Genomic DNA, 56,961 nt, shown 5'->3' with positions numbered 1-56,961 from the left:
CACTTGATTTTAGTGTGTGCCGCAGTTATCTGGGGAAGGGTTTTATTCATTTAAAATTCCCTATTTATTTTTCAATTAGACTAGCTTCTTTATAACATAAAAAATTATGTATGTTTGTAACAATAAATTAAAAATTTATTTAAAAATTATAATTTTAAGATTTATTAAAATATTAGTTAATTAGAATTTAAGCATTGTAAATTACATTACCAATATCAAAGGATAAACAATGGATAGAAAGAAAATTCCCTTGTTGGTGCTGCGTATTTTAATTGCAGCTGTGTTTTGGCTTATACCTACTCTTGTTAGTTTGCAAGATAATTCTTGGCATTTTCTTGGGCTTTTTATTGCTGTGATTATGGCAGTGATTTTACAAGTAATGCCTTTGGGGGCTGTTTGTATGATAGCTATTGCCATAATAGCTCTTAGCGGCATTACCACTACCCAAAGTTCTGTGCGTGCTACGCATATAAAAACTCTTGAGGGAATTGTTTTAAGAGATAATTCTAATATCTATAAAACAACTATGGATGAGGCAGTTGAAGCCGCTACTTTGCAGGCTTTAATCAATGCTAATATAAGTAGAAATTTAAAAGCAAAAGTTGATGAAATTTTAAAATCAAGCACAGATGTAAATTATCAAATTGAAAATCTAAGTAAAAATTTACACCAAAGCTACTTCAAAAACTTCTACGCAACAACTTATTGATGAGACTAAAATTTTAGCTTTAAATACTTTAGCACTTGATTTTTTATCTCAAAAGAGTATAGATGAAAAGGTAAATACTGCTATATCAAATTTAAAATCTAAAACGGGTATAAAAGACGCTTTAAGTGGTTTTTCAAATTCTCTTATTTGGCTTATAGTTATTTCTATTATCGTGGCTCGTGGAGTTATTAAAACAGGACTTGGAGAGCGTTTAGCTTATCATTTTATCAGTATTTTTGGTAAAAAAACCTTAGGTATTGCTTATTCTATAGCTTTTTGTGAAACCATTTTAGCTCCAGTTACTCCTTCAAATACTGCAAGAGCAGGGGCTATCATAAATCCTATAGTTCAAGCTATTGCAAGAAGTTTTAAATCCACTCCTGAAGATGGAACACAAAATAAAATAGGCACTTATCTTTCTTTGGTAAATTATCAAGCTAATCCTATTTCATCAGCTATGTTTATTACAGCTACAGCTCCAAATCCTTTGGTGGTTGATCTTATAGTACAAGCTACAAATTTAGAAGTGCATTTAACTTGGGGGCAATGGGCTTTAGGGATGTTTTTACCTGGTATAGCTGCTATGCTTTTGATGCCTTTGGTGCTTTATTTTCTCTCTCCGCCAGAAATTAAATCCACGCCTAATGCTTCCACTTTTGCTAAAGACAAATTAAAAGAGCTTGGAAAAATGAAAAATAGTGAAAAAATCATGCTCAGTGTTTTTGTCTTGCTTTTGCTTTTATGGGCTGGGACTTTTGGTTTGCTTTTTGGAATTTCTCTTGATGCGACTAGCGTGGCTTTGCTTGGGTTGTCTTTGGTGTTGATTAGTGGAGTTTTAACTTTTGGGGAAGTTTTGGCTGAAAAAGCTGCTTGGAATACTTTAGTATGGTTTTCAGCTCTTGTAATGATGGCAACTTTACTTGGCAAACTTGGTGTTACACAGTTTTTAGCTGAAGCTTTAGGTGAATTTGCTTCTGCTATGGGACTTGGGGAAATTTCTATTATGATATTTTTAAGCCTTGCTTTTTTATATACACACTATTTCTTTGCTTCTACTACAGCTCATATATCAGCAATGTTTTTTGTTTTTTATAGTGCAGGGCTTGCTTTAGGAGCACCACCACTTCTTTATGCTTTTATTATGATAGCTTCAGGTAATGTTATGATGGCATTAACTCACTATGCAACAGGAACAGCTCCTGTTATTTTTGGAACAGGCTATGTAACTCTTAAAAAATGGTGGAGTATAGGTTTTGTGATTTCCATAGTTGATATAGTAGTGATGATAGCTATTGGGCTTTTTTGGTGGAAAATTTTAGGATTTTATTAATAATTTCTAGGAAGTAATTCCTAGAAATTATTCTATAAAACCGCTTGCTATGACTTTATCAATATCATAAAAGACTGCCATTTGTCCGCTAGCAAGTCCATAAACAGGATCTTTTAGAGTGATTTTTGCGCTTTTATCTTCATAAATTTCTACCTTACAAGGTGTAGATTTTGAACGATAGCGGATTTTTACTTCGCAATCAAGCTCTTTAGCATCTATAAAAAGATTGATATTTTTTAGCTTAAATTCACTGATTTTAAGTTCTTCTTTGGTTCCTACGATGATTTGATTTTGCTTAGGATTGATTTTTAAAACAAAATGTGGTTCATGTGCCCCACGCACTTCAAAACCCCTTCTTTTGCCTATGGTATAGTGCATATAGCCCTCATGTTTGCCCACCACTTTTCCGCTACTATCTAATACTTCTCCAGGAATTTTTGTATCCATAAACTGATCTAAAACTTGCACATAAGTATCTTCAACAAAGCAAATTTCAGAACTTTCCTTTTGAGTGGCAAAAGATTTTAAAACCTCTATAGTGGAAGCAAATTTTTTCACATCTTCTTTTTTCATTTCGCCTAGTGGAAAAATAAGATATTTTAAAGCTTCTTTATCTGCACTAGCCAAAAAATAGCTTTGATCCTTGCTTTCATCTACTGCGGTTTTTATTAAGTTGTTTTCAAGTCTTGCATAATGCCCTGTGGCAAGTTTTTCACAACCTAAACTTTTAGCAAATTCCAAAAGTTTTCCAAGTTTGATAAAGCGGTTGCATAAAGCGCAAGGATTTGGTGTTTTACCCTCTTTATAAGTATCCACAAAAGGCATATAAACTTTGTTTTTAAAATCTTCTTGTAAGTCTAAAATATGATAAGGAATTTGTAAAAAATTTGCAACTTTTTCTACTTTTTTGATATTTTCTTCGTGGTAATTTGGTTTGCCATGAAGCTTCATATAACAACCTATAACTTCATGACCTAAATTTTTAAGTTTATAAGCAGTGACTGTACTATCAACTCCACCGCTCATAGCGACTAGAATTTTCATTAAATTTCCTTTAAAGTATTAATTATAAAATCCAAGTCGTCAGTGATCTTATACTTTAACTCATCTCCTTTAGAAATCACTTCAAGTTTGAGTAAAGAATTTCTGACGAACTCATCAAAACCTCGCCAAAATTCACTCCCAAACAAAATAATAGGAACATCTTTTTTAAATTCTAATTGTTTTAATGTAAGAATTTCACACAATTCATCAAGTGTTCCAAAGCCGCCTGGGAAGATCACAAAAGCTAGACTCTTTTCAATAAGAGCCATTTTGCGTATGGCTAAGCTCTCAAAAGTAATATTATATTCTACAAAATCATTAAGTTTTTGCTCGTGAGGTAAAAATATATTAAACCCTACAGAACTTATTGAATTTGTATTATTTTTTTGTGAAAAAGCGCCTTCGTTGGCTGCGCGCATAATGCCTCCACCACCACCACTTATCACACAAAAACCATTTTGAGCACATTTTTGTGCCAAAATTTTAGCCTGCTGATAATAAAAATTATCTTCTTTAAGTCTTGCTGAACCAAAAAAAGTAACAGCCTTTTCTAGCTCGGGTATATTTTCAAATTTTTCAACATCTTTTATGATTTTTGTATCCATCAAATACCTTTTTGGCAAAACTATAAAAAATGATTATAGCTAATTTTTTTAAATTTATAGAGTAATTTTATCTTAATTGCTCTAATCTTTCTTTTTTAGATCCGATTTCTGTAATTTGAACGCCAAAATTACCATCGACAATTACTACTTCGCCATAAGCAATTCTTTTATCTCCGATTAAAATTTCAAGCGGATCGTTTGCAAGTTGATTAAGCTCCACAACTGAACCTATATCCATAGTTAAAACATCTTTTAAAAGCATTTTTTTATTGCCTATACGCACACGCACAGGCAAACGAACATCCATGATAAGATTGATATTTTTAAGTTCTTCGCTAAGCATTATTGCTTTTTCTTCAGCGTTGTGATTAGAATCAGTGCTTGTATTTCCTGTTTCAGCAGGTTTTCCGCTTAGGATGTTGTGAAGTGTTTGATCCATGGCTAAAGAAACTTGTTCTTCTAAATCACCTATTTTTACATCATATAAAAATAATTTTTTAAAATCTTTAAAATCTACGCTTTCAGGCACAAATTCACAAGATTCTATACTAAAATCCATTTTTGGAATGTCTTTTTGAGCTCCTAAAGTTGTAGAAAACGCTGAAACGATATTTTGGATGGCTTCTTTAGCTGCATCCATTTCATCAGGACCTAGTTTATCGTTTTTGGTGATCTCTTCTTCGCCCATCATCCATTCACCAATAGCACTCATTAAAACAGCACCGGCTAAAATTCCTATTTTTCCACCATTTGCTATATCAAATATAGCATACACTAAAGGTGCTTTTAAAGTATCACTTGCATTGACATCAAATTCTTTATATTCGCTAAATTCAGCACTTTTTCCTGTTAAACCTTCAATGGTGCTGATGCATTCATTTGTAAACATTTTTAAAAAATCATTGATCATATTTCTTCATCCTCCTCTTCAGGCTCATCATAAACACTAGCTTTAGCTTTACGTTCTTCTTCGTATTTTTCCAAAATTTCTTTGATTTCATCTTTATCTGTGCGTATGAGTTCTAAAATTTTAATAGATTTTCTAAAACGATGCAATCCAATTTGTGCCAAGAAAACATCTTTTTTATCGATGCTTACTATAGCTTTATCATCTGCTTCTCTATCAAGTCTTAAGATATCACCTTGTTTAAGTTCTAAAAATTCATGAACATTAATTAGAGTTTTTCCTAAAATTGCCTCATATACCACTTCAGCACGACCGATTAAAGTTTTAAGTTCTTTGTTGCGTGATTTTTTGGCTGAGGTTTCACCCATCATAATGTCGCGGTTTGCCAAACGGCTTAATATACTTTCTAAATGCACTACAGGATAGCAGATATTTACCATACCGCTTGAATTTCCTATGATGATTTCCATTACTACCATGATAACAATCTCATTTTGAGATACGATTTGCACAACATTTGGACTTGATTCTTTAGCTTCTATACTAGGATAAATTTCAGTTACGGTAGCCCAGCTTTCTTTAAGTCTTTGCATAATGATACGTAAAATAGAATCAAGCAAATTAAGCTCAATATCCGTAAGCTCACGCGAAGCTTCATAGCTATCGCCTTGACCACCTAAAAGCCTGTCTATCATAGGAAAAGCTATGCTTGGATTGATTTCTAAAACACAGTTTCCATCTAAAGGTTTGATAGAAAAAACGTTAAAACTTGTTGGGCTTGGCAAAGACATTAAAAACTCTCCATAAGTCATCTGATCGACTGAATGAAGTTTAGTTTCAACAATACTTCTCATCATTGATGAAATTTGAGAGGCTAAATTTCTTGCCAATTTATCATGTATGCCTTTAATCGTCCTAAGTTGTTCTTTTGAAACTCTGTTTGGACGCTTAAAATCGTATACAACGATATTTCTTTCATCTTTTTCATCTTTTGAATTTGAGGCTATGGGTGTGTCGGTGTTATCATCGACAACTTCAAGTAGAGCATCAATTTCTTCTTGGGAAAGTATCTCAGCCATTACACTAGCCTTTCTCTAAGTTTTTTAAGAAGTTTTTTGTGAATTTGTGAAATTCTGCTTTCACTGATTTGTAAAATTTCACTGATTTCTTTTAGGCTTAATTCTTCATAATAATAAAGCTGAATAATTAACTGATCGCGCTCTTTAAGATCATCTAGCACTTCGTGAATTTTTTCTAAAAGTTCTTCTTTTTCAATTTTTTCTAAAGTATTGTCTTCGTTATAAAGTTCGATTTGCTCATCGATGGGCAGGGTATAGCTAATAGCATGAGCTGTTCTTACCTCTTTGATTTTTTCTACATCTAAATCAAGTTTTTTGGCTAGATACTCATCATCAGGTTCGCATTCATTCTCAAGGAAATATTCATCCATGATTGCATCAATATCTTTAATAATTTTGCGATTATTGCGACTCATTACATCAAGACTTCTAAGATAATCAAGCATAGAGCCGTTAACTCTTTTTCTTGCAAAACCCCAGAAGTTATCATTTTGTTCTTTATCGTAACGGCGTGAAAGCTTTATCATTTCTTCAACGCCTATGCTAATAAGATCATTAACATCTATACTTGAAGGCAAGCGTTCTTTTAGTCTAAAAGCCATAGCGCGCAGAGCTGGCATGTAAGAAAGCACAAGCTCATCTTGCTCTTTCTTTAGCATTTGTGCATAAGCTTTAGGCGGCTCTTTTAGCATTTCTTCGTCTTTCTTTGGATTCATTTTTCTTTAGCTCTTCTCTTTCTTCATTGAGCTTTTCTAAAATTATATCCATTTTCTTTTCACGAATAACTAAATCGTTGATAATATTATTGCTAGTTTTTTCATAATCGTGTTTATTAAAGATTCTGCCACTAATTTTCTTTACATCTATAAAATTCATAATAGCAATATGAACAAAAACATAAAACATAAAAGTAATAAAACAAGTAAAAATCAGTATATCAAAGGCTTCATCTATACTAATAATGCTAAATGCAAGTCCTATAAAAAATCCACAAACAGTGAAAAATGCTACGTAATTTTCTGGCCTCATAATCTCTTCTCTTTATTGCTAAAATCTTTCAATAATTTTTCTAAAAAAACTTGAAAAACTACGATTTGAAACATTATCAAGCACTTTCCGTTCCAATCTATATAAAAGCTTGGAGGCTAGGGCTTTAAGCTCATCACTTGAGGCTGTGTTTTCATCGCTAAATAAAGTTCTTTTTTTAATACTACCACTTACATCTTTAGAAGCGCTTAAATGACCTAAGAATTCTAAATTTAAAGGATTTTTAATGTTTGCATCTGCAACTTTTTTAATATTTTCAAAAACTTTTAAAGCTTCATTTTCATTTTTTACAACATTAAAGAGCATTAGTAAATTTTCTTTTGTCTTAGAAGTTGTTTTTATGGTTGCATACGCATCGGTAATTGCTGCAGGATCAGGAACAGTTACTACTATAACTTCATCAGCCATTTCTAAAAAATTTAAAATATTTCCACCAATACCCGCACCTGTGTCGATAATAAGAAAATCAAGCTCATCTAAAATACTTGCTTGATTTAAAAATCTCTCGTAAATATTTTTATCATTATATTTTAAAATCTCATCTCCACTTTCGCCTGGGATGAGCCATAAATTTGGCTTAACTTCTATTAAAATATCTTCCAAGGAGCATTCTCCACGTAAAACATGCAAGAGATTTTTTTGTATGCGTACATTTAAAATGACATCCAAATTTGCCAAGCCAATATCAGCATCAAAAAGCCCAACTTTATAGCCATTATTTGCTAAAACATTGGCTAGATTTGCGCTAATCGTACTTTTTCCAACGCCACCTTTTCCACTTGTAATAGCTATAAAATGAGTGTTTTGGGATTTTTTGGTTCCATTTTGACTCATGAGATTGCGAAGTTTATTTGCTTGGTTATTCATTATTTTTTCCTTTATTAAACCCTTCTAAAATACAATGAACTAGAAAATCACTATTGGCTACTTCTAAATCATCTGGCACTTCTTGTCCTGTAGAGAAAAAGCTTAGAGGAATATTCGTTTCATAAATAAGAGAGAAGATATTTCCAAAAACCTTTGTTTCATCAAATTTAGTAATAATCAAAGTATCAATATTTAAGAATGAAAAATTTTTATAAATTTCCATTAAATCTTCATGTTTGGTGTTTGCAGAAACCACTAAATTTACATCAATTTCTGCATTTGAGTGCATTAAAAATTCTTTAGTTTTAGCAAGTTTGCTTTGATCGTATTGTGAATTTCCTATAGTATCAACTAAAATTACTTCGCAATTATTTAAGCTTTTTATCGCTTCATCTAAATCCTTTGGTTCTATGCTATCAATAATAGGAAGTTTCATCATTTTTGCATACTGAAAAAGTTGCTCAACCGCACCGATTCTATAGGTATCAAGCGTAATAATACCTGTTTTATAACGCTTATCTCCATAAGCATAGCGAAAAGCTAACTTAGCTAATGTTGTTGTTTTTCCGACTCCTGTTGGGCCTACTAGCATCATGATTTTTTGTTTTTTTATATCGCTTTCAACGCGACAAGGCAAGATATTTCTTAAAAGTGAGTGAAAATATCTTTGAACTGCATCTTTGTTGGTTTTCATAGCAGCTGGCATATTTTCTATAGTTGCTTTCATAATCGCTTCTAGATGATTTTCAAGCATTCCACTTTCTTTGGCTTGTTTATAAATACTTGCAAATTCAGGAGGTATCATAAGATTTTTTCTAGCTTCAGCTTTATCGTCCCACATCATATCTGCAAGAAGATCTATTTTATCGTTAAGCTTGTTGATTTGTTTTTCAAATTGCTTTTCAAAATTTTCTATTTTTTTATTATAATTTGGATTAGGGGTGTAATTTTCTAAAGGTGTGTTTGTGACTTTAGAAATTTCATTGCTAACTTCACTTAGTTTTTCTTTAAAATCATCAAAGCCTAGAGTCTTATTTTGATGAGGGTTGATTTTGTTTTGTGGAAAATCTTGATGGGTTTTTTTAGTTAAGCCATTGTTTTTTACAGTGTTTAAATGTGTATTTAAGCGAGTGTTTGAGAAATCCAAGACTACATCTTCATCTTCTTGAGGGATTTGAGATCTAATTTTTTCTTCTGCAAGAGAGGTAGAAGATGGTTTTGGCGAGCTTTTTTTTGCAGGTAAAGATTTTCCTTGTTTTTTTAAGTGTTCTTCATAGTCGCTTTCTTCTATGGCTACCATAACCTCATAAAGCGCACTGCGATTTAAGGTTTTAGGACGAATTTGTTTATTTGTTATAATTAAAGCTTTATCTCCGTAATCTTCTTTTACTTTGGGTATAATTTGTTCTGTATCTTCAACAGTAAAAGTATGTATAAGTTGTCCCATTTATATTCCTTATATCATGCCTAAAGGCAAAATTACACTCGCTCTTTCTTTAGCCCCTTTATGAGGCACCTCACACCACTTATCACGCTTGACTTTTTGTGAAAAGTATAAAAGATCTAAATCAAGCGTTCTAGGAGCGTTTTTGAAAGTTCTCTTGCGTTTAAATTTTACTTCATAATAAAGTAAAACTTTCAAAAGTGCTCGTGCATGCAAATTAGTTTGTATCAACATAACAGCATTGGTAAAATCTTTTTGCTCTTTAAAACCAAAGGCTTCATTTATCAACATAGGAGATGTGGATAAAATTTTAAATCTTTTATCATCCATCATTACTCGAAAAAGCATATCAAATCTTTTTTTTTCGGGCTCTATATTGCTTCCTAAGCCTATAAGAGCTAAATATTTAAAAGATCGTATATTTTGACTAAAAAAAGGAAAAAAACGACTTTTTTCAAAGTGTTTTACTCCTTGAATTTTTAGCATTATTATTTATTCGTTTGTTGTGCTTGTTGCATCGCGCGCAAATTTTTTATTTGTTCGCAAATTTGAATTATACCCATTAAAGCCAAGTGATAGCCAAAAGGACCAAAACCAACAATAGTTCCAGAACATACAGGTGCTATAAGACTTTTTTGACGAAATTCTTCTCTGCGATAAACATTGCTAATATGTACTTCAATTGTAGGTAAAGCTACTGCTGCAATAGCATCGCGAATAGCTACTGAAGTATGAGTATAGCCTGCTGCATTGATAATAATTCCATCAACTGTTCCAAGGCATTCTTGAATTTTATCTACGATTTCACCTTCAAAATTACTTTGGAAAAAGTCAAGTTCTACATTGTTTTGTGATGCTGCAATTTTCATTTGCTCATGAATTTCTTCCATTTTCATAGCACCATAAATTCCCACTTCTCTTACGCCAAGCATATTAACATTTGGGCCTTGGATAATCATTATTTTCATGGATTTAACCTTAAAAATTTATTTTTTAACCTTTTATTATAACATTTTAAAAATAAATTTTTGCTACAATGTAATTTTTGAAAGGAAAATCGTGTTTATAGCTGCTGCAAGATATCTTTTTTTATGCGATGAAGATTTTACAATACTAGAAAATCAAGCCTTTGTTTTTGAAGATAAAATTTTAGAATTGGGTGAATTGGATAATTTAAGAAAAAAATATCCCAAGGCTAAAATCATTAAAACACCTAAAAATTCGGTTATTTTACCTGCTTTTATAAATCCTCACACACACTTAGAATTTAGTGCAAATTCGACAACTTTGCATTTTGGAGAATTTTTAATTTGGCTTAAAAGTATTATAAATTCTCGCTCCATGCTAAATACACAGGCCAAAGAAGAATTAATACTTCAAAGCATTAAAAAAATGCAAAAAAGCGGTATAGGCACCATAGGTGAAATTTCAAGTTTTGGGAGTGATTTAGATCCTTGCTTAAAGGCTAGTCAAAAGGGTGTGCGTATAGTATTTTTTAATGAAATTTTGGGTACAAATGAAAATCAAGTTGAAGATAAAAAACAAGAATTTTTAAAAAGATTTGAAAATTCTTTGAAATTTAAAAATGATTTTTTTATCCCAGCAATTTCGATTCATTCCCCTTATTCAACTCATCCTAGTTTGGCTCATTTTGCTCTTGATTTAGCTAAAAAGCAAAATTTGCTAGTTAGTACGCATTTTTTAGAAAGTAAGGCTGAAAATATCTGGCTGAGAGAGTCTAAAGGGGGTTTTAAAAAATGGCTTGAAAATTTCACACTTCATCCTAAGCCTTTTTATACACCAAAGGATTTTGCTAAACTCTTTAAAGGAGTAAGGACTCTTTTTACGCATTGTGTTTATCTAAAAGAATATGAATGGTTAGATAAAAATTTACATTCTATCACACATTGTGCATTTTCAAATCGTCTTTTAAGTCAAAAAAGCTTAGATTTAAAAACGGCTTTAAAAAGTGGATTAAATATCCATTTAGGAACCGATGGACTTAGCTCAAATATTTCATTGTCCTTACTTGATGAAATGCGCGCGAATTTGCTTATACATAAGAATTTTGATTTATTGGAGTTAGCTTCTAAGCTTTTGCAAATGGCAACGCTTTATCCTGCAAGGGCTTTAAATTTAAATTTAGGAGAGCTTAAAAAAGGTAAAATTGCTGATTTTAGCGTATTTGAGCTAGGAGAATGTGATAAAAAGCAAGCTCCTTTGCAGTTTATTTTAAATGCTAAGGAAGTGGATAAATTATTTATAAAAGGAAAAGAATGCAAATTTTAAAATCATTTTTTAAGGCTTTAGGATGCGGTATAAAATTTATCAATACTTATTTTAAAACCTTTGTTTTATTGTTGATTGTTATATGGATTTTAATGCCTAGTGCAAATTCAAGCTCCAATCTTGCAAATTTAGAACGCATTGATTTAAAGGGTGAAATTTTTGACAGCTCTGCGGTTTTGGAAAAAATTATCAATGCTAAAAATGATAGCAATATTAAAGGAGTGCTTTTTGTTATAGACTCTCCTGGTGGAGCTTTTGCTCCTAGTATGGAACTAGCTCTAGCTATAAAGGATTTAAAAATTAAAAAGCCTGTGCTTGTCTATGCAAGCGGAACTATGGCAAGTGGAAGTTATTTAGCAGGAGTTGGAGCAAATAAAATTTTAGCCAATCCAGCAAGTTTTATAGGCTCTATCGGTGTGATTATGCAAGGAGCTGATTTAAGCGGATTGGCTAATAAACTCGGTATTAAAGAACAAACTATTCAAGCGGGTGAATTTAAAAGTGCTGGAACTTTTGCAAGAGCTTGGAATGAGAATGAAAGAAATTTTTTACAGGGTTTAATTGATCAAAGTTATGATCTTTTTACAGGTTTTGTTGCCAAGGAAAGAGCATTAGATCTTAATAAAAAAGATCAATGGGCAAATGCAAGAGTATTTTTAGCTGCCAAAGCTAAGGAGGTTGGTCTTATAGATGAGCTTAGTAATTATGAAAATGCTAAAAAGGAGCTTGAAAAACTTGCTAATGTTTCAAATCCTGCTTGGAAAGAAGAAGATAAGATTGATAAATTTCTTAATCGCCTAGAAGGACAAACATCAAGCTTGATAAGTAAAAGCTTAATCGAAATCGCTTATAAGACTAATAGCAGTTTTATAAACGCTAGATAAAATATATAAATATTTTTATTTAATTTTTGTAATATTTTTATGCAATAATTATTTATATCTTAGATAAGGAGTAAAATAATGAAAAAAAATATTGTTTTTTTCGAAGTTAAAGGTGGGAGTGATAAAGGTGAAGATGGCTATAGAAAAGATACCATGCCTATGGTAAATGCCTTAAAAGCTAAGGGTTGGAATGCTGAGGTGATTTTTTTTGAAGTGGGTAAAAAAGATGAAATTTACAAATATGTGAAAGAAAATTTTGATGGTTATGTTTCTCGCATCAATCCTGGCAATCTTAAAGAAGAAAATGAGTATTTTGATATGTTAAGAAAACTTTGTGCCGATAAGCTTGTAGGCATGCCTCATCCTGATGCTATGATAGGTTATGGCGCTAAAGATGCACTTACAAAATTAGCAGATACTGATCTTGTTCCAAGCGATACTTATGCTTACTATGATATTAAGACTTTTAAAGAAAATTTTCCAAAAAGTTTGGCTAAAGGTGAAAGGGTTTTAAAACAAAATCGTGGCTCTACAGGAGAGGGAATTTGGCGTGTGAGTGTAGAGGATAATGTTAGTGGAGATAGTTTGCCTTTAAACACAAAAATCAAATGCACAGAAGCTAAGGATAATCATGTAGAACATAGAGAGCTTGGGGAATTTATGGATTTTTGTGAGCAATATATCATAGGTGATAATGGTATGCTTGTGGATATGACTTTTTTACCGCGCATTAAAGAAGGTGAAATCAGACTTTTAATGCTTTATAACACCCCTGTAAATGTAGTGCATAAAAAACCAGCCGAAGATGCTGATGCTTTTTCTGCTACGCTTTTTAGTGGGGCAAAATATCGCTATGATAAGCCAGAAGATTGGAAAACTTTGGTGGATATGTTTTTAGGCGAGCTTCCTAAGGTAAGGGAAAAATTAGGCAATTACGACTTACCATTGATTTGGACGGCTGATTTTATTTTAGATACTGATGAAAAGGGCAATGATAAATATGTTTTAGGTGAGATTAATTGTTCTTGTGTAGGTTTTACTTCTCATTTAGAACTTGCTGATGAAGTAGCTTCAAATATTATTAATATTGTAAGTAAAACTAAGGCTTAGTCTTTAAGTTTAATGTCCATTTTATTATTGCAAAATGGACATTCTTTTTCTATTGTTTTTAAGTTTGAGCTATATTCTATCGGGAAAAAATTTTCACAAAATGAGCATTTTGTATCTTTGGTTAGTATAGGATAGGAATAGTTAAATTTATCCAAAATAAAATATTTTATTTTTTTATCCATTAAATTTCCTTCTTTGTCTAACTTATACTTTATTTATTATTTTAACGCATAAATAGTTAATTAGAAATTTTCTGAATATTTTTTATAAAACTGTATGGCTTCTTTGCATTTTTTACATTTGAATTTTACGCCCTTAAGTTGAATTTTTTGATGAATTCCAAAAGGCACATCATGCATTTGTCCCACACACTCACATGTATAAAGATAAACTGCATTTTCATCATCTTTTTCTTCTTTAACTTCTTCAAAGCTTACTTCCCCATCATCTTCAGAAGCTAAAGAAGATCTTCTGTATTGTTCAACCTTCATATCTTCATAGAGTATATGTTCTAAAAGCCATTTTTTAGAAACTGTGTAAAGCTTCTCTTTTAAATCATTAGTGGACTTTATATTTTTAATAAGATCTATCATGGATTGAATGATTTCTTTATGAATTCTTTTATGTTCTTCTAAGTCAGGATATCCTATAAGTTTCATGTATTTTTCTTCATCATTAAAATGATCTTTCATGTAGTTAAAAAATTCAGCCAATAAAGCTTTTACATCATCCTTGTAAACAGGTTTATCAAACATAAACTCTACTTTACCTGCAAGTTCAAAAAGTTTTTTGTGCTGTTCATCTATTTTTGCATTATGAACGCTATAGTTATCATCCCATTTTGGAAACATTTTTAATCCTTTAACTCACTTTTAACGTAGAATAAATTTTTTTGACATTTTTTACATCTTAATTGTTTTTTATGACAAAGAATGTCAAGATGTTCTGTATATGAAAGTATGTGATTTGTTCTACAAGGGCAAGAATAGATAAATTCATATTCTTTATGTTTTACCTGTTTGGCGGTAGGAGTTGTTGGAGTGTTTTCGTATAATATTTCTTCATTGATTTTTTCAAGCTCTTCTTCTTGTTTGCTTAAAATTTGATCCGAAAGCCAATTTCCTATCATAACATCATGATGTAATATATGTTCTAAAAGCCACTCTGACATTATAGTATAAAGTTTTTCTTTTAAATCATTAGTGGTTTTTATGTTTTGTATAAGATAAGACATATCATGAATGATATTTTTATGCATGATTTTGTGTTCATTTAAATAAGGATAATGAATTTCTTGCATATAATCTTCTTCATTACTAAAATGTTCTTTCATATAGTTAAAAAGTTCTGTTAAAATTTCTTTTAACTCATCTCTTTGAACAAATTTATAAACCGCATTTTCTATTTTTGCTGCAAGTTCAAAAAGTTTTTGATGTTGAGCATCTATTTTCTCATCATTGATACTATATTTTTCATCCCAAACAGGAATTAATTTATCCAAGATCTTTACTTCCAAAACAAAAGTTTAATATATATTATTAATGATATATTACACATTTTAAATTTAAAATAAAATAAAAACTTAATATTTTTAAATAAGATATAAATAGTATTAAATATAAAAAGTTTCTATTTTTTATATATTAATGGCTTTTTTAATTAATAAAATTTAGTTGAAATATTTTTTAAAACCCCTCCGAATAAACCTTATAAAATTCTAAAGCTTCTCTACATTTTTTACATTTGAATTTCTTACCTTGTAATTTGATTTTTTCATGAATTCCAAAAGGCACATCATGGATAGCACCTGAGCACTTGCAAATATAAAGATAAACAGCATTTTCAAGTTCTTCATCGCCTTCTTCTTCAAAGCTTACCTCTTTATCATCTTCAGAAGCTAAAGAAGATCTTCTATATTGTTCAACTTTCATATCTTCATAAAGTATATGTTCTAAAAGCCATTTTTTAACAGCTAAATAAAGTTTTTCTTTTAAATCATTAGCGGATTTAATATTTTTAATCAGTTCTATCATGGATTGGATAATATGTTTATGAATTTTTTTATGTGTTTCAATATCTGGATATTTAATCAGTTCCATGTATCGCTCTTCTTGATAAAAATGATCTTTCATATAATTAAAAAATTCAGCAAGTAAATTTTTAATCTCATCCTTATAAACGGGTTTATCAATCAAATATTCTACCTTACCCGCAAGTTCAAAAAGCTTTTGGTGTTGAATGTCAATCATTGTATCATGAATACTGTATTTTTCATTCCAAGTTGGAATTAATTTATCCAAAAGCACCTTCTTTAATTTTTGTATTTAAAATTAATTTAATATATTTGAGTGAAATATTACATTATATTTTATTAAAATATTATTAATTAGAAATTATTTATTTTATTTATATTTGTATAGTATAAAAAATATATATAATTAATATTAAAAATTAAGACTTACTGATTCTAAACTAGAATCAGTAAATAATAATATGTGCAATTTGTGGCCCATGAACACCAAAAACAGTGATAAGTTCTATATCTGCTGTTCTTGAAGGCCCTGCTATAAATAAGATATTAGTAGGTAAAATTTCATTTTCTTTTTTTACTAAATTTAAAGCTTCGCTAAGACTTTTAACAACATTTTCTTTTTTAAGTAATACTATGCAAAGTTTAGGTGCAAGGCTTAGCATTCTAGGTTGGGTTTTACTTGAAGGTATAAGTGCAACTCCGTGAGAGCTTACTCCTGCTCTTGCATAAATAATGGAAAAATCACTATGAAAAACTTCAGATCTTAGATTTTCGATTTCTTTATCAAAGCAAATCTTCTTTTCTGCCTTGATTTGTTCTAAATCTAAATTTAAATCCGCCCCATAAATCATACTTTTAAAGCCATATTTTGCGACAATTTCATTGATTTTTTCTTCTAAGGTATCTTTAGTGGCATTTTCAACGATGTATTTGTTATCGCTCATTTTTTGCTTCATTTCTGCAAGCATATCTTGGGTGGTTTGGATATGTTCTACAGGATCTATACTCTCAATACGCGTAAAGTCTGTTTCTTTGTAAGCTTTTTTAAGATGTTCTAAAATACTTGCTTTACTTTTGCTTGAAATTTCATCGATTTTACTCATAGCTTACTCCTTCTAGTTTTTGCACTTCTTTATAAAGATCCATTTTAATTTGAGGTAATTCTTTAAAAGCGTACCATTTTTTAATCACAGGCAAAACGCTTGCGAAATTTTGCACTGCCCAGTTGAAATAATGTGCTTTTGAAAGTGAAAAACGCCATTTATCGCCATTGGTTGCGATATTTTTAAATTGTTTAAAAGCAAAGGCTTCTAGGGCATTGTAATGAACTTTGTTTGCTCCTAAAGGTGGATTTTTACCTTGTCCTATTTTATCGCATCTTAATTTGCGAATAAGATCAGCCAAAGGAATTTGCACTGGACAAACTTCAGAACAACGCCCACAAAGTGAACAGAAATTCAAAATATCTCCTGTATGATCTATACCAAAAATATTAGGACTGATTACTTCTCCTATAGGTCCTGGATAAGTGGTTTGATAGGCATGTCCGCCGATTTGATCATAAACAGGGCAAAAATTCATACAAGCCCCACATCGAATACAACGCAAAGCCTCATAATAATCCTCATGAGCTAACATTTTAGAGCGATTGTGATCAAATAAAATCACATGCACTTCTTTAGGACCATCTAAATCCCCATTTTTTCTAGGGCCTGTAATGATATTGTTATAAGTTGGTATAAATTGTCCTGTGGCTGAAGGAGTGAGTAAAGAAACCATAGTAGCCGCATCTTCAAAGCTTTCCATGACTTTTTCTATGCCACAAAGTGCGATATGAATATCAGGTGCTGTAGTGCACATTCTACCGTTTCCTTCATTTTCTATAAGCCAAAAAGCTCCTTCTCTTGACATGGCAAAATTGACCCCACTAAGTCCAAGTTTTAAGCCTTCAAAATCTTTTCTTAAATGTTCTCTAGCTACCGCATTTAAACTTTCAGGTTCATCGTTTTCTAAATTTGCTCCTAATTTTTCTTTGAAAATTTCTCCGATTTCATGGCGGTTTCTATGTATAGCAGGTACAACTATATGTAAAGGAGGCTCTTCATTAAGCTGTAAAATAAGCTCTCCAAGATCGGTTTCTATGGCTTTTAAACCTTTTTTTTCTAGGTAGTGATTTAGGCCTATTTCTTCACTTGCCATAGATTTACCTTTTAAAAGCTTGGTAATATTTTTTTCTTTCATGATTTCATAGACGATTTCACAGGCATCTTCATCACTACTTGCCCAATGCACTTTAATGCCATTTTTTGTAGCATTTTTTTCAAATTCTAAAAGCCTTTCTTCTAAACTCATTAAGGCATTGTTTTTAGCTTGTTTAGCTTTAGCTCTTAAACCTTGCCAATCTTTAAATCTAGCATCGATAACATTGAGTCTATTTTTTTGTAAAGTATGCATGGCAGTCATTAAATTTTCTTGCATTTGTTTGTCATTGAGTTTAATTTGAACGATTTGTTCGTGAGGAATTTTTTGACTCATAGTCTTTCTCCTTCTAAGCGTTTAAGTAAAAAGTCATATAAATGTATGCCTTTTATATCTAAACCCATTCTTTTCATTGTACCATCTATATTTAAAAGACAACCTCCATCGCCACTGATGAGATATTTTGCACCACTATTTTGTATATCTTTGATTTTACTTCTTACCATAGCGTTTGAAATTTCAGACTCTTTTACTGAAAAGGTTCCACCAAAACCACAACATTCTTCTTCGTATTGAAGTTCTACTAATTCCACATTTTTTAGTTTTTTGATAAGATTCTTGCTTGCTTGTATACTTTTTTGCACTCTTAAAGCATGGCAATTAGAATGCCAAGTTACTTTTATAGGTGCACCTTTATCTTCATAATCTACTTTTAAAACTTCATCAAGGTATTGTGAAAGTTCTATAACTCTAGAGCTAAAATCTTTGACTTTAGAAAATTCGGGTCTGTTTTTAAAAAGTTCTTTATAGTCATGACTCATCATACCCGCACAAGAACCACTTGGCACAACGATGGGATAATCTTTATCAAATAAATCTACATTATATAAAGCAATCTCACGACTTTCATCGAAATAACCTGAGTTAAAAGAAGGTTGAGCACAACAGGTTTGATTTTTTTTGAAAATCACTTCAATACCTTCACGCCTTAAAAGTTTTATTGCATTTAAAACGCTTTGTTGCATAGCAGCGGTTCCTAAGCATGTGGCGTAAAAATACACCTTTTTCATCATCTCTCCTTTTGGGATAATTTAGGATAAATATTCTAATCCTGTAAAAATAAAAGCAAAGTAAAATTTCCAACAAATATTCTAAAAACGAATATTTGTTGAAATAAAACTTAAATTTTTAATTATTTCACTATAACTTCAGGGATGATTCCTTGTAAGAAAAAAGCTATAATGCAAGTCCAAATTCCTATTAAAACAATAAAAGCTACAGAATATTTTAATGTGAATTTGAAAAGATCAGATTCTTTTCCTACAAGTCCAACCGCCGCGCAAGCTATAGCAATGCTTTGTGGACTGATCATCTTTCCAACGACTCCACCTACTGAATTAGCCGCTAAAAATAAAGCTTCACTAATACCTAGTTTTTGAGCACTTACTTGCTGCAAGGTTCCAAAAAGTAAATTAGCGCTTGTATCAGAGCCTGTTAAAAATACTCCTATCCAACCAATGATTGGCGAAAAGAAAGAAAAAGCATCGCCTGTGTGTGCAAAAGCAAGTCCTAAAGTAGTACTCATACCGCTATTTTTAGAAATAAAAGCAAAAGCCACAACCAAACCTATGGTGATACAAGGTATGGCCATTTCTTTTAAAGTAGCCCAAAAGCATTCTGCTGCATCTTCGGCTTTGATTTTTAAAATAGCTATAGTCAAAAAAGCTGCAAGTAAAATCGCTGTTCCTGCTTGAGCTACGGTTTTTCCATTGATTAAATCTACACCTAAGGCCAAAGATAAAGGTTTAGCTTCTCCTATGCCTGTGATAGAAGGACTTAAAATTCCAGCTGTGATATTGCTAAATTGTAAAGTAATACTTGTATAGCTTAAAATTCCGTCCTTATCAAAGAGAGCTTTAAACCAAGGTTGTGTCCAAATGATAATACAAACAATGAGTAAAATAAAAGGCGACCAAGCTTTTAGAATTTGATTAAAGTTTAGTGTGTTATCTTGAGTGAAATTGCTTTCATTGTCAAATCTAAAAATATTTTTTGGTTTCCAAAATTTTAAAAATATAGTTGTAACCGCTAAAGAAACTACAGCTGAAATAATATCAGGCAATTCTGCTCCTAAGTGATTTGAGCTTAAAAATTGAGTAGTTGTAAAACTTAGCGCCGCAACTAAAATAGCTGGAAAAGTTTCTTTAACGCCTTTAAATCCATCCATTAAAAAAACTATAAAAAAAGGTATAGTAAGGCTTAAAGGAACTAGCATTCTACCTACCATGGCAGAAACTGAATGCTGTTCTATGCCGACAAGATTTGCCATAGCAATGATAGGAATTCCCACCGCACCAAAAGCAACAGGAGCGGTATTTGCGATAAGACAAAGCCCTGCAGCTTGCAAAGGACGCAAGCCAAGTCCTACTAAAAGTGCAGCAGTTATAGCCACAGGACCACCAAAACCTATAGCACCCTCTAAAAATGAACCAAAACAAAAACCTATTAAAATCACTTGAATTCTATGATCTGGAGTAATACTCATCACGCTTTTTTTAATGATTTCAAAAGAACCTGACTTGATAGAAAGTTTGTAAAGAAAGATTGCCGCGATGATAATCCAAGCTATAGGCCACATACCATTTGTAAAGCCTTGAATAAAACTTGCACCCACTAAATTCCAAGGCATTTTATAGGCAAATAAAGCTACCAAAGTAGCAAGTATAACAGTTAAAAAACCTGCTTGATAGCCTTTAAGTTTTAAAACAACCAAACAAACTAAAAAACATAGTATAGGTAAAAATGCTACTAAAGCACTTAGCCAAATGTTTGAAAAAGGGTCATAAATTTGTTGCCATGTTAAAATTTGCTCCAATTTTTCCTCCTTGATAATTATTATGTATAAATTTATTGTAACAAAAAATTAAATTAAAATAAAAAAATTATAGAGTAAAGTAAATTACATCGTATTGTTATTAATTATTTTGTGTATTTTAGTAATATCATAAATATTAAATAAATATAAAAATAGAACAAGATAAAAATCTTATTCTAAAGGGGTAGCAGCTGTTAAAGGTGGGGTTATAATCATTAGTTCATTTACTTCAGCAAAAAAATTAGGATCTAGGGTGCAAGGGGCTATTCCAAAGCTTTTTTGTATAGGAATATTTGGATTAAAAAAAGTTACTATACATTCATCAGATTCCAAAACTAAAGAACGAATTTGCACAGCTGAAGTTGTTGTTGGCATTATAGAAAATACAGTTTCTAATTTACCATCTTTTAGATCATCTTGACAAGATTTTGCTCCAAAGGTTCCATCTTCTAAGATGGCCAAACAAAGATCGCTTTCCTTTGGATTTGTAAATTGCACATAACCAAAAGGAAGTTCATCAGCTAATTTATCTTTTTGTTTTAACCCATCGCTTAAAACAATTTCTTTAATATTTCAATTTTGATCATTAGGATCTTTTGAGGTATCCCTAAAGGCACTTAAAAAAATTCCTGTTTCTAAGCTTCTTATAGAAACCATTTCGGTAAAATCTTTCAAATCTCCAGTAGGAGTTGCAAAGGCTAAAGTTATAAACATAAAAACAAAGTAATAATTTTTTTCATATTAAATGTCCTAAAATTTTCTAAAATTTACTGGAAAATGATCCGAAACTATATGAGATCTTAAACTTGCAAGCATTAAAATCGCCGCTAAAAGCGGTGGAGTATAGGTTTGTTGTCTATTTGAATTTCCCGTAATTGCATAATCAAGAGTCCCTCCGCTTGCTTGAGTTGCACTAGTTGGAAAAACCACTCTAATTCTATTTGCTAATTCTCTATCCACTGTACTTGTTATAGTAGAAGGATCACGGTTAAAATCCCCTGCTATCATCCAGTTAACTTGAGGCATATTTGCAAAATGTGTATCTATGGCCGTGATAATTGCTCCTACATCTGTTCCTCCATTGGCTAAAGCATGGATATTGAAAAAAGCATCATTTCCATTGCGAATTCCTATAATAGGTCTTGAAACTGTAGTAGGTGGAGGTAAAACAATCACTTCTTCAGCTTGCATTCTTGAAACTATAGCTAAATTTACACGATTAGCTCCTACATCAACGCGAGAATAATAAATAAAAACCCTATCAGGCCTTGAAAGAGTTCCCAAACTCCACTCATATTCATCAATAGGTGTTCCACCTTGTTGCACATGGTGTCCTGTTGGAGTGGCTGTTCTTGGTAAAGTTCCTGCTTCTTGTATCATTAAGATATCTAAGGGGTTTGCTCCACTTACAAGTTGTCTTACGCTAACACTCCATTTGCTTTCTGTGGCTGCGGATGAGCCTTGCAAATTCCAAGTGCCGACATTAAAATTTTCTAAATTCGCAAAAGCAAGGTTAAAAGATAAAAATAAACATATAATTTTTTTCATCGCACCTCTCCTTGGCGATATAAAGGTTTTGCGGTAAAAGGCGGAGTAGTTAAAAACCATTGTTGATCAAAATTACCTTTTTTTGCACACTCTACAGTAAAAATTTTTAAAAACCTTATGAAAATCACCATAAAGATTTGTAATAGGTGCTTGTATGCATTTTCCATTTCCTAAATTTTTAATTTGAACCGCTGTATTGCTCATAGAGATAAGTTTCCACATTTGTGCGTGATTGCTTGCATCGCAAGGATAATGGACAATTCCATTCCCATAAGCATTAAGACAAGTATTGGTTTTGGCATTTTTAATCATTGCAAAATCATTAGGATAAAGCAAAAGTTGCCAAACTCTAGCATCGCCAAATCCTTTGCTATCGATTAAAGTATAACCCCAAATCCAATTTCCTTGTGCTAAAGCCCAAACCGTTAAAGCTGCTCCGCTAGGGCCTAAAATGGTTAAAAAATCAGAAACCACAGGGCGATTTTCAAAAATTAAAACATCATTAAAAGCTTCGTCTTTAAAGCGAGGATTGATTCCATTTACTGCATTATTGTTGGCACTATTGCTTGTTCTAGTTAAAGGTGGGGTAATAGGAGTAATAGGTACTAAATCAGCACCGCCAATTAAACTTGGAATTTCTTGATTGGTAGGAAAGTAGGTTCAAGTCCTAGTTTTAAAGGATCAGTATCTTCAAATTCTCCAAATGAACGCCCCAAAGGATTTACATTTTCAAATTTAGAAGAACATGCATAAAGAAAAAAGTCATAAAACAACATAAAATAAAAACTATAATTTTTTGCATTAAAAACCTTGAATATGTATTTAAATTTTTAAGAAAATAATAACATAAATTTCATTATAATTTTCCGCTTTTTAAAAATGTTTTATTTTGTTGTTTTTAAAGGTAGAATTTACATGTATCTTAAACACTTATATTTTAGCATCTCTCAAATTTTTAATTTTTACAAAGAAGGTTTTAAAAATTTAACTCTTGGAAAGACCCTTTGGAAAATTATCTTTATCAAACTTTTTGTTATGTTTGTGATTTTAAAACTTTTTGTTTTTGATGTAAATTTTAATTCTATTTTTAAAAGCGACAAAGAAAAAAGCACTTTTGTACTCAAAAATCTTACACTCGAAGGAAAATAAATGAACGAACTTAGTAGCGTTGATTGGTCAAGAGCGCAGTTTGCCTTAACTGCACTTTATCATTTTTTGTTTGTGCCTTTAACCTTAGGCTTGTCTTTTATGATTGCTATCATGGAAACCATCTATGTAAAAACTAAAAATGAAAGATGGAAAAAAATCACCAAATTTTGGCTTTCATTATTTGCCATAAATTTTGCTATCGGTGTAGCTACAGGTATTATAATGGAATTTGAATTTGGAACAAACTGGGCAAATTATAGCTGGTTTGTGGGCGATATTTTTGGCGCACCTTTGGCGGTTGAAGGTATTATGGCATTTTTCTTAGAGGCTACTTTTTTTGCAGTTATGTTTTTTGGCTGGGATAAAGTAAGTAAGGGTTTTCATTTGCTTTCAACTTGGTGTGTGGCTATAGGAAGCAATCTTTCTGCTTTTTGGATTTTAGTAGCAAATGGTTGGATGCAATATCCTGTAGGAATGAGCTTTAACCCTGATACAGCAAGAAATGAAATGCAAAGCTTTTTTGAAGTAGCACTTTCTCCTGTAGCTATTTCAAAATTTTTACATACCATAGGCAGTGGTTATGTGATTTCAGCTTTATTTGTAATGGGAATTTCAGCTTGGTTTATGTTAAAGGGACGCCATATTATCGAGGCTAAAAAAAGCTTAGTTGTAGGAGCTAGTTTTGGTTTGGTTTGTTCAATCTTTTTATTTTTCAGTGGAGATGAAAGTGCTTATCGTGTAACTCAAACTCAACCTATGAAACTTGCAGCTATGGAAGGGGTTTATCAAGGCGAACATCGTGCAGGGCTTGTGCCTTTTGGAATTTTAAACCCTAAAAAAACCATAGATAATAACGAAAGTGTATTTTTATTTGACATTACTATACCTTACGCTCTTTCTATACTAGGAAACCGTGATCCAAATTCTTTTGTTCCAGGAATTGAAGATTTGATCTATGGAAATGAAAGCAAAGGTATAGAACCTATGCAAAATCGTATCGATAGAGGAAAAATCGCTATACAAGCTCTAAAAGACTATAAACTTGCTAAAGAAAACAATGATACAATAGCTATGGCAAATCACAAATCCATTTTAGAAACTCATTTTAAAGATTTTGGTTATGGATATTTAGAAAAACCAAGTGATACTATTCCGCCTGTGGCTTTAACTTTTTATAGCTTTCACATCATGGTTGCTTTAGGAAGTTTTTTCTTTTTACTTTTCATCGTTACACTTTATCTTACTATGGCAAATGATATTGAGAAATTTAGAAAAGTACTTTGGGTGTGTTTGTTATCCATTCCATTGGGTTATATCGCCGCTGAAGCAGGCTGGATTGTTGCTGAAGTAGGCAGACAACCTTGGGCAATTCAAGACTTACTCCCTGTACATATCGCAGCAACGCAACTTGGAAAAATCAATGTTCAAATTTCATTTTGGATTTTTGCAGTACTTTTTACAGCTTTATTGATTGCAGAAGTTAAAATCATACTTACTCAAATTAAAAAAGGTTTTGATGCACATGCAGGACATACTCCACTTATGGGCAAAGGAGAAAAATAATGTTTTTTGGTTTAGAACTTGAAGGTTTGCAAATTTATTGGTGGTTGATTTTAAGTTTGCTCGGCGGACTTTTAGTTTTTATGTTTTTTGTCCAAGGTGGACAAACTTTAATCGATGAGCTTAGCAAGGATGAGCTTGAAAAAACCATGCTAGTCAATTCTTTAGGCCGTAAATGGGAGCTTGGTTTTACGACTCTCGTACTTTTTGGCGGAGCAGCTTTTGCAGCTTTTCCACTTTTTTATAGTACAAGTTTTGGCGGGGCTTATTGGGCTTGGCTTTGTATTTTATTTTGTTTTATTTTACAAGCTGTGGCTTATGAATATCGCAAAAAAGAAAATAATGTTTATGGCTCTAAAACCTATGAAATTTTTCTTAAAATCAATGGTTATTTAGGTGTATTTTTAATCGGAGTTGCAGTAAGTAGCTTTTTTAGCGGTTCTGAATTTATCTTAAATGAGCATAATTTTGTTTCTTGGCAAAACCCTTTGCACGGCTTAGAACTTTTACTCAATCCTTTTAATTATCTCTTAGGCTTAGCTTTAGTATTTTTAGCAAGACTTTTAGGCGCAGCGTATTTTATGAACAATATCAATGATGAGAATATCAAAATAAGAGCTATGAAAAAACTTATGATCAATAGTATTTTATTTTTACCTTTTTTCTTAGGTTTTTTAGCGTGGATTTTTTTAAAAGATGGTTTTAGCGTAGATGCCAATGGAGTTGTAAGCATGAGTGCGAATTTGTATTTATATAATTTCTTAAATCAAATGATTTTTGCTATCTTGCTTGCTATCGGTGTGATTTTAGTGCTTTTAGGTATGGTTCAAGGAGCAAAAGGTTGCTCTAAAGCTATTTTTATCCTAGGACTTGGAACGGTTTTAACGGTTTTTGCTTTATTATCAAGTATTGGTTTAGGTCAAAGTGCTTTTTACCCATCTTTAAGTGATTTGCAAAGTTCTTTAACTTTAAAAAATGCAAGTTCAAGCTATTATACTCTAAGCGTCATGGCTTATGTGTCTTTACTTGTACCTTTTGTTTTAGCTTATATTATCTATGTTTGGAATGCAATGGATAAAGTAAAAATCACACGCGAAGAAATCGCAAACGATGATCACGCATATTAAGGAGAAAAAATGTTACATGCTTTGTTTTTATTGGCTTGGCCTTTAGTAATTTATCTAAGCTATAAATTTATAATGCTAAATATCAATCAATTAGAAAAAGATAGCAAACTATAAAGCAAGATAAGATTTAAACCGATATAAGTATAAATCTTTTCAAAATATTGCAATTTGCCCATTTTTGGGCATCTTTTAATCATAAATCTTTTAAAGCTTCATTAGCAGCATCAAGGGCGTGAATAAGGCTTGTGTCAAAAATTTTAATATTTGTATCATTTTTGGATATTAATAAACCAATTTCAGTGCAAGCTAAAAGCACTCCCTTTGCCCCTTTTTCTTGTAGTTTATTTATAATATTTAAATATTTTTCTTTAGAATCTTGCTTGATTTCACCTTTGCAAAGCTCATTAAAAATAATATCATTAACGATTTTTATATCTTCATCACTAGGAGTAATAACGCTAATATTTTCTTCAATCAGCATTTTTTTATAAAAATCCTGAGCCATTGTGTATTTAGTACCCAATAAACCAATTTTTTGTATGTTTTCTTGTTTTAAAGCCTTAGCAGAGCTTTTTGCAATATGTAAAATAGGGATATTTATGTTTTGTTGAATTTCATCAAAAACCTTATGCATAGTATTAGTTGCAATTATTATAAAACTAGCCCCCGCAAGTTCTAATTTTTTAGCACACTGACTTAAAATTTGTGCAGCTTCTTGCCATTTATCTTGGCTTTGTAAATTTTCTATTTCTTCAAAATTAACACTGTAAAGTAAAATTTTTGCAGAATTTAAAGATTTTAATTTATCATTTATAGCTTGATTTATTGTTTTATAATAAGTAATAGTACTTTCAAAACTCATTCCGCCATAATACCAATGGTTTTCATTTTTCTCCTTAAGAATTAATTTTTGAGTTATTTTATTACAATATATTTCATAGAAATATGATTTATTTTTAAATAAATAAATATATTTTAATATTTTTATTAAAATTTAAAATAATTTTTTAAACTATTTTCCAATCTATAGGAATTTTACCAACTTTTTTTAAAAATTCATTAGCCTTTGAAAAATGCTTACAACCTAAAAATCCTGTTCTAGCTAAAGGGCTTGGGTGGGCTGCTTTTAAAATCAAATGCTTAGTATTATCAATCAAAATCTCCTTGTTTTTTGCGTAATTTCCCCAAAGCATAAAAACAAGTCCTGATTTTTCATTGCTTAATTTATGTATTATAGCATCACTAAATTCTTGCCAACCCCACGAACTATGGCTAGCTGCTTTATTTGCTTCAACGCTAAGAATAGAATTTAAGAGCAAAACTCCTTGTTTTGCCCAAGAGCTTAAATCTCCGCTTTTTGCTGGAGTGATGTTTAAATCATTTTGCAATTCTTTAAAAATATTATTAAGACTTGGTGGGATTTTTATATTTTTTGGAACCGAAAAACTAAGCCCCATTGCTTGATTTGGTTGATGATAGGGATCTTGTCCTAGGATAATAATTTTAATTTCTTTTAAAGGACATAAATTAAAAGCATTAAAGATTAAATTCGCAGGCGGATAAATAACTATATTTTGATTAATCGCATTTAGGTATTGTTTTTTGATTTCTAGAAAATATTTTTTTTGAAATTCGTCTCTTAAAAATTCTTTCCAGTCATCATTTATTTTAATCTTATCTATGTTTATTGTAATTTCTTCCATATTATTCCTAATTATTTAAATTATTAAAAATTTTTATTCTAACAAAAAAGCTTACAAAAATATATTAATTTTTTTTGAAGTAAATAAAATTTTTTATATTAATAAAAATTAAATATAAAGACATAATTAGGATATAAAAATACTTAATTTATTGTATTTGAAAGTAGTTTATTTATTAACCAATTATTAACTAAAAATGCAATATCATTATTTTATGATTTAAATCAAAAATTTTTGATTTTAAATTAAAATATTTTTATGAAAGGTTCAAAATGGGAACAAGAAAAGAACATGATTTTATTGGGGAATTAGAAATCTCTGATGAGGTTTATTATGGAGTGCAAACTTTTAGAGCTGTTGAAAATTTTGATATTTCTCATGATAGATTAAAAGATTTTCCTCGCTTTGTTAGAGCTTTGGCTAGAGTAAAAAAAGCTGCAGCTATGGCAAATCATGAATTAGGTCTTTTGGATAAAAATATTCAAGATGCGATTATTAAAGCGTGCGATAAAATTTTAGAAGGGGGGTATTATGATCAATTTGTAGTAGATATGATCCAAGGAGGTGCTGGAACAAGTACAAATATGAATGCTAATGAAGTTATAGCAAACATAGGGCTTGAACTTATGGGTCATAAAAAAGGTGAATACCAATATCTTCATCCAAATGATCATGTTAATTTAAGCCAAAGTACTAATGATGCTTATCCTACAGCTTTACACCTTGCCTTGCATGATTATTTAAGTGATTTGGCAAAAGCTATGGAACATCTAAAAAAAGCTTATGAGAGAAAAGCTGAAGAATTTAAAGATGTTCTTAAAATGGGTAGAACCCAACTGCAAGATGCTGTACCTATGACTTTAGGTCGCGAATTTAAAACTTTTGCTGTAATGATAGGTGAAGATATACAAAGAGTATTAGAAGCTAGAAAATTGATTTTAGAGATCAATTTGGGTGGAACTGCTATTGGAACGGGAATTAATTCTCATCCTGATTATCCCAAGGTTGTAGAAAGAAAAATAAGAGAAGTGACAGGTTTTGAATATACTGTGGCTGAGGATTTGATTGAGGCGACTCAAGATACGGGAGCTTATGTACAAATTTCAGGTGTTTTAAAACGTGTTGCAACAAAACTTTCTAAAGTATGTAATGACTTAAGACTTTTAAGTAGTGGTCCAAAATGTGGTCTTAATGAAATTAATCTTCCAAAAATGCAACCAGGTAGTTCTATCATGCCAGGTAAGGTAAATCCTGTTATTCCTGAAGTAGTTAATCAAGTTTGTTATTTTGTTATCGGAGCAGATGTAACTGTAACTTTTGCTTGCGAGGGTGGACAATTACAACTTAATGTTTTTGAACCAGTTGCAGCGTATAGCTTATTTAATTCTATTGTAATGCTAGAAAAAGCAATGTATACTTTAGCTGATAAATGTATAGATGGTATTACTGCAAATGAAAAAATTTGTTCAGACTTTGTCTATAATTCAGTAGGTATAGTAACAGCTTTAAATCCTTATATTGGCTATGAAAATTCAGCCTCTATAGCTAAAGAGGCAATGAATACTGGAAAAAGAGTGGCTGATATTGTACTTGAAAGAGGGCTTTTAAGTAAAGAACAAATTGATGAAATTTTAACTCCATCAAATATGCTAAATCCTCACATGGAAGCTAAAAAATAGCACTTAGGATTTAATATGGATATAATGATAATTTTGCAAGTAATCGTCCTTCTTGGGGCGATTTTTATCGGTATTCGTTTAGGCGGTATTGCTATAGGTTATGCTGGAGGATTAGGCGTAGTTATACTAGGACTTGTTTTAGGTATGAAACCTGGTAATATTCCTTGGGATGTTATTTTAATTATTGCTGCAGCTATTGCAGCAATTTCTGCTATGCAACAAGCAGGTGGACTTGATTATATGGTAAGGGTGACAGAAAAAATTTTAAGATCAAGCCCTAAATTTATAAATTATTTAGCTCCAGCTTGTGGATGGTTGCTTACAATCTTAGCAGGAACAGGAAATGCAGTATTTTCTTTAATGCCTGTTGTAGTCGATGTTGCAAAATCTCAAAACATAAAACCTAGTGTTCCGCTTTCGTTAATGGTTGTTTCTTCGCAAATTGGAATCACTGCTTCTCCTGTGAGTGCAGCTGTGGTTTATATGAGCGGAGTTTTAGAGCCGCTTGGATGGAATTATCCAACTTTAATTGGAATTTGGATCAGTACAACTTTTATAGCTTGCATACTTGCAGCTTTTATAGTGAGTTTAATCACTCCTATGGATTTAAGCAAAGATAGTGTTTATCAAGAACGCTTAAAAGCAGGACTTGTTAAAGATGCAAGATCTATTTTACATGGTGAAGATAAACCAGGTGCTAAACTTTCAGTAGGAATTTTCTTGATCACTGTTTTGGCAGTTGTACTTTATGCAACTGCAATTTCAAGCAATATTAAATGGATTGATCCTGTTGTGGTTCCAAGAGATGCAGCTATTATGAGCTTTTTACTTACTGCAGCAACTTTGATCACTTGGCTTTGTAAAGTTGAACCAGGTAAAATTCTTGACACTAGTGTATTTAAAAGCGGTATGACTGCTTGTGTTTGCGTTTTTGGTGTAGCATGGCTTGGAAATACTTTTGTTGCAGGACACGAAGCTTCTATTAAAGAAGTAGCAGGCGACTGGGTTAAACAAACCCCTGCTATGTTAGCAGTTGCATTTTTCTTTGCAAGTATGCTTTTATATTCTCAAGCAGCAACTGCAAAGGCCATTGTACCTGTAATTATCACTGCTTTAGGAATTTCAGCAGCAAATCCGCACGATTCTTATATGCTTGTAGCTTGTTTTGCAGCAGTTTCGGCACTTTTTGTGCTTCCAACTTATCCAACCTTACTTGGTGCTGTGCAAATGGATGATACAGGAACGACTAGAATTGGTAAATTTATATTTAATCACTCTTTCTTTATACCAGGAGTTTTAGCTATTGCAATTGCTGTAGCATTAGGCTTTGTATTAGCTCCTATGCTTATTTAAATCAAACCCTAGGTTTTTCTCTCCTAGGGTTAAAATTTTTTCATTAGTTTTTAAGTATATACTACGCTATAATATTCATTTTTAATTTTCTTTAAGAAAGGAATTTAATGAAGATAAAAGTTGGGTTGATTTTTTCAGGTATTGTTTGCCTTTTTTTAACAGCCTGTGTTAATCAGGTTAAACAAAATACAACATTTGAAAATGCTTTAACACAAAAATATTGTGGTGATGATTTTTTCAATCAAAATTTAGAAAAAATTAAAAAAAATGATGATGTCATTTATACAGGATTAAATGCAGGTTTGATTGCTAGAAATTGTAGTGATTTTAACAAAAGTAATGTATTTTTTGATGCTGCGGAAGAATCTTATAAATATGATGTGGATTTAGAAAATGTAGGCTCTAAAGCAGCTAAATTTGTTGGTACAACCTTGCTTAATGATACTATAGTTGATTATGATGGTTCTTTATATGAAAGAATTATGGTTAATATATATAAAGCTCTAAACTATATGGAAGAAGATGATTATGAAAATGCAAGAGTTGAGTTTAATCGTGCTTTAATGCGTCAAGATAAGGCAAAAGAATATTTTGCTAAAGAAATTGAAAAAAATCGTGCTGATTTAGATAAGGCAAAAGAAGATAAAAATTATGATAAAAATATGAATGAAAATTCAAAAGTTATAGAAGAGCAATATGACAACTTATTTAAAGAATTTGATACAACAAAAAATTTCATAAATCCTTATGCGACTTATCTTGCTTCAATATTTTTCTTTATGGATAAAGATTATAGAAAAGCTGCAGATTTATTTAGAGAAGTAGCTATTATTTATCCAAAAAATAAAACTATCAAAAAAGAGGCTAAAATTTTTAAAGAATATGCCACAAAAATAAAAGTCAAAAAAGCTAAAAAATATGTTTTTGTAGTTTATGAAAATGGATTTGGTGTAGTTAAGGATGAATTTGCTTTAACCTTACCTTTTATAGTGGATAAAAAAATTATTAGCACAAATATTGCTTTACAAACCTTGAAAAAAAGGGAAGCTTCTTTTGCAAATTTAAATATAAATGGTCAAAATACAAATGATTTTGTAGATTTAGACAATATTGTCGCTACTGAATTTAAAATAAATATGCCTGTAATGATTGCTAAAGCCTTAGCTCAAACTATAATTAAAACCACTTTAAATGTAGCTGTTGCAAATAATGACTCTACAGGTGGATGGCTAAGTCTTGCAACAGCAGTAGCAACTGCTGCAACCAACAAAGCTGATGTGCGTTCTTGGAGAGGTTTGCCAAAAAGCATTGCCATAGCAATAATAGAAAACGACGGAAATTTAGAAATCAAAGATCCACAAGGCAATATTTTGTTTCAAAAATCATTGGATAAAAATAAAAATGCTCTTGTGATAGTGCGTTCTTTTGCTCCGTATTTACCTGCAAGTGTTGCTATCATGGAAAAATAAGGCTAAAAGATGAAAAAAATTATTTTATTTATTTTAATGTTTTTACTTAGTGCTTGTGCACCAAGTTATCAAATAAATTCAAATCAAAATACTGTAATTTTAGGTTCAAATTTACCAAAAAGTTTAGTAAAACAGTTTCAAAAGCGTATAAATAGCAATGGTTATTTAGAATTTGAAGTGATTTTACGCAGTACTTTTGCTAAAGATTTAATTTATAAAGTGGATTGGTTAGATAAAGATGGTTTTGTGCTAAGAGATGTTTTAAATGAGGACTATCAAGCCCTTAGAATTCCAGCAGGACAAGAGGTGATTCTTCGTAAACTTGCATCTGATACAAGAGCGAAGGATTTTAGATTAGAAATTAAAGTAAAAAATTAATCTCATTTTAGGAAGGATAAATCATGAAAAAAACAAAAATTTTAGGAACAGCTCTTATTGGAGCTTTGCTTTTTAGTGGTTGTGCGCAAACAGCTTATACAGATGGAAAGGCAAGTCAGGTGAAAAAAGACGATGCTTTAACCTTGGGTCTTGATAGACAAGATTTTGAAAGTGCAGCTGAAACTATGATAAATAGTATGTTAAGCGATCCTGCTTTTGCAAATATTAAACCAGGTACAAGAAAGGTTATTGCTATTGGTAGGGTTGTGAATGATACCCCGCAAAGAATCGATACTGAAAAACTTACCGCAAAAATCACTTCTGCATTAAGAAAATCAGGTAAATTTGTTCTAACTTCAGCAGTTGCTGCAGGCGGAGCACTTGATAGCATGAGTGAAGATGTAAGAGAATTAAGAGATAATGATGAGTTTAATCAAAAAACCATAGCAAAAAAAGGGACATTGGTATCGCCTGATTTTTCTCTTGCGGGTAAAATTAGACAAGATAATGTAAAACTTAGCAATGGTAAAACTCAAGTAGAATACTTTTTCTTACTAAGACTTACTGATTTAACATCAGGTTTAGTTTATTGGGAAGATGAACAAACTATCGATAAAACCGGTTCTAGTAAATCAGTTACTTGGTAAAATAAAAATTAATTTATGAATAAAATTTTTAGCTCAAGTGTTTAGCTTGGGCTTTTTTTATGATTTTTAAAAGGATACGAAATGAAAAAAATATTATTTATCGGCTCTTTAGTTATGGCAAGTTTACTTTATGCACAAGGTTCCCAGCCTGTAGAAATTATTGAGCCAGAACAAACAGAACAAACACCAGTTACAAAACCTAAAACAGAGAATTTATCAAATCTTATGAATAAAGCGAGCAAAGCTCTTAAAAGAAAAAATCCTGAAGCTGTAGTTTATACTGCAAAAGCTTCTATTGATGTAGGACCTGATGATTCGCAATATTATGATTATTTAGCAACTGCTTATTCCGAAGCTGTTTTAAAGCTTAAAGCTAATATGGTTTTATCAAAAGCAGGGATAATTGCTGTTAAAGAAACTTTATCTTATTTTCATAAAACCATTCCTGATGATAAATTAAATCAAGAAATGCAAAAAAAAGCAGATGTAGAACTAAAAAAATTACAAGAAAAACAAGCAGATGCAGATAAAATTTTTGATTTTATAGGTAAGCTTATATCTGAATTTGCGCAAAAACTACCACCTGAAAAACAAGATTCTAAATTTGTAGCAGAACTTGAAGATAAAATTTTTGAAAACACTTATAATCAAGGTTTTACAAAAACTGCCATGGATGAAATTACAGGATTAATTCCTTATGAAACTTTTATAGTAAATGATGAAGATGGCTATCAAGTAGGTGTTTTAGCTTATACTACGCCAAATTCTTTACAACTTGCTAGAGATTTAAAACAAGGACATCAATCAAAACCTACAGATAAAAAAGAACAATGCAAAAATCCTGATGATATAGCTGATGCTATGGATGATGATGCATTGCTTTCTCATTTGGGTATAAAATACTTTTTTAATGAAAATTGTCGTCCAGCAATTTTAGCTTATGGTATGTCTTCTTTCATAAAAGAAGAAGGAATGAATGCAGATTATCAAGAAGAGGAAGAAGAGCGTGCTAAAGGCAGAGCAGATGCTTTCATATCATCGTTTTTATCTTCTTCGGTATCAGCAAACATTAAAGATAGCTCAACAAAAGAAAAAATAAAAAAAGCTATGATTAAAGCTGTTGCCCAAGGAGATACTACTAATTACAATACAAAAAAAACAGGACCTCAAACTTCATTAATAAAAGAAATGTCAAAAGATTTCAGTGCTGATTCAAGTATGAGTTTATTAGGAATTGAAGATGCTAGAATTTGGAGTGTGGATAAGGGGGATTATAGAGTAGTAGGTGCGATACGTTATTATTCTATGGGCAGTATAGAAGCTGCTAATAAAAGATTTGATCCAAACTATGGGGCAACACCAAAATCTAGCACACCAAAAAAAGTTATACCTAGTGTAAAACACTCATCAAACCTTGATGTAGATGATTTTTAAGGAAAATCAATGAGAGTTTTATTTGTATCACTAGTTTTTTTTGCATTTTTAAATGCTAAAGTTGTCACCACTAGCACGACAAAACAAGCACAAGGAGAAGGTTATGGTGTTACTTACGAACAAGCCGTGGGTAAAGCTTTAGCTGATGCCATATCTCGTATGTATGGTGGTAGTTTAAGTCAAAGTACAAATTTTAAAACTAAAAGTACAAAAGACAAAAATGGACAAAATTTAGAAAAAAGCTTCAATGATGAAATTCGTCGTGCTACAAAAGGTAGTTTTGACTCTTATGAAGTGATTTCTAAAATCCAAACCAATGACGGGTTTAATGTTAAAGTTGTGATTAAAAAAACCACAACAACAAAAAAGTATCAAGCTCCAGGTTTAAGTGCAGATAATAGAAGAAGTATTACTGTTTTTGATTCTACTCCAGATGCTGCAAAAAGAGGTATAGGCTCAGCTTTGCAACAAAAAATCATTTCTGATTTATTGCAAAGTCGTAAATTTAATGTTTTAGACCGTGATTCTAGTGGCTATTATGAAATGGAAAAAGCTTTAATCAAAAGTGGCGACGCAGCTAGCGATGAAGTTTATAAACTTAAAAATGTGTTAGCAACAGATTATATTTTATTGTTTTCTATTTCAGGACTTGAAGGTAAACAAAAAACAAGCAATTTAACAGGAAAAAGCAAAACTGAAATTGAAGTTATCGTAGATTATCGTGTGCTTTTATTTGCTACAAGACAAATTAAATTTTCTAATACTTTAAGTATGAAAGTCAATCTTAAAGACAATAGTCTTAGTGCCAATGAAGCTGCACTCAAACAAATTGCAAATCGTATTGCAGGAGATATTTTAAATGCAATTTATCCTTTAAAGGTTGCAGCTGTTGAAAACAATGAAGTGGTATTTTCTCAAAGCTTAAATCAAGGTGATGTTTATGAATGTTTTGCTCTTGGCAAGGCTATAAAAGATACTTATACAAAAGAAAATACAGGAAGAGTAGAAAGCAAAACAGGAAGTATTGAAATCACTCGCACAAGCCCTAAACTTTCTTATGCAAAAATCACAGAAGGTAGTGTAAAAGTGGGCGATATTTGTAGACCTTTAATTGGTAGCAATAGTGGAAATGGCTACACTATAGGTCGTGATGCAAATTATCAAACCCAAGAAGGCGGCGGAGTAAATCTAGGCTTTTAAATTTTTAGAGTTTGATTTTTCTCAAACTCTAAATCCTTTCTTAAATTCATCAAAAATTAAAGAAAAATTTTGTAAAATCGAAATTTTATTAAACCACTAAAGCTTTTAAATCCGTTATTGCGGTGCTTTATGGTACTACCAATTTATAAGGAAAAGCAATGTATGCTATTATCAAACACAGCGGAAAGCAATACAAAGTAAGTGTTGGCGATGAGCTAAAACTAGATCACTTTGAAGCTGAAAGCAAAGCAAGTATTGAAGTAAGCAAAGTTCTTGCTATCAATGATAAAGAATTAAAGGTAGGTGCGCCTTTCGTAGCAGGTGCAAAAGTTGTTTTGGAAGTGATCAATCACGGAAAAGATAAAAAAGTTGTGATTTACAAAAAAAGACGCAGAAAAGATTCTAAACTCAAACGCGGTTTTAGAAGACAATTTACTCGCGTTGTAGTAAAAGATATCAAAGCTTAAGGAGTAAAGAATGGCACACAAGAAAGGTCAAGGTTCAACTCAAAATAACCGCGATTCTATAGGTCGTCGTTTAGGTGTTAAAAAATTTGGTGGCGAGTTTGTTAGAGCTGGAAATATCATCATCCGCCAAAGAGGAACTGCAACTCATGCAGGTAACAATGTAGGTATGGGAAAAGATCATACTATCTTTGCTTTGATTGATGGTTTTGTAAAATTCGAAAGAAAAGACAAAGACAGAAAAAAAGTTTCTGTATATCCTGCATAAGTTTTTAGGACGCTTTTTAGCGTCTTGAAAACTTTAAATTTATAAATTTAACTTCTTTTATTTACTCAAATTTAGCTTTATAAATTTAAAGTCAAAGGCAATTTAAATGTTTATTGATAGTGTTAAAATTACTTTAGCTTCAGGCGATGGTGGTAAAGGTGCTGTAAGTTTTCGTCGTGAAAAACATGTTCCACTTGGTGGCCCTGATGGGGGAGATGGTGGAAATGGTGGTGATATTATTTTCGTATGTGATAATAATACCCACACTCTTGTAAATTTCAAAGGCAAAAGAGAATTACGCGCACAAAATGGTGCTGGTGGAATGGGACGTAATAAAAATGGCAAAAAGGGTGAAAATTTAGAACTCATAGTGCCTGAAGGAACGCAAGTTATTGATGCGCAAACCAATGAAATTTTACTCGATCTTACCAAAGAAGGACAAAGAGAGCTTTTTTTAAAAGGTGGAAAAGGCGGACTTGGCAACACTCATTTTAAACACGCCACTAATCAACGTCCTGATTACGCACAACCTGGCATAAAAGGAGAAAGTCGCTTAGTCAGACTTGAGCTTAAACTTATTGCCGATGTAGGGCTTGTAGGCTTTCCAAATGTGGGAAAATCTACTCTTATAAGCGTTGTTTCAAATGCAAAACCTGAAATTGCAAATTATGAATTTACCACTCTTACTCCAAAACTTGGACTCGTGGATGTAGATGAGTATAATTCCTTTGTTATGGCTGATATTCCAGGGATTATCGAAGGAGCAAGTGGAGGCAAAGGCTTAGGACTTGCCTTTTTAAAGCACATAGAAAGAACGAGCTTTTTGCTTTTTGTATTAGATCCTATAAGGCAAATGCCTTTAAAAGAACAATTTATAGTGCTAAGAAAGGAACTTGAAAAATTTTCCAGTGAACTTTTTGGGCGTAAATTTGGTATCATGATTTCAAAAAGTGATAGTGTTAATTTAGGAGAAGAATTTGCCGAGCAAATTGCTTTAAACATTAATGAGTTAGAAAATTATCTCAAAGAAATAAATAACTCACAAAGCTTTTTAATCAAAGTCTCAAGCCTTGAAAAAACAGGACTTAAAGAACTTAAATTCATGCTTTTAGAAGAAATTAAAACTTTAAGAAATAACAAATAAAAATTTTAACAATCTAGGAAGTGTTTTATATTAAAAATTTCAAACACTCCCTATTTTTTCAAAAAATAACTAGTTTATATGAAATTTTGGCTAAAATTATAAAAATTTTTTAAGGAATAAGCATGAAAAGAATAGTTGTTAAAGTGGGTTCTCATGTGATTAGCGAAGAAAACACTTTAAGTTTTGAGCGTCTTAAAAATTTAGTCGCATTTTTAGCTAAACTCATGGAAAAATATGAAGTGATTTTAGTAACTTCAGCGGCTATTTCAGCAGGACACGCCAAACTAGATATCGATAGAAAAAACCTCATTAATAAACAAGTTTTAGCTGCTATTGGACAACCTTTTTTAATCAGTGTTTATAACGAGCTTTTAGCCAAGTTTGGCAAACTAGGCGGACAAATTTTACTTACAGGTAAGGATTTTGACTCTAGAAAAGCTACTAAACACGCAAAAAATGCTATCGATATGATGATAAATTTAGGAATTTTGCCTATTATTAATGAAAATGACGCTACAGCCATAGAAGAAATTGTCTTTGGTGATAATGATAGCCTAAGTGCTTATGCTACGTATTTTTTTGATGCGGATTTGCTTGTGATTTTAAGCGATATTGATGGATTTTACGATAAAAATCCTAGTGAATTTAGTGATGCAAAGCGTTTAGAAAAAATCACTCATATTAAAGAAGAATGGCTACAAGCAACCATAAAAACAGGTAGTGAGCACGGAACAGGTGGTATAGTAACCAAACTTAAAGCAGCTAAATTTTTACTTGAACACAATAAAAAAATGTTTTTAGCAAGTGGCTTTAATCTAAATGTAATTGAAACCTTTTTGCTTGAAAATAAACAAATAGGCGGAACTTTGTTTGAGTGATTAATTTATTAAATTCTCTTTTAAAATCAAATAAGCTATAATTAAAACTTTTAATTTCACACAAAGCGAAAAAATGAAAAAAATTATTTTTATGGGTACTCCATCTTATGCAACTTGTATTTTAAAAGCACTAGTAGAAAATGAAAATTTTAAACTCGTAGCACTTTTTACTCAGCCTGATAAAGCTGTAGGTAGAAAGCAAATTTTAACTCCAAGTGATACTAAGGCTTTTTTAAGTCAAAATTATTCTAGTATTCCTATTTTTACTCCAAGTTCTTTAAAAGATGAAAATATTATAAGAGAGATTAAGGATTTAAATCCTGATTTTATCGTGGTTGCTGCCTATGGAAAAATTTTACCTAAAGCCATTTTGGATTTAGCACCTTGTGTGAATTTGCACGCTTCTTTACTTCCAAAATACCGTGGTGCCAGTCCGATTCAAAGTGCGATTTTAAATAAAGATGAAAAAAGTGGAGTTTGCACCATGCTCATGGAAGAAGGGCTTGATACAGGTGCTATACTTGAAAGCTTAGAGTGTGATATAAAAGATAAAAATTCAAGTGAAGTTTTTGAACTTTTAGCAAATTTGGCCGCTAAGCTCATCCTCACTACTCTTTTAAATTTTGATAAAATTACCCCTAAAAAACAAGAGGAAAGTCTAGCAACGCTTTGTAGAAAAATCAAAAAAGAAGATGGGCTTATAAATTTGCAAAATGCAAGAGAACTTTATCAAAAATATCTAGCTTTTACCCCTTGGCCTGGAGTTTTCTTGGAAAATGGACTTAAATTCTTAGAACTTGAACTTGTGGATGAATTAAAACAAAATGCTAGGATGGGTGAAATTTTAGAATTAGAAAAAGAAAGTTTTTTGCTTGCTTGCAAACAAGGAGTTTTGCGTATTAAAAAACTTCAAGAAAGTGGAAAAAAAGCTCTTGATGGTAGGACTTATTTAAATGGAAAAAGGCTTAAAAGTGAAGATAGTTTGTGTTGAAAGTATAGACTCAACTCATCTTTTTTTATGCGAGCAAATACGCAATGGAAAGATTGATGAAAATTTTGCTATTTATGCTTTAGAACAAACAAATGGAGTTGGAAGTAGGGAAAATTCTTGGCAAAGCTCTAAAGGAAATTTACATCTTTCTTTTTGTATTAAAGAAGAAGATTTACCAAAAGATTTACCTTTAGCTTCTGTGAGTATTTATTTTGCTTATTTACTTAAAGAAGTTTTACAAGAAAAAGGTTCTAAAATTTGGCTTAAATGGCCTAACGATCTATATTTAGATGATAAAAAAGCTGGAGGGGTTATAAGTGCTAAAATTTCAAATTTTATCATAGGCGGTATGGGTTTAAATCTCAAATTTTCACCCCAAAATACAGCTTTATGCGATATAGAAATTTCGCTTAAAGATTTAGTGAGTGAGTTTTTGCAAAAAGTAGAAAAAAAAATTTTATGGAAGAATATTTTTAGCAAGTATATGTTAGAATTTGAAAAATCAAGAAAATTTAGCGTCCATCATGAAGGTAAAGTTTTTTCACTTGAAAATTCTTTTTTGTATGAAGATGGTTCAATTTTACTAGGTGATAAAAGGGTGTATAGTTTAAGATGAGCGAAATTATTACAATAGCAAATCAAAAAGGTGGAGTAGGAAAGACTACAACAGCAGTAAATTTAGCCGCTTCTTTAGCTGTGGCTGAGAAAAAAGTACTTTTGATTGATGTTGATCCGCAAGCTAATGCGACTACAGGACTTGGTTTTAATCGTAATAATTATGAATATAATATTTACCATGTTTTTATAGGAAGAAAAAAGCTTTCAGATATTATTTTAAAAACAGAATTGCCACAACTTCATTTAGCTCCTTCAAATATAGGTCTTGTAGGTATAGAGCAAGAGCTTGCTAAAGGTGAAAATAATGAGAAAAAAATGCTGCTTAAAAATCAAATTCAAGAAGTGATTGATGAGTATGATTTTATTATTATTGATTCTCCGCCTGCTCTTGGAAGTATTACTATAAATGCTTTTGCAGCAAGTGATAGCGTAATTATCCCTATACAGTGTGAATTTTATGCGCTTGAGGGTGTAGCTATGGTTTTAAATACAATTAAAATTATCAAAAAAACTATTAATTCTAAACTCAGGGTTCGTGGATTTTTACCGACAATGTATAGCTCTCAAAATAATCTTTCTAAAGATGTTGTAGATGATTTGAAACAAAATTTTAAAAAACAACTTTTTACTATTAATGGAAATGAAGATGACTTTATTGTGATCCCTCGCAATGTAAAACTTGCAGAAAGTCCAAGTTTTGGAAAGCCTATAATTCTTTATGATATTAAATCACCAGGTTCTGTTGCTTATCAAAATTTGGCGTATTCTATATTAGGATAATTATAATGGGGTTAAATAAAGATAGAGGTTTAAGCAGTTTAATTAGTGATATGGATACTGTTTATAGTAAAGAATTAGGTTTTGATAAAAATCAAAGCACTATGATAGAAATTGATCAAATTTCACCTAATCCATTCCAGCCAAGAAAGAATTTTGATCAAGAAGCTTTAGATGAGCTTGCTAATTCTATCAAAGAATTTGGACTTATTCAGCCTATTATTGTATTTAAAAAAAATAATAAATTTATTTTAATTGCTGGAGAACGTCGCTTAAGAGCAGTGAAAGCATTAGGAAAAAAAGAAATTCTAGCTTTTATTGCTGATATTGATGAGAATAAGCTTAGAGAATTGGCTCTTATTGAAAATATACAAAGAGAGAATTTAAACCCTATCGAGCTTGCTAATTCTTATAAGGATTTAATGCAAGTTCATAAAATTACTCAAGAGAATTTAGCAGAACTTATTCATAAGTCTCGTACTCAAATAACAAATACTTTAAGACTTCTGAATTTAGATATTAGAACTCAAGAGTTGATTGCTTCTGGAAAAATTTCTCAGGGTCATGCTAAAGTTTTGGTTGGTTTAGATCAAAAAGATGAAAAAATGTTGGTTGATAGCATAATAGGTCAAAAACTTAATGTTAGAGATACTGAAAAAATAGTTAAAAAAATAAAAAATAATGAAAGCTTATCTAATCAAGAATTTGAAGATGAAATAAAAAAATTAAAACAAATACTAAATCGCTTTGGATTTGACTGCAAAAATAAAAATAATGATTTTGTAATTCATTTAGAAAATATTGATAAAATTAAAAAATTAATCAAAATGCTTGAAAAGCTTTAACCAAAATCTTAGCTTTTTATGGTAAAATAGTCCTTCAAAAATTCTAACCAAGGAGAATTATGTTTGAAGATATGCATACTTCGATAATGCTTGCTACTATGGCTATTTTTTTAGCTATGATAGTTATTTTAAATAGTATGTTGTATAAGCCGCTTTTAAAATTTATGGATGAAAGAAATGATTCTATAAAAAATGATGAGAATAAAGTAAAAGAAAATTCTCAAGAAGTTTTAGGTGTGAATGATGAATTAGAAGCTATTCATATTAACACTAGAGAAGAAATTCAAAAAATTAAACAAAGTGCTATAGCTGCTGCTAAAGAAGAGGCAGAGCAAATTCTTAGAAGCAAGAAAGAAGAATTAGAAAGAAAAATGGCCAGCTTTTATGCAGATCTAACTCTTCAAAAAAAAGAGTTGCAAGAACATTTAAACATACATTTACCTGAGCTTAAGCAAGCTTTGCAAAATAACATAAAGAAAATTTAAGAGGAGAGAAATGAGTAAGTTATTATTTATTGTATTTTTGCTACCTTTGTATGCTTTTGGCGCATCAAATGGTAGTGGAGAATATGATATTATTCCAAGGACTATTAATTTTCTAATTTTTGTGGCTATATTGTATTATTTCGTTGCAACTCCATTTAAAAATTTTTACAAAAATCGTATTGTAAAAATTTCTTCTAAACTTGATGAAATTCAAAAAAAACTTTTAGAAAGCAAAGCTAAGAAATTAGATACGATGAAAAAACTTGAAGAAGCTAAAGCAAATGCTGCTGCTGCTTTAGTTACAGCAAAAAAAGAAGCTGAAATCTTAGTTCAAAATATTAAGAAAGAAACTCAAGATGAGTTAGATTTACTTCAAAAACATTTCGAGGAACAGAAAGATTATGAATTTAGAAAAATGGAAAAAGAATTAGTATTAAATACTTTAAATGAAATTTTTTCTGATCCAAATATGACATTAAAACAGAGTGAAATAATAGAACTTATGATGAAGAAGGTATCTTAAATATGGAAAATATAATTGCAAGAAGATATGCAAAAGCGATAGCTTCAAGAGCTGATATAAATGATTTTTATCAGAATTTGTGTATTTTAAATTCTGCTTTTGTTTTGCCAAAATTTAAAAATATTATAGAATCTAATGAGATTAAAAAAGAAAGAAAAATGGAATTTCTTGATTCTTTTTTTGATATTAAAAATTCTAGTTTTCAAAATTTTTTAAGACTTTTGATTGAAAATTCAAGATTAGAATGCATTCCTCAAATAGTTAAAGAACTTGAAAGACAAAAAGCTTTTAAAGAAAATATTTTTGTTGGTATTGTGTATTCTAAAGAAAAATTAAGTCAAGAAAATCTTAAAGATCTTGAAGTAAAACTTAACAAAAAATTTGATGCAAATATTAAATTAAACAATAAAATCAGTCAAGATGATAGTGTTAAAATAGAATTAGAAGAATTAGGTTATGAACTTTCTTTTTCTATGAAAGCTCTTCAAAATAAGCTAAACGAATATATATTGAAAATTATCTAAGGAGAAAAAGTAAATGAAATTTAAAGCTGATGAGATCAGTTCAATAATCAAAGAAAGAATTGAAAATTTTGATTTAAATCTTGAAATTGAAGAAACAGGAAAAATTATTTCTGTAGCTGATGGTGTTGCTAAGGTATATGGACTTAAGAATATTATGGCTGGAGAAATGGTAGAATTTGAAAATGGTGATAAAGGAATGGCCTTAAACCTTGAAGAGTCGAGTGTAGGTATTGTTATACTTGGAAAAGGAGAAGGTTTAAAAGAAGGTGCTTCTGTAAAAAGACTTAAGAAATTACTTAAAGTTCCAGTAGGTGAGGCTTTGATTGGCCGTGTTGTAAATGCTTTAGGTGAGCCAATTGATGCTAAAGGTGTGATCAATGCTAATGAATATCGTTTTGTTGAAGAAAAAGCAAAAGGTATTATGGCGAGAAAAAGTGTTCATGAGCCTTTACATACAGGAATTAAAGCTATTGATGCACTTGTGCCAATTGGTCGTGGTCAAAGAGAGCTTATCATAGGCGATAGACAAACAGGTAAAACTACTGTTGCTGTTGATACTATTATATCTCAAAGAGGTCAAGGAGTTATCTGTATATATGTTGCAATTGGTCAAAAGCAAAGTACAGTGGCACAAGTGGTTAAAAGACTAGAAGAACATGGTGCTATGGAATATACTATTGTTGTAAATGCTGGTGCTTCAGATCCTGCAGCTTTACAGTACTTAGCTCCATATACTGGTGTAACCATGGGTGAATTTTTTAGAGACAACGCAAAACATGCTTTAATTGTTTATGATGATTTGAGCAAGCATGCTGTAGCTTATCGCGAAATGTCTTTGATTTTACGTCGTCCTCCAGGTCGTGAAGCTTATCCAGGCGATGTTTTTTACCTTCATTCAAGATTGCTTGAAAGAGCAAGCAAGCTAAATGATGAATTAGGTGCTGGTTCTTTGACGGCATTGCCGATAATTGAAACACAAGCAGGAGATGTTTCTGCTTATATTCCAACTAATGTTATTTCAATTACAGATGGACAAATTTTCTTAGAAACTGATTTATTTAACTCAGGAATTCGTCCTGCAATTAATGTTGGTTTATCAGTATCTCGTGTAGGTGGGGCTGCTCAAATTAAAGCTACAAAACAAGTTTCAGGCACATTAAGACTTGACCTTGCTCAATATAGAGAGCTTCAAGCTTTTGCACAATTTGCTAGTGATTTAGATGAGGCAAGTAGAAAACAACTTGAACGTGGACAAAGAATGGTTGAACTCTTAAAACAACCACCTTATTCTCCGCTTAGCGTTGAAAAACAAGTAGTTTTAATTTTTGCAGGAACCAAAGGTTTCTTAGATGATATTGCTGTTTCTAGAATTAAGGAATTTGAAGATGGAATTTATCCTTTTATTGAGGCAAAACATCCAGATATTTTTGAGCAAATTCGCTCTAAAAAAGCTTTAGATTCTGATTTGGAAGAAAAACTAGCTAAAGCCATTAATGAGTTTAAAGCAAATCATTTATAAGGTCTTTTATGTCTAATTTAAAAGAAATTAAAAGAAAAATTAAAAGTGTTCATAACACTCAAAAGACTACAAATGCTATGAAGCTAGTTTCTACTGCTAAGTTAAAAAAAGCAGAAGAAGCAGCTAAAAGATCAAAAATTTATGCACAAAAAATCGATGAAATTTTGAGTGAAATTTCATTTCAGATCAATAAAATTGTTCACAATGAAGATGATGTGCGTTTATCTTTGTTTCATAAAAAAGAACAAATTAAAACCGTAGATTTAATATTTATTACTGCAGATAAAGGCTTATGCGGTGGTTTTAATATTAAGACTTTAAAAACAGTAAGTGAAATGCTAAAAGAATATGAAGCAAAAAATATTAATATTCGTCTTAGAGCTATAGGTAAAACTGGGATTGAATATTTTAATTTTCAAAAAATAGAATTGTTAGAGAAATATTTCCATCTTAGTTCTAGTCCTGATTATGAGAAAGCATGTGAAGTAATTCATGCTGCTGTAGATGATTTTTTAAATGGAAATACAGATGAAGTGATTTTAGTTCATAATGGTTATAAAAATATGATTACCCAAGAACTTAAAATTAATCATCTTATTCCAGTTGAACCAAAGAGTATTGAACAGACTCATAATTCTCTTTTAGAGCTTGAACCAGAAGGAACTGAGCTTTTAGAAGATTTAATGAAAACATATTTCGAGTATAATATGTATTATGCATTAATCGATTCTTTGGCGGCAGAGCATAGTGCAAGAATGCAAGCTATGGATAATGCAACTAATAACGCAAAGGCAAGAGTGAAACAACTGAATTTAGCTTATAACAAAGCAAGACAAGAATCTATTACCACTGAGCTTATAGAAATTATCAGTGGTGTTGAATCAATGAAATAGTAAATTTTAAGGAGAAGATAAATAATGCAAGGATTTATTTCACAGGTATTAGGTCCGGTTGTTGATGTAGATTTTAACGACTATTTACCTCAAATTAATGAAGCAATTGTTGTAAATTTTGAAAGCGAAGGAAAAAAACATAAACTTGTTTTAGAAGTAGCAGCTCATTTAGGAGATAATAGAGTTAGAACTATTGCTATGGATATGACAGATGGTTTGGTAAGGGGCTTAAAAGCTAAGGCTTTAGGTGCTCCTATTAGTGTTCCTGTTGGCGAGAAAGTTTTAGGAAGAATTTTCAATGTTACTGGAGATTTGATCGATGAAGGTGAAGAAATTTCTTTTGATAAAAAATGGGCAATTCATAGAGATCCACCAGCTTTTGAAGATCAAAGCACAAAAAGTGAGATTTTTGAAACAGGGATTAAAGTTGTGGATTTACTTGCTCCTTATGCAAAAGGTGGTAAAGTAGGTCTTTTTGGTGGTGCAGGTGTTGGTAAAACTGTTATTATTATGGAGCTTATTCACAATGTTGCATTTAAGCATAGCGGCTATTCTGTATTTGCAGGTGTGGGTGAGAGAACTCGTGAAGGAAATGACCTTTATAATGAAATGAAAGAAAGCAATGTTTTAGACAAAGTTGCTCTATGTTATGGACAAATGAATGAACCACCAGGGGCAAGAAATCGTATTGCTTTAACAGGCTTAACAATGGCTGAGTATTTTAGAGATGAAATGGGTCTTGATGTGCTTATGTTTATTGATAATATCTTTAGATTTTCACAATCAGGTTCTGAAATGTCAGCACTTTTAGGAAGAATTCCATCAGCTGTGGGTTATCAACCAACCTTAGCAAGTGAAATGGGTAAATTCCAAGAAAGAATTACTTCAACTAAAAAAGGCTCAATCACTTCAGTTCAAGCTGTTTACGTTCCAGCCGATGACTTAACCGACCCAGCTCCAGCAACTGTTTTTGCTCACTTAGATGCTACAACGGTTTTAAATAGAGCTATTGCTGAAAAGGGTATTTATCCTGCAGTTGACCCACTTGACTCAACTTCAAGAATGCTTGACCCAAATATCATTGGAGAAGAACATTATAAAGTTGCTCGTGGTGTTCAATCAGTGCTTCAAAAATACAAAGATTTACAAGATATCATCGCCATTTTAGGTATGGATGAGCTTAGCGAAGAGGATAAACTTGTAGTTGAAAGAGCAAGAAAGATTGAAAAATTCTTATCACAACCATTTTTCGTTGCAGAAGTTTTCACAGGTAGCCCAGGAAAATATATAAGCCTTGAAGATACAATAGCAGGATTTAAGGGAATTTTAGAAGGTAAATATGATCATTTACCAGAAAATGCTTTCTATATGGTTGGAAATATAGATGAAGCTATTGCAAAAGCGGATAAATTAAAAGGTTAATTTATGAACGATTTGATTAATTTCGAGATAGTTACGCCTTTGGGTGTAATCTATCAAGGAGAAGTAAAATCTGTTACTTTACCGGGTAGTGAAGGAGAATTTGGCGTGCTTAAAGGACATGCTGCTTTGGTTTCTTCTTTAAAATCTGGAGTAATTGATATTGAAAAAGCTGATTTAAATCATGAATTAATTGCTATTGATGCTGGACATGCAAAAGTAGATGAAGATAAGATTTGCGTGTTAGCAAAGGGTGCGGTTTGGGTTTGTGGAAGTGATGAAAGTGAGATTGAAAAAAATCTTGCTCAAGCAAAAGATTTGATTAAATCTATGAGTTCTGATAATGCAGCTTTAGCAGCAACTTTTTCAAAACTTGATAATGCAAGGATGCATTAATGAATTTTGAAGCTATATTTCATTTTTTCAATGGTTCAAGTATTATTACTTATATAGTTTTATTATGGCTTTCTTTATATTTTATTTTAGCATTTAGTATTTTGTTTGCTAGATTGACTTATTTGGCTACATGGAGAAATAAGGAAAAAGAAAGTTTAGAAACTTTGCTCTTGGGTGAGAAGGATTTAAGTCGTACTGATTCGATTTTAAGAAAATGCAATGATACAACTTCAAATCATTTAGAAATCTATAAAAATTTAGCAAGTCGCCGCGCTTCTGCTGGACTTACTTGGCTTAGTATTATTGCTTCAACTTCACCTTTTATAGGTCTTTTTGGGACGGTTATTTCTATACTTGAAACTTTTGGTGGGCTTGGAACTCAAAATTCTTTAAGTATCATAGCTCCTAAAATCAGCGAGGCTTTAGTTGCTACAGGTTGTGGTATTTTAGTAGCAATTCCTGCTTATACATTTCATCTCATCATTAAAAGAAAAGCTTTTGAACTTTTAAGCATTATTGATAGCGAGATTAAAGTTATAAGTTCGAGTAAATAAGGTTAAAAATGATGCCATTTGATGATGAAAAACCTGAACTTAATATCACACCTTTAGTAGATATTATGCTTGTATTGCTTGCGATTTTAATGGTAACAGCTCCAAGCATTACTTATGAAGAAAAAATTAATCTTCCACAAGGTAGTCAAAAAAATACTAGCGCTCCAACTGTTAAGAGTTTAATTATTAGTATTAATGCAAAAAAAGAAATTTTTTTAAATCAAGAAAAATACGATTTTATAAGTTTTGCTGACAATCTTGCTCAAAGAAAAGCACAATTTAATACCGAAGATCCGGTTTTTATACGCGCTGATAAAAGCTTAAAATATGACGATGTTATTTCAGTCTTAAGAAGTGTAAAAAATTTAGGATTTAATAAAGTTGCTTTACAGACTGAATAATCATGAAAAATTATGGTTTGAGTAATTTAAATTCGTTTTTACTTGCTTTAGCAATATATATTAGTATAGTAATTCTTGTTTTTTTTAGACTTGTAAGCGAGGTTGAATCTGCTATACAATATACTGATATAAAAGATAGTTTTGTAGATATTGAACTTGCTGAACCATCAAAACAAGTTATTACTCAAAGCAACACTCCTAAAGAAATACAAAAACCAACAGAGCAAATTGATATAGAAAAGCTTTTTGCTCAGACTACAAATAAAACAGTTAAAACAGAAGATATTGACCAAAAGGCAAGTAATTTTAATGAGCTTTTTGGAAATATCAAAGAAATACAAGAAGAAAAGACTACAAAAATTCAATCAAGTGCTAAATCAGGAGCTTCTAGTACCCCAAAACCTCAAGCTTCCGAACTTGTAAAACAACTTAATGATAGTTTACTTCAAGAAGAAAGTTCAACGCAAGGCGAAAGCACAAAGGCGCAAAAGATTGGAATTTATGATGAATTTTTAGGGAAAGTTGTGCGTATTATCACTCAAAGATGGACTCAGTATTATCCAAATAGTGAAAAAATTTCTGTTAAGGTAAAAATTTTTATTGATGAAAATGGAAAATTTGGCTATACTTCAGTTGAAAAAAGTGGGAATCCTTTATATGATGCTAAAGTGGCTGAATTTTTAGAAAGTCAAAAAAGTAAATTTATTACTTATCCTCCGCAAAATAAAAATATAAGCATTACCATGAATTTAAGAGATGAAGCAAAAGTTAAAAATGATTAGGAGAAAAAAATGAAAAAAATTGTAGCAATTTTTTTAGTCTTTTTAGGAAGTCTTTGGGCAGAAGATCCAGTGATTGATGTTGTTAATTCTGGTGTAGTTTTACCAAAGATTATCGTTAAAGATAATTCAAATTTAAGTGATGAGAATTTAAAGAAAAGCTTTTATAATATCATTGTGAACGATTTGAAAGTAAGTTCAAACTTTGAAGTTGTTGCTAATGCAACTGAAACAAGTAATTATACTTTTGAATACGCTTTAAATAAAAATGGTAACACTTTGAGTTTAAATGTAAAAATAAAAGCTGGCGGTTCTGATAAGTCAGAGCAAACTTATACTTTAAATGGTTTAGAGCAATATCCATTTTTGGCACATAAAAGTGTCAAAGCTTCTGTAAATGCGTTAGGACTTGCACCTGTTGATTGGATGGATCATAAAATTTTGATCGCGAGAAATTCCAGCTCTAAAAAAAGTCAAATTATTATGGCTGATTATACTTTAACTTATCAAAAAGTTATTGTTGATGGTGGGCTTAATTTATTTCCAAAATGGGGAAATAAAGAACAAACTCTATTTTATTATACAGCTTATGATCATGATAAGCCAACTTTATACCGTTATGATTTAAATACCAATAAAGCTAGTAAAATTTTATCAAGCGGCGGTATGGTTGTAGCAAGTGATGTGAGTGTAGATGGAAGTAAACTACTTGTTACCATGGCTCCAAAAGATCAGCCTGATGTTTATTTATATGACTTAAATACCAAAAATCTAACACAATTAACTAATTATTCTGGTATTGATGTTAATGGAAATTTTATTGGCTCAGATGATAGTAAAGTGGTATTTGTAAGCGATCGTTTGGGATATCCTAATATTTTTATGCAAGATTTAAATAGCAATAGTGCTGAACAAGTTGTTTTTCATGGTAGAAACAATTCGGCTGTTTCGACTTATAAAGATTTTTTGGTTTATTCAAGTCGTGAACCAAATCAAGCAGGTGTTTTTAATATTTATTTGATGTCAATTAATAGTGATTATATTCGTCAACTTACAGCAAATGGAAAAAATTTATTTCCAAGATTTTCTAGTGATGGTGGAAGTATAGTATTTATCAAATATTTAGGTGCGCAAAGTGCTTTGGGTGTTATTCGTGTAAATGCAAATAAGACTTTTTATTTTCCTCTTAGGGTTGGAAAAATTCAATCAATTGATTGGTAAAAATTTCAATTTTAGGTTAAAATTAATTAAAAATTAGATATAATAGTAAGAATTTATTAACTTTGAAAGGTCGTAAATGAAAAAAATTCTTTTTACTTCAATTGCAGCTCTTGCAGTTGTTATTAGTGGTTGTAGCACAAAAAGCACTAGTGTAAGCGGTGATAGTAGTGTTGATTCAAATCGTGGTTCAGGTGGAAGTGATGGTTGGGATATTGATTCAAAAATTTCTCAACTTAATGATACTTTAAATAAAGTATATTTTGATTTTGATAAATTCAATATTCGTCCTGATATGCAAAATGTTGTAAGCACAAATGCTAATATCTTTAACACTGAAGTAAGCGGTGTAAGTATTACTGTTGAAGGAAACTGCGATGAGTGGGGAACCGATGAATATAACCAAGCTCTAGGTTTAAAAAGAGCAAAAGCTGTAAAAGAAGCTTTAATCGCTAAAGGTGTAAATGCTGATAGAATTGCTGTTAAAAGCTATGGAGAAACAAATCCTGTGTGCACTGAAAAAACTAAAGCTTGCGATGCGCAAAACAGACGTGCTGAATTTAAATTATCAAGATAATTAATGAAAAAAATATTCACAGTAGCTCTTCTTGGAGCTACTTTACTTTATGCAGAAAGCTCAGCTTTTGGTGCAGGAGATATAACAAGCAATTCTTCTTATGGTTTAACTTCAAATGAAAAATTATTTAAAGAAAAGTTAGATAATTTAAATAATGAAAATATACAAACAAATGCTAGAATTAATGAAATTAACGAAAGAATCGAGGGTTTACAAAGCACTTTAGAAGGTATAAATTCTCAATATGCTAAATCAAATTCTAGATTAAGTCAAGTTGAAGAGAATAATCAAAATATTGAAAATAATTTTACTAGTGAAATTCAAAAATTAAAGGCTTATGTTGAAGAAAGTAGAAAAATTCAAGAAGCTAATAATAAGCAAGTAAAAAAAGTTTTAGCCGAACTTAGTTCTTTAGTAGATGCCATTAATGCAAATTATGTTTCTAAAAACGAATTAAATGATGCAAATTTAAGCGTTAAAACTATTACACCTAGTGTTGTTGTTTCAACTACAGATTCAAATAGTACGATTGAAGACAATAATACTCAAAATACCCAAGATGATAAAGCAAAACAAATTGATGAATCTTGGAAAAAGAAAAAAAATAATGAAATTTTAGAATTAGCGATAAAAGATGTTGATAAAAATGCTTTTGAAGATTCCAAAGCAAAATTAAATTTTCTCATAACAAAGCAGTATAAACCTGCAAGAGCAAATTTTTGGTTAGGGGAGATCGAGTATAAACAAAAAAATTATAACAATGCTATTGTTTATTATAAAAAAAGTTCTTCTTTGAGTACAAAAGGGGATTATTTCCCAAAACTTTTATATCATACTGCCATTTCATTGGATAAAACAGGTGATACAAAAACAGCAAATGGTTTTTATAAAGCTTTAAAAACTAATTATCCAAATTCACCCGAAGCAAAAGCTTCACCTAATAGAAAATAATTAAGGAGATAAAATGGCTATAGAAAAAAATAGTGTAGTTTCAATGTTTTATGAGTTAAAAGATGCAAATACAAATGAAGTTTTAGAATCAAATTTATATTCTCAACCTATTTCTTTTATTTTAGGCAAAGGTCAGATTTTAGAAAGCTTAGAAGAAGAAGTGATGAAGCTTGATTGTCCTAGCAATGCTGATGTGGTAATTAAAAAAGAAAAAGGTTTAGGCGAATACGATGAAAATGCCGTTCAAACTTTACCAAAAGAGCAATTTGCAGGTATTGATTTAAAAGTAGGTATGGAGCTTTTTGGCGAAGGTGAAAATGGCGAAACCGTTCGTGTAACTGTAAAAGAGATTGGCGAAAATGATGTGACAATTGATTATAATCATCCTTATGCGGGTCGTGATTTGCTTTTTTCTTTAAATATCGTAGATGCTAGAGCTGCAAGTGAAGATGAAATTCTTACAGGTATTATCGCAGGAAGTCATAGTTGTGGTTGTGGAAGCGGACATGGGCACGATCATCATCACGGACACGGTGGCGGCGGTTGCTGTGGCGGTGGCGGCGGTTGCGGTTGTCATTAATGAATGCTGCGTTTATATTTCCAGGTCAAGGCTCACAAAGTCTTGGCATGGGAAAAGATTTTTATGAAAACTCTATAAAAGCCAAAGAACTCCTTCAAAACGCAAGTGATTTTTGTAAGATTGATTTTAAACATTTGCTTTTTGAAGAAAACGAAAAACTCAATCAAAGTGAATTTACCCAACCCGCCATCGTTTTAAATTCCTTAATGGCTTATAGTGTTTTACTTGAAAAAAAACCTGATTTAAGTTCGAAATTTGCTTTAGGACATTCTTTAGGAGAATTTTCAGCCTTAGCTGTTAATGGTGCTTTTGATTTTTTAGAGGCTCTTTCTTTGGTTAATAAAAGAGGGCTTTTTATGCAAGAAGATTGTGCAAAAGTTGAAGCAGGTATGATGGTGGTTTTAGGGCTTGATGATGAAAAGGTTGAAGAGCTTTGCCAAAAAGCACAAAAAGAAAACAAGCAAATTTTTGCTGCAAATTATAACTGTGATGGACAAATCGTTGTAGCAGGTTTAAAACCTGATTTAGCAAGTTATGAAAGTGTATTTAAAGAAGCAGGAGCTAAAAGAGCTATGCTTTTAAATATGAGCGTGGCAAGTCATTGTCCTCTTTTGGAAAATGCTTCAGCTAAGCTTTGTGTGGAGCTTGAAAAGGTGTTAAAACCAAATTTTAAAGCCGTGCTTTCTAATGCAAATGCTAAAATTTATACATGTAAAGAAGAAGCCCTTGAACTTTTAAAAGCACAACTTATCTCACCTGTGCTTTATAAACAAAGCATTAAGGCATGTGAAAATGAAGTAGATTATTTCATAGAATTTGGTGCAAGCGTGCTTAAGGGTTTGAATAAAAAAATTACTTCAAAAGAAACTTATGCTTTAACAAATATGAATGATATTGATGAATTTTTAAAGGTTATATGATGAAAATAGCAATTTTAGGAGCCATGAGTGAAGAAATCACTCCTTTGCTTGAAACACTTAAAGATTATATAAAAATAGAACACGCTAATAATACTTATTATTTTGCAAAGTATAAAAATCATGAACTTGTTTTAGCGTATTCTAAAATCGGCAAGGTAAATTCTACTCTTAGTGCTAGTGTGATGATAGAAAAATTTGGCGCACAAGTTTTGCTTTTTACAGGAGTTGCAGGTGCTTTTAATCCTGAACTTGAAATTGGTGATTTGCTTTATGCAACAAAATTAGCCCAATACGATCTTGATATTACCGCTTTTGGGCATCCTTTGGGTTTTGTTCCAGGTAATGAAATTTTTATCAAAACCGATGAGAAATTAAACAATCTTGCTTTAGAAGTTGCTAAGGAATTAAATATCAAACTTCGTGCAGGCATTATTGCAACGGGTGATGAGTTTATTTGCGATGAAGCAAAAAAAGCAAAAATTAGAGAAATTTTCAATGCGGATGCTTGTGAAATGGAAGGCGCAAGTGTGGCTTTGGTTTGTGATGCTTTAAAGGTGCCTTGTTTTATCTTAAGAGCTATGAGTGATAAAGCGGGGGAAAAGGCTGAATTTGATTTTGATGAGTTTGTGATCAATTCAGCTAAAATTTCGGCCAATTTTGTGCTTAAAATGTGCGAGAAATTATGATAAATCTTAGCAAAAAACTTATACGCCAAGTTGCACAAGCTAATGCTAAATTTGGACTTATTAAAGATGGAGATAGGGTTCTTTTAGGGCTTAGCGGCGGGAAAGATTCTTTGGCTTTAGCCCATCTTTTAAATCGTATGCAAGCTCACGCTCCTTTTAAATTTGAACTTGAAGCGGTAACTTTGAGTTATGGCATGGGCGAGGATTATTCTCATCTTCATACACATTGTGAAGAACACGGCATTAAACATAGCGTGCTTGATTCAAATATTTATGAAGTTTCAGGCGATACCATAAGAGAAAATTCAAGTTTTTGTAGTTATTTTTCGAGAATGCGTCGTGGAGCTTTATATACTTACGCTCTTGAAAAAGGTTTTAACAAGCTTGCTATAGCTCATCATTTAGATGATGCAGCAGAAAGCTTTTTTATGAATTTTATTCATAATGGAGCTTTAAGAACCTTAGCGCCTATTTATCAAAGCAAACGCGGTGTAACTGTGATACGCCCTTTGATTTTTGTGCGAGAAAGACAGCTTAGGGATAATGCTACGCAAAATGAACTTAGCGTGATAGGAAATGAATTTTGTCCTGGTATGAAACTCAGTGAAAAAAATGTAAAATTTCCACACGCTAGAGAAGAAGCTAAACAGCTTTTAGCAAATTTAGAAAAAGATCATCCTAAGCTTTTTACAAGTTTAAAAACCGCTTTTGCCAATTTACACACGGAGAGTTTTTGGCTTCAAAAGGCATAAAAGCATGAAAAAAGCTTTTGTTTTAGTGGATTATCAAAATGATTTTATTGATGGAAGTTTAGGTTTTGATAAGGCTTTAAAAATCAAAGAAAATATTCTTAAAGCCTTAAATCAAATCGATTTTAATAACACGCATTTGCTTTTAACCTATGATACACATGATGAGCATTATCTACAAAGTAAAGAAGGTTTAAATTTACCTGTAAAACATTGCATTAAAGAGAGTTTGGGTTGGCAAATGCCAAAGGAATTTGAACCTTTTTTACAAAAAGCTCATAAAATTTTTTATAAAAATACTTTTGGTAGCTTAGAATTAGCTAATTTCATACAAAAAAGCGATTATGAAGAACTTCATTTTGCAGGGCTTGTTTCTCATATTTGTGTGTTTTGTAATATCATTTTAGCTTTTGGTGCTAAGCCTAATGCAAGGATAATTTTACACCAAAATTTAAGTGCAAGTTTTGATGAAAATTTAGAAAAATCCGCTTTTGATATACTTAGAGCTTATGGTATTGAAATTGTTTAATGCAAGGCTTTATACTTCATACTCAAAAAGTTAAAGATGAGGATTTGATCGTTTATATTTTAAGTCCTAAAATGCTTATTAAGGCTTATCGTTTTTATGGACTTAGACATTCTAGTATTTTAAGCGGCTATAAAATCGACTTTGCTTTAGAAGAAAATCCTAGTTTTTTACCAAGACTTAAAGATGTATTGCATTTGGGATTTTTATGGATTATGCAAAGGGATAAAATGCTTATTTGGCAAGAATTTATCCGTCTTTTATATAGGCATTTAAAAGATGTGGAAGAGCTTGATAGTTTTTATTTTGATTTACTTGATGAGTGTGTGAAAAGGTTTGAAAAACAAAATCCAAAGCGTGTTATTGTTGATGCTTATTTAAAAATTTTGGAATTTGAAGGAAGATTGCATAAGGATTTTTTTTGTTTTGCCTGTGATGAGAAAATTCAAAATTCCATTACATTGCTAAGGGCTTTTTTACCTTCGCATTCTCAATGTGCTTTAGGATTTGAGTTTGAAGAGAAAAAACTAAAACAATTTTATAGTAGTAAAAATTGTGCGATTTTTGATGATGAAGAAATACAAAATTTATATCATTTGATTAAGGAAGGTTTATGATATTAAGTGATCAAAAATGTGATTTTTTAGAATCTATAGCAAGTTTTTTAAGTCCTAAAGATGTGGAGCTTGTCTTTGTGGATAGTAAAGAAATGCAAGAAATTAACTTAGAGCAAAGAAAACAAGATAAAACCACTGATGTGCTTTCTTTTCCGCTTGAAAATATCGATGAGAGTTTGCCTTTGGGTTCTGTTGTGATCAATGTGGATTTGGCAAAAGAAAAGGCTAAAGAGTTAGGGCATAGCTATGAAGAAGAAATAAGCTTGCTTTTTATCCACGCTATGCTTCATTTACTAGGTTTTGATCATGAAAATGATAATGGAGAAATGAGAGAAAAAGAGAAAGAACTTATAGAGCATTTTAATTTGCCTAAAAGTTTGATTGTAAGGACTTTGGGATAACTCCACCCCAAAACGGAACAGATTTTGCTTATATTATTTTAATATATTTAGGTTGAAGGCAAAAAAATCTAAATCAAGGAATTAATATGAGTATCTTTAGCATCAATGATAACTCAAATTGTAATTCTATACTTTCACAAGCAAAAGCTAATAAAGAAAGTAAAGAAAATTCCAAAATAAGTTTTTGCTAATGCTTTTTTAAAACAAAATGCTAGTAAGTTAAATGAAATTCAAAATGCAAATTCACAAACTCTAGCAAGAAGTGAAGTATTAAATTCTACTAATACAACAAATACTAGCAATAACACTAATTTTAGTATAAGTAGCAAGACAAGTTCTCCTAATTATGATATATCAAGTGAATTTAAAAACTCTATTTATACTCTAAAATATAAACAAGCAGATACAAGCAATATTGTATCTTTAGCTAATGGTTATATGGGAGAAGATTTTAACAAAGCCGCAGGACTTCCTGAAGATTTTAAGATACATAAATCTACTTTAGATGAGATGTATAACTTTAATGAAGCACAATATCAAGACATAAAAGAACAGCTAGGAATTTCTCGCTATTTTACCAATATCGATAT

At 31.2% G+C, this 56,961-nt stretch carries 61 protein-coding genes, 1 other RNA gene and 5 pseudogenes (1 of these 67 only partly in view); 44 read left to right on the top strand and 23 right to left on the bottom strand.

What is annotated here, in order from left to right; all coding sequences use genetic code 11:
• Both ffs and ELQ07_RS06980 read left to right on the top strand, forming a co-directional pair.
• An RNA gene (gene ffs / locus ELQ07_RS06985) (signal recognition particle sRNA small type) lies at positions 1-39 on the top strand; it begins 59 nt to the left of the window's first position.
• A 190-nt stretch (positions 40-229) separates the two neighbouring features.
• Positions 230-2,039 (top strand): annotated as a pseudogene (locus ELQ07_RS06980) (DASS family sodium-coupled anion symporter).
• 27 nt (positions 2,040-2,066) lie between these two features.
• On the opposite strand, the gene mnmA reads toward ELQ07_RS06980, so the two are convergent.
• The 10 genes from mnmA to aroQ all read right to left on the bottom strand — a co-directional run bounded on the left by mnmA (position 2,067) and on the right by aroQ (position 10,000).
• On the bottom strand, positions 2,067-3,083 hold the full coding sequence (gene mnmA, locus ELQ07_RS06975; RefSeq protein ID WP_052785501.1) for a tRNA 2-thiouridine(34) synthase MnmA: 1,017 nt from the start codon (positions 3,081-3,083) through the stop codon (positions 2,067-2,069).
• Complete coding sequence (locus ELQ07_RS06970) at positions 3,083-3,688, bottom strand: TIGR00730 family Rossman fold protein (RefSeq protein ID WP_052785502.1); 606 nt, start codon at positions 3,686-3,688, stop codon at positions 3,083-3,085. The genes mnmA and ELQ07_RS06970 overlap by 1 nt, the downstream gene beginning before the upstream one ends.
• Before the next feature lie 67 nt (positions 3,689-3,755).
• On the bottom strand, positions 3,756-4,598 hold the full coding sequence (fliY, locus tag ELQ07_RS06965) for a flagellar motor switch protein FliY (protein WP_052799639.1): 843 nt from the start codon (positions 4,596-4,598) through the stop codon (positions 3,756-3,758).
• The gene (gene fliM, locus ELQ07_RS06960) at positions 4,595-5,674 is read right to left on the bottom strand and encodes a flagellar motor switch protein FliM (RefSeq protein WP_002851710.1); all 1,080 of its coding nucleotides are present in this window, start codon (positions 5,672-5,674) and stop codon (positions 4,595-4,597) included. Before fliM ends, fliY begins: the two co-directional genes overlap by 4 nt.
• Positions 5,674-6,366, bottom strand: coding sequence for an RNA polymerase sigma factor FliA (locus tag ELQ07_RS06955; RefSeq protein WP_002883199.1), 693 nt, complete (start codon positions 6,364-6,366; stop codon positions 5,674-5,676). Before ELQ07_RS06955 ends, fliM begins: the two co-directional genes overlap by 1 nt.
• Positions 6,347-6,703, bottom strand: coding sequence for a hypothetical protein (locus ELQ07_RS06950; RefSeq protein WP_002854547.1), 357 nt, complete (start codon positions 6,701-6,703; stop codon positions 6,347-6,349). Before ELQ07_RS06950 ends, ELQ07_RS06955 begins: the two co-directional genes overlap by 20 nt.
• Positions 6,704-6,721: 18 nt before the next feature.
• Positions 6,722-7,588, bottom strand: a complete 867-nt coding sequence (flhG, locus tag ELQ07_RS06945) for a flagella biosynthesis ATPase FlhG (protein ID WP_002854691.1) — start codon at positions 7,586-7,588, stop codon at positions 6,722-6,724.
• On the bottom strand, positions 7,581-9,035 hold the full coding sequence (gene flhF, locus ELQ07_RS06940; protein WP_070316442.1) for a flagellar biosynthesis protein FlhF: 1,455 nt from the start codon (positions 9,033-9,035) through the stop codon (positions 7,581-7,583). The genes flhG and flhF overlap by 8 nt, the downstream gene beginning before the upstream one ends.
• Before the next feature lie 9 nt (positions 9,036-9,044).
• Positions 9,045-9,518, bottom strand: a complete 474-nt coding sequence (folK, locus tag ELQ07_RS06935; protein WP_134224925.1) for a 2-amino-4-hydroxy-6-hydroxymethyldihydropteridine diphosphokinase — start codon at positions 9,516-9,518, stop codon at positions 9,045-9,047.
• A 2-nt stretch (positions 9,519-9,520) separates the two neighbouring features.
• The gene (aroQ, locus tag ELQ07_RS06930; protein ID WP_134224924.1) at positions 9,521-10,000 is read right to left on the bottom strand and encodes a type II 3-dehydroquinate dehydratase; all 480 of its coding nucleotides are present in this window, start codon (positions 9,998-10,000) and stop codon (positions 9,521-9,523) included.
• Between the two features lie 91 nt (positions 10,001-10,091).
• On the opposite strand from aroQ, the gene ELQ07_RS06925 reads away from it, so the two are divergent.
• The 3 genes from ELQ07_RS06925 (at position 10,092) to ELQ07_RS06915 (ending at position 13,315) form a co-directional block, all read left to right on the top strand.
• Entirely contained in the window at positions 10,092-11,321 is a 1,230-nt protein-coding gene (locus ELQ07_RS06925) for a metal-dependent hydrolase (protein ID WP_134224923.1), read from the top strand.
• Complete coding sequence (sppA, locus tag ELQ07_RS06920; RefSeq protein ID WP_134224922.1) at positions 11,309-12,205, top strand: signal peptide peptidase SppA; 897 nt, start codon at positions 11,309-11,311, stop codon at positions 12,203-12,205. The genes ELQ07_RS06925 and sppA overlap by 13 nt, the downstream gene beginning before the upstream one ends.
• Before the next feature lie 78 nt (positions 12,206-12,283).
• Positions 12,284-13,315: a Cj0069 family protein gene (locus ELQ07_RS06915; protein ID WP_134224921.1), complete on the top strand. Its 1,032-nt coding sequence runs from the start codon at positions 12,284-12,286 to the stop codon at positions 13,313-13,315.
• Here ELQ07_RS06915 and ELQ07_RS06910 read toward each other — a convergent pair.
• The 11 genes and pseudogenes from ELQ07_RS06910 to cdtA form a co-directional block, all read right to left on the bottom strand.
• Positions 13,312-13,497, bottom strand: a complete 186-nt coding sequence (locus tag ELQ07_RS06910; RefSeq protein WP_052793667.1) for a hypothetical protein — start codon at positions 13,495-13,497, stop codon at positions 13,312-13,314. The two genes, ELQ07_RS06915 and ELQ07_RS06910, sit on opposite strands and share 4 nt — an antisense overlap.
• 60 nt (positions 13,498-13,557) lie before the next feature.
• Positions 13,558-14,166, bottom strand: a complete 609-nt coding sequence (locus tag ELQ07_RS06905; RefSeq protein WP_070316445.1) for a bacteriohemerythrin — start codon at positions 14,164-14,166, stop codon at positions 13,558-13,560.
• Between the two features lie 2 nt (positions 14,167-14,168).
• Positions 14,169-14,816, bottom strand: a complete 648-nt coding sequence (locus ELQ07_RS06900) for a hemerythrin family protein (RefSeq protein WP_002871084.1) — start codon at positions 14,814-14,816, stop codon at positions 14,169-14,171.
• 184 nt (positions 14,817-15,000) lie between these two features.
• Complete coding sequence (locus tag ELQ07_RS06895; protein WP_079862110.1) at positions 15,001-15,615, bottom strand: bacteriohemerythrin; 615 nt, start codon at positions 15,613-15,615, stop codon at positions 15,001-15,003.
• A gap of 178 nt (positions 15,616-15,793) precedes the next feature.
• A complete protein-coding gene (locus ELQ07_RS06890) occupies positions 15,794-16,450 on the bottom strand; it encodes a lactate utilization protein C (protein ID WP_134224920.1) in 657 nt (218 codons plus the stop codon).
• Positions 16,443-17,882, bottom strand: coding sequence for a LutB/LldF family L-lactate oxidation iron-sulfur protein (locus ELQ07_RS06885; RefSeq protein ID WP_070316447.1), 1,440 nt, complete (start codon positions 17,880-17,882; stop codon positions 16,443-16,445). The genes ELQ07_RS06890 and ELQ07_RS06885 overlap by 8 nt, the downstream gene beginning before the upstream one ends.
• Positions 17,879-18,619: a (Fe-S)-binding protein gene (locus ELQ07_RS06880; RefSeq protein ID WP_079862111.1), complete on the bottom strand. Its 741-nt coding sequence runs from the start codon at positions 18,617-18,619 to the stop codon at positions 17,879-17,881. The genes ELQ07_RS06885 and ELQ07_RS06880 overlap by 4 nt, the downstream gene beginning before the upstream one ends.
• Positions 18,620-18,738: 119 nt before the next feature.
• The gene (locus ELQ07_RS06875; RefSeq protein ID WP_070316449.1) at positions 18,739-20,421 is read right to left on the bottom strand and encodes an L-lactate permease; all 1,683 of its coding nucleotides are present in this window, start codon (positions 20,419-20,421) and stop codon (positions 18,739-18,741) included.
• A 171-nt stretch (positions 20,422-20,592) separates the two neighbouring features.
• Positions 20,593-21,161, bottom strand: a pseudogene (gene cdtC, locus ELQ07_RS06870) (cytolethal distending toxin subunit Cj-CdtC).
• Positions 21,162-21,171: 10 nt separating this feature from the next.
• Positions 21,172-21,969 carry a cytolethal distending toxin nuclease subunit Cj-CdtB gene (gene cdtB, locus ELQ07_RS06865; RefSeq protein ID WP_134224919.1) on the bottom strand — a complete coding sequence of 266 codons (798 nt, stop codon included), beginning with the start codon at positions 21,967-21,969 and terminating at the stop codon, positions 21,172-21,174.
• Positions 21,966-22,771, bottom strand: a pseudogene (gene cdtA, locus ELQ07_RS06860) (cytolethal distending toxin subunit Cj-CdtA). The gene cdtB and the pseudogene cdtA overlap by 4 nt, the downstream one beginning before the upstream one ends.
• Before the next feature lie 113 nt (positions 22,772-22,884).
• On the opposite strand from cdtA, the gene ELQ07_RS06855 reads away from it, so the two are divergent.
• The 3 genes from ELQ07_RS06855 to cydB are packed head-to-tail and all read left to right on the top strand — an operon-like array spanning position 22,885 to position 25,805.
• A complete protein-coding gene (locus tag ELQ07_RS06855; RefSeq protein WP_002851632.1) occupies positions 22,885-23,118 on the top strand; it encodes a DUF4492 domain-containing protein in 234 nt (77 codons plus the stop codon).
• On the top strand, positions 23,119-24,681 hold the full coding sequence (locus tag ELQ07_RS06850) for a cytochrome ubiquinol oxidase subunit I (RefSeq protein WP_002893388.1): 1,563 nt from the start codon (positions 23,119-23,121) through the stop codon (positions 24,679-24,681).
• Positions 24,681-25,805 (top strand): cytochrome d ubiquinol oxidase subunit II, encoded by a 1,125-nt coding sequence (gene cydB / locus ELQ07_RS06845; RefSeq protein ID WP_134224918.1) that lies wholly within the window; start codon positions 24,681-24,683, stop codon positions 25,803-25,805. Before ELQ07_RS06850 ends, cydB begins: the two co-directional genes overlap by 1 nt.
• 193 nt (positions 25,806-25,998) lie before the next feature.
• Here cydB and ELQ07_RS06840 read toward each other — a convergent pair.
• Both ELQ07_RS06840 and ung read right to left on the bottom strand, forming a co-directional pair.
• Positions 25,999-26,693 (bottom strand): annotated as a pseudogene (locus tag ELQ07_RS06840) (aspartate/glutamate racemase family protein).
• Between the two features lie 119 nt (positions 26,694-26,812).
• On the bottom strand, positions 26,813-27,508 hold the full coding sequence (gene ung / locus ELQ07_RS06835; RefSeq protein ID WP_134224916.1) for a uracil-DNA glycosylase: 696 nt from the start codon (positions 27,506-27,508) through the stop codon (positions 26,813-26,815).
• A 272-nt stretch (positions 27,509-27,780) separates the two neighbouring features.
• Here ung and aspA point away from each other — a divergent pair, with 272 nt between their 5' ends.
• The 36 genes and pseudogenes from aspA to ELQ07_RS08370 form a co-directional block, all read left to right on the top strand.
• Complete coding sequence (gene aspA, locus ELQ07_RS06830; RefSeq protein WP_002894249.1) at positions 27,781-29,187, top strand: aspartate ammonia-lyase; 1,407 nt, start codon at positions 27,781-27,783, stop codon at positions 29,185-29,187.
• 15 nt (positions 29,188-29,202) lie between these two features.
• The gene (locus ELQ07_RS06825; RefSeq protein ID WP_070316455.1) at positions 29,203-30,540 is read left to right on the top strand and encodes an anaerobic C4-dicarboxylate transporter; all 1,338 of its coding nucleotides are present in this window, start codon (positions 29,203-29,205) and stop codon (positions 30,538-30,540) included.
• A gap of 107 nt (positions 30,541-30,647) precedes the next feature.
• A complete protein-coding gene (locus ELQ07_RS06820) occupies positions 30,648-32,009 on the top strand; it encodes a COG3014 family protein (protein ID WP_070316456.1) in 1,362 nt (453 codons plus the stop codon).
• 9 nt (positions 32,010-32,018) lie between these two features.
• A complete protein-coding gene (locus tag ELQ07_RS06815; RefSeq protein WP_002934140.1) occupies positions 32,019-32,387 on the top strand; it encodes a YcfL family protein in 369 nt (122 codons plus the stop codon).
• A gap of 23 nt (positions 32,388-32,410) precedes the next feature.
• A complete protein-coding gene (gene lpoB, locus ELQ07_RS06810) occupies positions 32,411-33,034 on the top strand; it encodes a penicillin-binding protein activator LpoB (RefSeq protein ID WP_070317340.1) in 624 nt (207 codons plus the stop codon).
• 81 nt (positions 33,035-33,115) lie between these two features.
• Complete coding sequence (locus ELQ07_RS06805; RefSeq protein ID WP_134224915.1) at positions 33,116-34,468, top strand: hypothetical protein; 1,353 nt, start codon at positions 33,116-33,118, stop codon at positions 34,466-34,468.
• Between the two features lie 9 nt (positions 34,469-34,477).
• Complete coding sequence (locus tag ELQ07_RS06800) at positions 34,478-35,668, top strand: CsgG/HfaB family protein (protein ID WP_134224914.1); 1,191 nt, start codon at positions 34,478-34,480, stop codon at positions 35,666-35,668.
• A gap of 158 nt (positions 35,669-35,826) precedes the next feature.
• Positions 35,827-36,135, top strand: a complete 309-nt coding sequence (rplU, locus tag ELQ07_RS06795) for a 50S ribosomal protein L21 (protein WP_070316460.1) — start codon at positions 35,827-35,829, stop codon at positions 36,133-36,135.
• A gap of 10 nt (positions 36,136-36,145) precedes the next feature.
• The gene (gene rpmA, locus ELQ07_RS06790) at positions 36,146-36,400 is read left to right on the top strand and encodes a 50S ribosomal protein L27 (RefSeq protein ID WP_002800974.1); all 255 of its coding nucleotides are present in this window, start codon (positions 36,146-36,148) and stop codon (positions 36,398-36,400) included.
• Positions 36,401-36,506: 106 nt separating this feature from the next.
• Positions 36,507-37,544, top strand: a complete 1,038-nt coding sequence (obgE, locus tag ELQ07_RS06785; RefSeq protein ID WP_088303767.1) for a GTPase ObgE — start codon at positions 36,507-36,509, stop codon at positions 37,542-37,544.
• A gap of 122 nt (positions 37,545-37,666) precedes the next feature.
• The gene (proB, locus tag ELQ07_RS06780) at positions 37,667-38,422 is read left to right on the top strand and encodes a glutamate 5-kinase (protein ID WP_134224913.1); all 756 of its coding nucleotides are present in this window, start codon (positions 37,667-37,669) and stop codon (positions 38,420-38,422) included.
• Positions 38,423-38,495: 73 nt separating this feature from the next.
• Complete coding sequence (fmt, locus tag ELQ07_RS06775; protein WP_134224912.1) at positions 38,496-39,413, top strand: methionyl-tRNA formyltransferase; 918 nt, start codon at positions 38,496-38,498, stop codon at positions 39,411-39,413.
• Entirely contained in the window at positions 39,376-40,029 is a 654-nt protein-coding gene (locus tag ELQ07_RS06770) for a biotin--[acetyl-CoA-carboxylase] ligase (RefSeq protein WP_002867821.1), read from the top strand. The genes fmt and ELQ07_RS06770 overlap by 38 nt, the downstream gene beginning before the upstream one ends.
• Positions 40,026-40,811 carry an AAA family ATPase gene (locus ELQ07_RS06765; protein WP_002851697.1) on the top strand — a complete coding sequence of 262 codons (786 nt, stop codon included), beginning with the start codon at positions 40,026-40,028 and terminating at the stop codon, positions 40,809-40,811. The genes ELQ07_RS06770 and ELQ07_RS06765 overlap by 4 nt, the downstream gene beginning before the upstream one ends.
• A gap of 5 nt (positions 40,812-40,816) precedes the next feature.
• Complete coding sequence (locus tag ELQ07_RS06760) at positions 40,817-41,653, top strand: ParB/RepB/Spo0J family partition protein (RefSeq protein WP_134224911.1); 837 nt, start codon at positions 40,817-40,819, stop codon at positions 41,651-41,653.
• A 59-nt stretch (positions 41,654-41,712) separates the two neighbouring features.
• Positions 41,713-42,138: a FoF1 ATP synthase subunit B' gene (locus ELQ07_RS06755; protein ID WP_134224910.1), complete on the top strand. Its 426-nt coding sequence runs from the start codon at positions 41,713-41,715 to the stop codon at positions 42,136-42,138.
• Between the two features lie 10 nt (positions 42,139-42,148).
• Positions 42,149-42,661 (top strand): F0F1 ATP synthase subunit B, encoded by a 513-nt coding sequence (locus ELQ07_RS06750; protein WP_134224909.1) that lies wholly within the window; start codon positions 42,149-42,151, stop codon positions 42,659-42,661.
• Positions 42,662-42,663: 2 nt separating this feature from the next.
• Entirely contained in the window at positions 42,664-43,185 is a 522-nt protein-coding gene (locus ELQ07_RS06745; protein ID WP_002851861.1) for a F0F1 ATP synthase subunit delta, read from the top strand.
• A 13-nt stretch (positions 43,186-43,198) separates the two neighbouring features.
• Entirely contained in the window at positions 43,199-44,704 is a 1,506-nt protein-coding gene (gene atpA, locus ELQ07_RS06740; RefSeq protein WP_002851836.1) for a F0F1 ATP synthase subunit alpha, read from the top strand.
• 8 nt (positions 44,705-44,712) lie between these two features.
• Complete coding sequence (gene atpG, locus ELQ07_RS06735; protein WP_002860587.1) at positions 44,713-45,597, top strand: ATP synthase F1 subunit gamma; 885 nt, start codon at positions 44,713-44,715, stop codon at positions 45,595-45,597.
• Between the two features lie 24 nt (positions 45,598-45,621).
• The gene (atpD, locus tag ELQ07_RS06730) at positions 45,622-47,019 is read left to right on the top strand and encodes a F0F1 ATP synthase subunit beta (RefSeq protein ID WP_070316465.1); all 1,398 of its coding nucleotides are present in this window, start codon (positions 45,622-45,624) and stop codon (positions 47,017-47,019) included.
• Between the two features lie 3 nt (positions 47,020-47,022).
• Entirely contained in the window at positions 47,023-47,412 is a 390-nt protein-coding gene (gene atpC / locus ELQ07_RS06725; RefSeq protein ID WP_002851752.1) for an ATP synthase F1 subunit epsilon, read from the top strand.
• On the top strand, positions 47,412-47,966 hold the full coding sequence (locus ELQ07_RS06720; protein WP_004316599.1) for a MotA/TolQ/ExbB proton channel family protein: 555 nt from the start codon (positions 47,412-47,414) through the stop codon (positions 47,964-47,966). The genes atpC and ELQ07_RS06720 overlap by 1 nt, the downstream gene beginning before the upstream one ends.
• Before the next feature lie 11 nt (positions 47,967-47,977).
• Positions 47,978-48,367, top strand: coding sequence for an ExbD/TolR family protein (locus ELQ07_RS06715; RefSeq protein WP_002866730.1), 390 nt, complete (start codon positions 47,978-47,980; stop codon positions 48,365-48,367).
• A 2-nt stretch (positions 48,368-48,369) separates the two neighbouring features.
• Complete coding sequence (locus ELQ07_RS06710) at positions 48,370-49,149, top strand: TonB C-terminal domain-containing protein (RefSeq protein ID WP_088303771.1); 780 nt, start codon at positions 48,370-48,372, stop codon at positions 49,147-49,149.
• 9 nt (positions 49,150-49,158) lie between these two features.
• Positions 49,159-50,367, top strand: a complete 1,209-nt coding sequence (gene tolB / locus ELQ07_RS06705; RefSeq protein ID WP_002860943.1) for a Tol-Pal system protein TolB — start codon at positions 49,159-49,161, stop codon at positions 50,365-50,367.
• A 76-nt stretch (positions 50,368-50,443) separates the two neighbouring features.
• Positions 50,444-50,941, top strand: coding sequence for a peptidoglycan-associated lipoprotein Pal (pal, locus tag ELQ07_RS06700; protein WP_002851617.1), 498 nt, complete (start codon positions 50,444-50,446; stop codon positions 50,939-50,941).
• Positions 50,942-50,944: 3 nt separating this feature from the next.
• Complete coding sequence (locus ELQ07_RS06695; protein WP_088303772.1) at positions 50,945-51,892, top strand: tetratricopeptide repeat protein; 948 nt, start codon at positions 50,945-50,947, stop codon at positions 51,890-51,892.
• 13 nt (positions 51,893-51,905) lie between these two features.
• Entirely contained in the window at positions 51,906-52,472 is a 567-nt protein-coding gene (locus ELQ07_RS06690) for a peptidylprolyl isomerase (RefSeq protein ID WP_002922852.1), read from the top strand.
• 47 nt (positions 52,473-52,519) lie between these two features.
• On the top strand, positions 52,520-53,392 hold the full coding sequence (locus tag ELQ07_RS06685; RefSeq protein ID WP_024088246.1) for an ACP S-malonyltransferase: 873 nt from the start codon (positions 52,520-52,522) through the stop codon (positions 53,390-53,392).
• Positions 53,389-54,078, top strand: a complete 690-nt coding sequence (pfs, locus tag ELQ07_RS06680) for an aminodeoxyfutalosine nucleosidase (RefSeq protein WP_079862112.1) — start codon at positions 53,389-53,391, stop codon at positions 54,076-54,078. The genes ELQ07_RS06685 and pfs overlap by 4 nt, the downstream gene beginning before the upstream one ends.
• The gene (locus tag ELQ07_RS06675) at positions 54,075-54,830 is read left to right on the top strand and encodes an ATP-binding protein (RefSeq protein WP_134224908.1); all 756 of its coding nucleotides are present in this window, start codon (positions 54,075-54,077) and stop codon (positions 54,828-54,830) included. The genes pfs and ELQ07_RS06675 overlap by 4 nt, the downstream gene beginning before the upstream one ends.
• A 4-nt stretch (positions 54,831-54,834) precedes the next feature.
• The gene (locus ELQ07_RS06670) at positions 54,835-55,356 is read left to right on the top strand and encodes a cysteine hydrolase family protein (RefSeq protein WP_002785057.1); all 522 of its coding nucleotides are present in this window, start codon (positions 54,835-54,837) and stop codon (positions 55,354-55,356) included.
• Positions 55,356-55,970 carry a recombination protein RecO gene (gene recO / locus ELQ07_RS06665; RefSeq protein WP_002881418.1) on the top strand — a complete coding sequence of 205 codons (615 nt, stop codon included), beginning with the start codon at positions 55,356-55,358 and terminating at the stop codon, positions 55,968-55,970. Before ELQ07_RS06670 ends, recO begins: the two co-directional genes overlap by 1 nt.
• Positions 55,967-56,371 (top strand): rRNA maturation RNase YbeY, encoded by a 405-nt coding sequence (gene ybeY, locus ELQ07_RS06660; protein ID WP_070316470.1) that lies wholly within the window; start codon positions 55,967-55,969, stop codon positions 56,369-56,371. The genes recO and ybeY overlap by 4 nt, the downstream gene beginning before the upstream one ends.
• A gap of 86 nt (positions 56,372-56,457) precedes the next feature.
• Positions 56,458-56,961: pseudogene (locus tag ELQ07_RS08370) on the top strand (hypothetical protein); the annotation flags it as partial.

Source organism: Campylobacter sp. US55 (assembly GCF_004378955.1).
Classification (GTDB): domain Bacteria; phylum Campylobacterota; class Campylobacteria; order Campylobacterales; family Campylobacteraceae; genus Campylobacter_D; species Campylobacter_D jejuni.
The sequence above is the reverse complement of the archived record's forward strand: the minus strand, read 5'-3'. Positions and strand labels throughout refer to the sequence as shown.

Excerpts from the sequence above, each read along its gene's own strand:
- ELQ07_RS06800 (WP_134224914.1), top strand. The coding sequence starts at position 34,478 with ATGAGAGTTTTATTTGTATCACTAGTTTTTTTTGCATTTTTAAATGCT.
- cydB (WP_134224918.1), top strand. The coding sequence starts at position 24,681 with ATGTTTTTTGGTTTAGAACTTGAAGGTTTGCAAATTTATTGGTGGTTG.
- proB (WP_134224913.1), top strand. The coding sequence starts at position 37,667 with ATGAAAAGAATAGTTGTTAAAGTGGGTTCTCATGTGATTAGCGAAGAA.
- ELQ07_RS06815 (WP_002934140.1), top strand. The coding sequence starts at position 32,019 with ATGAAAAAAATTATTTTATTTATTTTAATGTTTTTACTTAGTGCTTGT.
- flhG (WP_002854691.1), bottom strand. The coding sequence starts at position 7,588 with ATGAATAACCAAGCAAATAAACTTCGCAATCTCATGAGTCAAAATGGA.
- ELQ07_RS06905 (WP_070316445.1), bottom strand. The coding sequence starts at position 14,166 with ATGTTTCCAAAATGGGATGATAACTATAGCGTTCATAATGCAAAAATA.
- ELQ07_RS06885 (WP_070316447.1), bottom strand. The coding sequence starts at position 17,882 with ATGAGTCAAAAAATTCCTCACGAACAAATCGTTCAAATTAAACTCAAT.
- recO (WP_002881418.1), top strand. The coding sequence starts at position 55,356 with ATGCAAGGCTTTATACTTCATACTCAAAAAGTTAAAGATGAGGATTTG.
- pfs (WP_079862112.1), top strand. The coding sequence starts at position 53,389 with ATGATGAAAATAGCAATTTTAGGAGCCATGAGTGAAGAAATCACTCCT.
- sppA (WP_134224922.1), top strand. The coding sequence starts at position 11,309 with ATGCAAATTTTAAAATCATTTTTTAAGGCTTTAGGATGCGGTATAAAA.
- ELQ07_RS06915 (WP_134224921.1), top strand. The coding sequence starts at position 12,284 with ATGAAAAAAAATATTGTTTTTTTCGAAGTTAAAGGTGGGAGTGATAAA.
- rpmA (WP_002800974.1), top strand. The coding sequence starts at position 36,146 with ATGGCACACAAGAAAGGTCAAGGTTCAACTCAAAATAACCGCGATTCT.
- atpA (WP_002851836.1), top strand. The coding sequence starts at position 43,199 with ATGAAATTTAAAGCTGATGAGATCAGTTCAATAATCAAAGAAAGAATT.
- ELQ07_RS06890 (WP_134224920.1), bottom strand. The coding sequence starts at position 16,450 with ATGAGTAAAATCGATGAAATTTCAAGCAAAAGTAAAGCAAGTATTTTA.
- atpG (WP_002860587.1), top strand. The coding sequence starts at position 44,713 with ATGTCTAATTTAAAAGAAATTAAAAGAAAAATTAAAAGTGTTCATAAC.
- aroQ (WP_134224924.1), bottom strand. The coding sequence starts at position 10,000 with ATGAAAATAATGATTATCCAAGGCCCAAATGTTAATATGCTTGGCGTA.
- ELQ07_RS06770 (WP_002867821.1), top strand. The coding sequence starts at position 39,376 with ATGGAAAAAGGCTTAAAAGTGAAGATAGTTTGTGTTGAAAGTATAGAC.
- atpC (WP_002851752.1), top strand. The coding sequence starts at position 47,023 with ATGAACGATTTGATTAATTTCGAGATAGTTACGCCTTTGGGTGTAATC.
- pal (WP_002851617.1), top strand. The coding sequence starts at position 50,444 with ATGAAAAAAATTCTTTTTACTTCAATTGCAGCTCTTGCAGTTGTTATT.
- ELQ07_RS06745 (WP_002851861.1), top strand. The coding sequence starts at position 42,664 with ATGGAAAATATAATTGCAAGAAGATATGCAAAAGCGATAGCTTCAAGA.
- obgE (WP_088303767.1), top strand. The coding sequence starts at position 36,507 with ATGTTTATTGATAGTGTTAAAATTACTTTAGCTTCAGGCGATGGTGGT.
- atpD (WP_070316465.1), top strand. The coding sequence starts at position 45,622 with ATGCAAGGATTTATTTCACAGGTATTAGGTCCGGTTGTTGATGTAGAT.
- ELQ07_RS06950 (WP_002854547.1), bottom strand. The coding sequence starts at position 6,703 with ATGAGGCCAGAAAATTACGTAGCATTTTTCACTGTTTGTGGATTTTTT.
- ELQ07_RS06695 (WP_088303772.1), top strand. The coding sequence starts at position 50,945 with ATGAAAAAAATATTCACAGTAGCTCTTCTTGGAGCTACTTTACTTTAT.
- ung (WP_134224916.1), bottom strand. The coding sequence starts at position 27,508 with ATGGAAGAAATTACAATAAACATAGATAAGATTAAAATAAATGATGAC.
- cdtB (WP_134224919.1), bottom strand. The coding sequence starts at position 21,969 with ATGAAAAAAATTATATGTTTATTTTTATCTTTTAACCTTGCTTTTGCG.
- ELQ07_RS06755 (WP_134224910.1), top strand. The coding sequence starts at position 41,713 with ATGTTTGAAGATATGCATACTTCGATAATGCTTGCTACTATGGCTATT.
- ybeY (WP_070316470.1), top strand. The coding sequence starts at position 55,967 with ATGATATTAAGTGATCAAAAATGTGATTTTTTAGAATCTATAGCAAGT.
- tolB (WP_002860943.1), top strand. The coding sequence starts at position 49,159 with ATGAAAAAAATTGTAGCAATTTTTTTAGTCTTTTTAGGAAGTCTTTGG.
- ELQ07_RS06825 (WP_070316455.1), top strand. The coding sequence starts at position 29,203 with ATGGATATAATGATAATTTTGCAAGTAATCGTCCTTCTTGGGGCGATT.
- folK (WP_134224925.1), bottom strand. The coding sequence starts at position 9,518 with ATGCTAAAAATTCAAGGAGTAAAACACTTTGAAAAAAGTCGTTTTTTT.
- ELQ07_RS06760 (WP_134224911.1), top strand. The coding sequence starts at position 40,817 with ATGGGGTTAAATAAAGATAGAGGTTTAAGCAGTTTAATTAGTGATATG.
- ELQ07_RS06850 (WP_002893388.1), top strand. The coding sequence starts at position 23,119 with ATGAACGAACTTAGTAGCGTTGATTGGTCAAGAGCGCAGTTTGCCTTA.
- fliM (WP_002851710.1), bottom strand. The coding sequence starts at position 5,674 with ATGGCTGAGATACTTTCCCAAGAAGAAATTGATGCTCTACTTGAAGTT.
- ELQ07_RS06675 (WP_134224908.1), top strand. The coding sequence starts at position 54,075 with ATGATAAATCTTAGCAAAAAACTTATACGCCAAGTTGCACAAGCTAAT.
- rplU (WP_070316460.1), top strand. The coding sequence starts at position 35,827 with ATGTATGCTATTATCAAACACAGCGGAAAGCAATACAAAGTAAGTGTT.
- aspA (WP_002894249.1), top strand. The coding sequence starts at position 27,781 with ATGGGAACAAGAAAAGAACATGATTTTATTGGGGAATTAGAAATCTCT.
- ELQ07_RS06955 (WP_002883199.1), bottom strand. The coding sequence starts at position 6,366 with ATGCTAAAAGAGCCGCCTAAAGCTTATGCACAAATGCTAAAGAAAGAG.
- ELQ07_RS06690 (WP_002922852.1), top strand. The coding sequence starts at position 51,906 with ATGGCTATAGAAAAAAATAGTGTAGTTTCAATGTTTTATGAGTTAAAA.
- ELQ07_RS06750 (WP_134224909.1), top strand. The coding sequence starts at position 42,149 with ATGAGTAAGTTATTATTTATTGTATTTTTGCTACCTTTGTATGCTTTT.
- ELQ07_RS06970 (WP_052785502.1), bottom strand. The coding sequence starts at position 3,688 with ATGGATACAAAAATCATAAAAGATGTTGAAAAATTTGAAAATATACCC.
- mnmA (WP_052785501.1), bottom strand. The coding sequence starts at position 3,083 with ATGAAAATTCTAGTCGCTATGAGCGGTGGAGTTGATAGTACAGTCACT.
- ELQ07_RS06820 (WP_070316456.1), top strand. The coding sequence starts at position 30,648 with ATGAAGATAAAAGTTGGGTTGATTTTTTCAGGTATTGTTTGCCTTTTT.
- ELQ07_RS06685 (WP_024088246.1), top strand. The coding sequence starts at position 52,520 with ATGGGAAAAGATTTTTATGAAAACTCTATAAAAGCCAAAGAACTCCTT.
- flhF (WP_070316442.1), bottom strand. The coding sequence starts at position 9,035 with ATGGGACAACTTATACATACTTTTACTGTTGAAGATACAGAACAAATT.
- ELQ07_RS06855 (WP_002851632.1), top strand. The coding sequence starts at position 22,885 with ATGTATCTTAAACACTTATATTTTAGCATCTCTCAAATTTTTAATTTT.
- fmt (WP_134224912.1), top strand. The coding sequence starts at position 38,496 with ATGAAAAAAATTATTTTTATGGGTACTCCATCTTATGCAACTTGTATT.
- ELQ07_RS06715 (WP_002866730.1), top strand. The coding sequence starts at position 47,978 with ATGCCATTTGATGATGAAAAACCTGAACTTAATATCACACCTTTAGTA.
- lpoB (WP_070317340.1), top strand. The coding sequence starts at position 32,411 with ATGAAAAAAACAAAAATTTTAGGAACAGCTCTTATTGGAGCTTTGCTT.
- ELQ07_RS06720 (WP_004316599.1), top strand. The coding sequence starts at position 47,412 with ATGAATTTTGAAGCTATATTTCATTTTTTCAATGGTTCAAGTATTATT.
- ELQ07_RS06765 (WP_002851697.1), top strand. The coding sequence starts at position 40,026 with ATGAGCGAAATTATTACAATAGCAAATCAAAAAGGTGGAGTAGGAAAG.
- ELQ07_RS06910 (WP_052793667.1), bottom strand. The coding sequence starts at position 13,497 with ATGGATAAAAAAATAAAATATTTTATTTTGGATAAATTTAACTATTCC.
- ELQ07_RS06880 (WP_079862111.1), bottom strand. The coding sequence starts at position 18,619 with ATGATGAAAAAGGTGTATTTTTACGCCACATGCTTAGGAACCGCTGCT.
- ELQ07_RS06805 (WP_134224915.1), top strand. The coding sequence starts at position 33,116 with ATGAAAAAAATATTATTTATCGGCTCTTTAGTTATGGCAAGTTTACTT.
- ELQ07_RS06710 (WP_088303771.1), top strand. The coding sequence starts at position 48,370 with ATGAAAAATTATGGTTTGAGTAATTTAAATTCGTTTTTACTTGCTTTA.
- fliY (WP_052799639.1), bottom strand. The coding sequence starts at position 4,598 with ATGATCAATGATTTTTTAAAAATGTTTACAAATGAATGCATCAGCACC.
- ELQ07_RS06670 (WP_002785057.1), top strand. The coding sequence starts at position 54,835 with ATGAAAAAAGCTTTTGTTTTAGTGGATTATCAAAATGATTTTATTGAT.